This window comes from Peptoniphilus duerdenii ATCC BAA-1640, assembly GCF_000146345.1.
Lineage (GTDB): Bacteria > Bacillota > Clostridia > Tissierellales > Peptoniphilaceae > Peptoniphilus_B > Peptoniphilus_B duerdenii.
On sequence record NZ_GL397071.1, the window covers coordinates 1,058,620 to 1,116,290 of the forward strand.

Annotated in this window: 59 protein-coding genes, 2 tRNA genes and 1 other RNA gene (1 of these 62 running past the window's edge); 49 read left to right on the top strand and 13 right to left on the bottom strand. The window is 36.0% G+C overall.

Annotated elements, in window-relative coordinates; all coding sequences use genetic code 11:
- Window positions 1-479: 479 nt before the first annotated feature.
- Both HMPREF9225_RS04645 and HMPREF9225_RS04650 read right to left on the bottom strand, forming a co-directional pair.
- Window positions 480-563, bottom strand: a tRNA-Leu gene (locus HMPREF9225_RS04645).
- 130 nt (window positions 564-693) lie between these two features.
- A complete protein-coding gene (locus HMPREF9225_RS04650) occupies window positions 694-1,086 on the bottom strand; it encodes a Zn-finger containing protein (protein ID WP_008901791.1) in 393 nt (130 codons plus the stop codon).
- Window positions 1,087-1,166: 80 nt separating this feature from the next.
- Here HMPREF9225_RS04650 and HMPREF9225_RS04655 point away from each other — a divergent pair, with 80 nt between their 5' ends.
- On the top strand, window positions 1,167-1,676 hold the full coding sequence (locus HMPREF9225_RS04655) for an adenine phosphoribosyltransferase (protein ID WP_040551321.1): 510 nt from the start codon (window positions 1,167-1,169) through the stop codon (window positions 1,674-1,676).
- Window positions 1,677-1,790: 114 nt separating this feature from the next.
- Here HMPREF9225_RS04655 and HMPREF9225_RS04660 read toward each other — a convergent pair whose 3' ends face one another.
- Entirely contained in the window at window positions 1,791-2,432 is a 642-nt protein-coding gene (locus HMPREF9225_RS04660) for a helix-turn-helix domain-containing protein (protein ID WP_008901793.1), read from the bottom strand.
- Between the two features lie 113 nt (window positions 2,433-2,545).
- Here HMPREF9225_RS04660 and HMPREF9225_RS04665 point away from each other — a divergent pair, with 113 nt between their 5' ends.
- Both HMPREF9225_RS04665 and HMPREF9225_RS04670 read left to right on the top strand, forming a co-directional pair.
- A complete protein-coding gene (locus tag HMPREF9225_RS04665) occupies window positions 2,546-2,965 on the top strand; it encodes a flavodoxin (RefSeq protein WP_008901794.1) in 420 nt (139 codons plus the stop codon).
- A complete protein-coding gene (locus HMPREF9225_RS04670; RefSeq protein ID WP_008901795.1) occupies window positions 2,955-3,560 on the top strand; it encodes a DUF3793 family protein in 606 nt (201 codons plus the stop codon). Before HMPREF9225_RS04665 ends, HMPREF9225_RS04670 begins: the two co-directional genes overlap by 11 nt.
- A 646-nt stretch (window positions 3,561-4,206) precedes the next feature.
- Here the strand turns inward: HMPREF9225_RS04670 and HMPREF9225_RS04675 are convergent.
- Window positions 4,207-4,464 (bottom strand): AbrB/MazE/SpoVT family DNA-binding domain-containing protein, encoded by a 258-nt coding sequence (locus tag HMPREF9225_RS04675; RefSeq protein ID WP_008901797.1) that lies wholly within the window; start codon window positions 4,462-4,464, stop codon window positions 4,207-4,209.
- An 832-nt stretch (window positions 4,465-5,296) separates the two neighbouring features.
- Between HMPREF9225_RS04675 and HMPREF9225_RS04680 the strand changes: the two genes are divergently transcribed.
- Together HMPREF9225_RS04680 and HMPREF9225_RS04685 are read left to right on the top strand one after the other, a co-directional pair.
- Window positions 5,297-5,974, top strand: a complete 678-nt coding sequence (locus HMPREF9225_RS04680; protein ID WP_008901798.1) for a response regulator transcription factor — start codon at window positions 5,297-5,299, stop codon at window positions 5,972-5,974.
- Entirely contained in the window at window positions 5,937-7,373 is a 1,437-nt protein-coding gene (locus HMPREF9225_RS04685; RefSeq protein ID WP_040551322.1) for a sensor histidine kinase, read from the top strand. Before HMPREF9225_RS04680 ends, HMPREF9225_RS04685 begins: the two co-directional genes overlap by 38 nt.
- 474 nt (window positions 7,374-7,847) lie before the next feature.
- Here HMPREF9225_RS04685 and ffs read toward each other — a convergent pair.
- The 3 genes from ffs to HMPREF9225_RS04695 all read right to left on the bottom strand — a co-directional run bounded on the left by ffs (window position 7,848) and on the right by HMPREF9225_RS04695 (window position 10,350).
- An RNA gene (gene ffs, locus HMPREF9225_RS10050) (signal recognition particle sRNA large type) lies at window positions 7,848-8,113 on the bottom strand.
- A gap of 2 nt (window positions 8,114-8,115) precedes the next feature.
- Window positions 8,116-8,205: transfer RNA gene (locus HMPREF9225_RS04690), tRNA-Ser, on the bottom strand.
- Window positions 8,206-8,274: 69 nt separating this feature from the next.
- Entirely contained in the window at window positions 8,275-10,350 is a 2,076-nt protein-coding gene (locus tag HMPREF9225_RS04695; protein ID WP_008901800.1) for a helix-hairpin-helix domain-containing protein, read from the bottom strand.
- Between the two features lie 173 nt (window positions 10,351-10,523).
- Here HMPREF9225_RS04695 and brnQ point away from each other — a divergent pair, with 173 nt between their 5' ends.
- On the top strand, window positions 10,524-11,816 hold the full coding sequence (gene brnQ / locus HMPREF9225_RS04700) for a branched-chain amino acid transport system II carrier protein (RefSeq protein ID WP_040551323.1): 1,293 nt from the start codon (window positions 10,524-10,526) through the stop codon (window positions 11,814-11,816).
- Window positions 11,817-11,958: 142 nt separating this feature from the next.
- On the opposite strand, the gene HMPREF9225_RS04705 is transcribed toward brnQ, so the two are convergent.
- Window positions 11,959-12,129, bottom strand: coding sequence for a DUF362 domain-containing protein (locus HMPREF9225_RS04705; RefSeq protein ID WP_023059108.1), 171 nt, complete (start codon window positions 12,127-12,129; stop codon window positions 11,959-11,961).
- A 247-nt stretch (window positions 12,130-12,376) separates the two neighbouring features.
- On the opposite strand from HMPREF9225_RS04705, the gene HMPREF9225_RS04710 reads away from it, so the two are divergent.
- From HMPREF9225_RS04710 to HMPREF9225_RS04725, 4 genes are read left to right on the top strand one after another with little or no spacing between them, the layout of a single operon-like run.
- A complete protein-coding gene (locus tag HMPREF9225_RS04710; RefSeq protein WP_008901803.1) occupies window positions 12,377-13,066 on the top strand; it encodes a tRNA1(Val) (adenine(37)-N6)-methyltransferase in 690 nt (229 codons plus the stop codon).
- Entirely contained in the window at window positions 13,063-13,863 is an 801-nt protein-coding gene (rsmI, locus tag HMPREF9225_RS04715) for a 16S rRNA (cytidine(1402)-2'-O)-methyltransferase (RefSeq protein WP_008901804.1), read from the top strand. Before HMPREF9225_RS04710 ends, rsmI begins: the two co-directional genes overlap by 4 nt.
- A complete protein-coding gene (locus HMPREF9225_RS04720) occupies window positions 13,856-14,797 on the top strand; it encodes a DNA double-strand break repair nuclease NurA (RefSeq protein WP_008901805.1) in 942 nt (313 codons plus the stop codon). Before rsmI ends, HMPREF9225_RS04720 begins: the two co-directional genes overlap by 8 nt.
- Window positions 14,794-16,617, top strand: coding sequence for an ATP-binding protein (locus HMPREF9225_RS04725; RefSeq protein WP_008901806.1), 1,824 nt, complete (start codon window positions 14,794-14,796; stop codon window positions 16,615-16,617). Before HMPREF9225_RS04720 ends, HMPREF9225_RS04725 begins: the two co-directional genes overlap by 4 nt.
- 380 nt (window positions 16,618-16,997) lie before the next feature.
- Here the strand turns inward: HMPREF9225_RS04725 and HMPREF9225_RS04730 are convergent, their stop codons facing one another.
- Genes HMPREF9225_RS04730 through HMPREF9225_RS04750 form a run of 5 tightly spaced genes read right to left on the bottom strand, consistent with a single transcriptional unit; the run spans window position 16,998 to window position 22,716 of the window.
- Window positions 16,998-18,836, bottom strand: a complete 1,839-nt coding sequence (locus HMPREF9225_RS04730; protein ID WP_008901807.1) for an oligopeptide ABC transporter substrate-binding protein — start codon at window positions 18,834-18,836, stop codon at window positions 16,998-17,000.
- A gap of 13 nt (window positions 18,837-18,849) precedes the next feature.
- Window positions 18,850-19,806, bottom strand: a complete 957-nt coding sequence (locus HMPREF9225_RS04735; protein WP_008901808.1) for an ABC transporter permease — start codon at window positions 19,804-19,806, stop codon at window positions 18,850-18,852.
- 12 nt (window positions 19,807-19,818) lie between these two features.
- Window positions 19,819-20,781 carry an oligopeptide ABC transporter permease gene (gene opp4B / locus HMPREF9225_RS04740; RefSeq protein WP_008901809.1) on the bottom strand — a complete coding sequence of 321 codons (963 nt, stop codon included), beginning with the start codon at window positions 20,779-20,781 and terminating at the stop codon, window positions 19,819-19,821.
- Window positions 20,781-21,719, bottom strand: coding sequence for an ATP-binding cassette domain-containing protein (locus HMPREF9225_RS04745; protein ID WP_008901810.1), 939 nt, complete (start codon window positions 21,717-21,719; stop codon window positions 20,781-20,783). Before HMPREF9225_RS04745 ends, opp4B begins: the two co-directional genes overlap by 1 nt.
- 1 nt (window position 21,720) lies before the next feature.
- Window positions 21,721-22,716: an ABC transporter ATP-binding protein gene (locus HMPREF9225_RS04750; RefSeq protein WP_008901811.1), complete on the bottom strand. Its 996-nt coding sequence runs from the start codon at window positions 22,714-22,716 to the stop codon at window positions 21,721-21,723.
- Window positions 22,717-23,031: 315 nt separating this feature from the next.
- Between HMPREF9225_RS04750 and prfB the strand changes: the two genes are divergently transcribed.
- The 39 genes from prfB to HMPREF9225_RS04945 all read left to right on the top strand — a co-directional run.
- Window positions 23,032-24,138, top strand: a complete 1,107-nt coding sequence (gene prfB / locus HMPREF9225_RS04755; protein ID WP_008901812.1) for a peptide chain release factor 2 — start codon at window positions 23,032-23,034, stop codon at window positions 24,136-24,138.
- 149 nt (window positions 24,139-24,287) lie between these two features.
- On the top strand, window positions 24,288-24,842 hold the full coding sequence (gene infC, locus HMPREF9225_RS04760; protein ID WP_008901813.1) for a translation initiation factor IF-3: 555 nt from the start codon (window positions 24,288-24,290) through the stop codon (window positions 24,840-24,842).
- Between the two features lie 9 nt (window positions 24,843-24,851).
- Window positions 24,852-25,043, top strand: coding sequence for a 50S ribosomal protein L35 (gene rpmI, locus HMPREF9225_RS04765; protein WP_008901814.1), 192 nt, complete (start codon window positions 24,852-24,854; stop codon window positions 25,041-25,043).
- Between the two features lie 14 nt (window positions 25,044-25,057).
- The gene (gene rplT, locus HMPREF9225_RS04770; protein ID WP_008901815.1) at window positions 25,058-25,402 is read left to right on the top strand and encodes a 50S ribosomal protein L20; all 345 of its coding nucleotides are present in this window, start codon (window positions 25,058-25,060) and stop codon (window positions 25,400-25,402) included.
- A gap of 9 nt (window positions 25,403-25,411) precedes the next feature.
- Window positions 25,412-26,779, top strand: coding sequence for a TrkH family potassium uptake protein (locus HMPREF9225_RS04775; protein ID WP_008901816.1), 1,368 nt, complete (start codon window positions 25,412-25,414; stop codon window positions 26,777-26,779).
- A 4-nt stretch (window positions 26,780-26,783) separates the two neighbouring features.
- Window positions 26,784-27,440: a potassium channel family protein gene (locus HMPREF9225_RS04780; RefSeq protein ID WP_008901817.1), complete on the top strand. Its 657-nt coding sequence runs from the start codon at window positions 26,784-26,786 to the stop codon at window positions 27,438-27,440.
- A gap of 125 nt (window positions 27,441-27,565) precedes the next feature.
- Window positions 27,566-28,144 carry a DUF4342 domain-containing protein gene (locus HMPREF9225_RS04785; protein WP_008901818.1) on the top strand — a complete coding sequence of 193 codons (579 nt, stop codon included), beginning with the start codon at window positions 27,566-27,568 and terminating at the stop codon, window positions 28,142-28,144.
- A gap of 162 nt (window positions 28,145-28,306) precedes the next feature.
- Window positions 28,307-28,660 carry an Asp23/Gls24 family envelope stress response protein gene (locus HMPREF9225_RS04790; RefSeq protein WP_008901819.1) on the top strand — a complete coding sequence of 118 codons (354 nt, stop codon included), beginning with the start codon at window positions 28,307-28,309 and terminating at the stop codon, window positions 28,658-28,660.
- 9 nt (window positions 28,661-28,669) lie between these two features.
- Window positions 28,670-30,304, top strand: a complete 1,635-nt coding sequence (locus tag HMPREF9225_RS04795; RefSeq protein WP_008901820.1) for a DAK2 domain-containing protein — start codon at window positions 28,670-28,672, stop codon at window positions 30,302-30,304.
- A gap of 52 nt (window positions 30,305-30,356) precedes the next feature.
- Window positions 30,357-32,369, top strand: coding sequence for an ATP-dependent DNA helicase RecG (gene recG, locus HMPREF9225_RS04800; RefSeq protein WP_008901821.1), 2,013 nt, complete (start codon window positions 30,357-30,359; stop codon window positions 32,367-32,369).
- A gap of 40 nt (window positions 32,370-32,409) precedes the next feature.
- Window positions 32,410-32,970 (top strand): 16S rRNA (guanine(966)-N(2))-methyltransferase RsmD, encoded by a 561-nt coding sequence (gene rsmD, locus HMPREF9225_RS04805; protein ID WP_008901822.1) that lies wholly within the window; start codon window positions 32,410-32,412, stop codon window positions 32,968-32,970.
- Window positions 32,948-33,427 (top strand): pantetheine-phosphate adenylyltransferase, encoded by a 480-nt coding sequence (gene coaD / locus HMPREF9225_RS04810; protein ID WP_008901823.1) that lies wholly within the window; start codon window positions 32,948-32,950, stop codon window positions 33,425-33,427. The genes rsmD and coaD overlap by 23 nt, the downstream gene beginning before the upstream one ends.
- A gap of 3 nt (window positions 33,428-33,430) precedes the next feature.
- The gene (locus tag HMPREF9225_RS04815; protein ID WP_008901824.1) at window positions 33,431-33,871 is read left to right on the top strand and encodes a hypothetical protein; all 441 of its coding nucleotides are present in this window, start codon (window positions 33,431-33,433) and stop codon (window positions 33,869-33,871) included.
- 363 nt (window positions 33,872-34,234) lie between these two features.
- Window positions 34,235-34,981: a rhodanese-like domain-containing protein gene (locus HMPREF9225_RS04820; RefSeq protein ID WP_008901825.1), complete on the top strand. Its 747-nt coding sequence runs from the start codon at window positions 34,235-34,237 to the stop codon at window positions 34,979-34,981.
- A gap of 47 nt (window positions 34,982-35,028) precedes the next feature.
- A complete protein-coding gene (locus HMPREF9225_RS04825; RefSeq protein WP_008901826.1) occupies window positions 35,029-36,474 on the top strand; it encodes a TIGR04282 family arsenosugar biosynthesis glycosyltransferase in 1,446 nt (481 codons plus the stop codon).
- Window positions 36,471-37,172, top strand: a complete 702-nt coding sequence (locus tag HMPREF9225_RS04830; protein WP_008901827.1) for a TVP38/TMEM64 family protein — start codon at window positions 36,471-36,473, stop codon at window positions 37,170-37,172. The genes HMPREF9225_RS04825 and HMPREF9225_RS04830 overlap by 4 nt, the downstream gene beginning before the upstream one ends.
- 7 nt (window positions 37,173-37,179) lie before the next feature.
- Window positions 37,180-37,821 carry a TVP38/TMEM64 family protein gene (locus HMPREF9225_RS04835; RefSeq protein WP_245526537.1) on the top strand — a complete coding sequence of 214 codons (642 nt, stop codon included), beginning with the start codon at window positions 37,180-37,182 and terminating at the stop codon, window positions 37,819-37,821.
- Complete coding sequence (locus HMPREF9225_RS04840; RefSeq protein WP_008901829.1) at window positions 37,818-38,498, top strand: TIGR04283 family arsenosugar biosynthesis glycosyltransferase; 681 nt, start codon at window positions 37,818-37,820, stop codon at window positions 38,496-38,498. Before HMPREF9225_RS04835 ends, HMPREF9225_RS04840 begins: the two co-directional genes overlap by 4 nt.
- Window position 38,499: 1 nt before the next feature.
- Window positions 38,500-39,447: a 4Fe-4S dicluster domain-containing protein gene (locus tag HMPREF9225_RS04845; protein WP_008901830.1), complete on the top strand. Its 948-nt coding sequence runs from the start codon at window positions 38,500-38,502 to the stop codon at window positions 39,445-39,447.
- A 1-nt stretch (window position 39,448) separates the two neighbouring features.
- On the top strand, window positions 39,449-40,726 hold the full coding sequence (locus tag HMPREF9225_RS04850) for an ABC transporter substrate-binding protein (RefSeq protein WP_008901831.1): 1,278 nt from the start codon (window positions 39,449-39,451) through the stop codon (window positions 40,724-40,726).
- Window positions 40,702-41,559: an ABC transporter permease gene (locus tag HMPREF9225_RS04855; protein WP_008901832.1), complete on the top strand. Its 858-nt coding sequence runs from the start codon at window positions 40,702-40,704 to the stop codon at window positions 41,557-41,559. The genes HMPREF9225_RS04850 and HMPREF9225_RS04855 overlap by 25 nt, the downstream gene beginning before the upstream one ends.
- Window positions 41,540-42,331 carry an ABC transporter permease gene (locus HMPREF9225_RS04860; RefSeq protein ID WP_008901833.1) on the top strand — a complete coding sequence of 264 codons (792 nt, stop codon included), beginning with the start codon at window positions 41,540-41,542 and terminating at the stop codon, window positions 42,329-42,331. Before HMPREF9225_RS04855 ends, HMPREF9225_RS04860 begins: the two co-directional genes overlap by 20 nt.
- A complete protein-coding gene (locus HMPREF9225_RS04865; RefSeq protein WP_008901834.1) occupies window positions 42,319-43,236 on the top strand; it encodes an ABC transporter ATP-binding protein in 918 nt (305 codons plus the stop codon). The genes HMPREF9225_RS04860 and HMPREF9225_RS04865 overlap by 13 nt, the downstream gene beginning before the upstream one ends.
- Complete coding sequence (locus HMPREF9225_RS04870; protein WP_008901835.1) at window positions 43,217-44,029, top strand: nucleoside hydrolase; 813 nt, start codon at window positions 43,217-43,219, stop codon at window positions 44,027-44,029. Before HMPREF9225_RS04865 ends, HMPREF9225_RS04870 begins: the two co-directional genes overlap by 20 nt.
- Window positions 44,030-44,206: 177 nt before the next feature.
- Complete coding sequence (locus HMPREF9225_RS04875; protein WP_008901836.1) at window positions 44,207-45,229, top strand: PhoH family protein; 1,023 nt, start codon at window positions 44,207-44,209, stop codon at window positions 45,227-45,229.
- On the top strand, window positions 45,226-45,660 hold the full coding sequence (ybeY, locus tag HMPREF9225_RS04880; protein WP_008901837.1) for an rRNA maturation RNase YbeY: 435 nt from the start codon (window positions 45,226-45,228) through the stop codon (window positions 45,658-45,660). Before HMPREF9225_RS04875 ends, ybeY begins: the two co-directional genes overlap by 4 nt.
- A gap of 1 nt (window position 45,661) precedes the next feature.
- Complete coding sequence (locus HMPREF9225_RS04885; RefSeq protein ID WP_008901838.1) at window positions 45,662-46,369, top strand: diacylglycerol kinase; 708 nt, start codon at window positions 45,662-45,664, stop codon at window positions 46,367-46,369.
- A gap of 7 nt (window positions 46,370-46,376) precedes the next feature.
- The gene (gene cdd / locus HMPREF9225_RS04890; protein ID WP_008901839.1) at window positions 46,377-46,775 is read left to right on the top strand and encodes a cytidine deaminase; all 399 of its coding nucleotides are present in this window, start codon (window positions 46,377-46,379) and stop codon (window positions 46,773-46,775) included.
- Window positions 46,768-47,649, top strand: a complete 882-nt coding sequence (era, locus tag HMPREF9225_RS04895; RefSeq protein WP_008901840.1) for a GTPase Era — start codon at window positions 46,768-46,770, stop codon at window positions 47,647-47,649. Before cdd ends, era begins: the two co-directional genes overlap by 8 nt.
- Window positions 47,646-48,329 carry a DNA repair protein RecO gene (gene recO / locus HMPREF9225_RS04900; RefSeq protein WP_008901841.1) on the top strand — a complete coding sequence of 228 codons (684 nt, stop codon included), beginning with the start codon at window positions 47,646-47,648 and terminating at the stop codon, window positions 48,327-48,329. The genes era and recO overlap by 4 nt, the downstream gene beginning before the upstream one ends.
- Window positions 48,329-49,207: a glycine--tRNA ligase subunit alpha gene (gene glyQ, locus HMPREF9225_RS04905; RefSeq protein WP_008901842.1), complete on the top strand. Its 879-nt coding sequence runs from the start codon at window positions 48,329-48,331 to the stop codon at window positions 49,205-49,207. The genes recO and glyQ overlap by 1 nt, the downstream gene beginning before the upstream one ends.
- Complete coding sequence (glyS, locus tag HMPREF9225_RS04910; RefSeq protein WP_008901843.1) at window positions 49,207-51,273, top strand: glycine--tRNA ligase subunit beta; 2,067 nt, start codon at window positions 49,207-49,209, stop codon at window positions 51,271-51,273. Before glyQ ends, glyS begins: the two co-directional genes overlap by 1 nt.
- A 2-nt stretch (window positions 51,274-51,275) precedes the next feature.
- Entirely contained in the window at window positions 51,276-51,893 is a 618-nt protein-coding gene (locus HMPREF9225_RS04915; protein WP_008901844.1) for a helix-turn-helix transcriptional regulator, read from the top strand.
- Window position 51,894: 1 nt separating this feature from the next.
- The gene (locus HMPREF9225_RS04920; protein WP_008901845.1) at window positions 51,895-52,707 is read left to right on the top strand and encodes a pyruvate, water dikinase regulatory protein; all 813 of its coding nucleotides are present in this window, start codon (window positions 51,895-51,897) and stop codon (window positions 52,705-52,707) included.
- Window positions 52,704-53,726, top strand: coding sequence for a deoxyguanosinetriphosphate triphosphohydrolase (locus tag HMPREF9225_RS04925; protein WP_008901846.1), 1,023 nt, complete (start codon window positions 52,704-52,706; stop codon window positions 53,724-53,726). Before HMPREF9225_RS04920 ends, HMPREF9225_RS04925 begins: the two co-directional genes overlap by 4 nt.
- Window positions 53,716-55,512, top strand: coding sequence for a DNA primase (gene dnaG / locus HMPREF9225_RS04930; RefSeq protein ID WP_008901847.1), 1,797 nt, complete (start codon window positions 53,716-53,718; stop codon window positions 55,510-55,512). The genes HMPREF9225_RS04925 and dnaG overlap by 11 nt, the downstream gene beginning before the upstream one ends.
- Complete coding sequence (gene rpoD / locus HMPREF9225_RS04935; protein ID WP_008901848.1) at window positions 55,505-56,617, top strand: RNA polymerase sigma factor RpoD; 1,113 nt, start codon at window positions 55,505-55,507, stop codon at window positions 56,615-56,617. Before dnaG ends, rpoD begins: the two co-directional genes overlap by 8 nt.
- The gene (locus HMPREF9225_RS04940) at window positions 56,614-57,300 is read left to right on the top strand and encodes a tRNA (adenine(22)-N(1))-methyltransferase (RefSeq protein ID WP_008901849.1); all 687 of its coding nucleotides are present in this window, start codon (window positions 56,614-56,616) and stop codon (window positions 57,298-57,300) included. Before rpoD ends, HMPREF9225_RS04940 begins: the two co-directional genes overlap by 4 nt.
- Window positions 57,263-57,671 carry the 5' portion of a Nif3-like dinuclear metal center hexameric protein gene (locus tag HMPREF9225_RS04945; RefSeq protein WP_008901850.1) on the top strand. The gene runs 347 nt beyond the window's last position, so only the first 409 of its 756 coding nucleotides appear in the window; the start codon lies at window positions 57,263-57,265; its stop codon lies beyond the right edge, outside the window. The genes HMPREF9225_RS04940 and HMPREF9225_RS04945 overlap by 38 nt, the downstream gene beginning before the upstream one ends.

Genomic DNA, 57,671 nt, shown 5'->3' on the forward strand with positions numbered 1-57,671 from the left:
AATCATACGAACATAACCCCACCACGGTTATACCCGTTCGACTTCAATGACTCAGCTTTTAGCTTCGTCATTTCCGCTCAGGGTGACTGTTTTCCTTAAGGTTATCACTGTAGAGATCCTTCGACTCCGACGGTACCCGTCTCCGCTCACGATGACCAAGTGGGAGGTTTTATGCTCGATAGGTGTTATTTTATTTGCAAAGTTCATTCTGGCATTAGCTATGGAAGCAGATTGCTTCCGCTACATTTTTTTACCCATTGTAATTAAATCAAACAAAAATACAAAAAATAAAAGATCGACACTTATTTCTAAATGCCGATCTTTTATGAAAGTTTTCAAGCACATTGTGCTTTGCTTACACCCTATGTAATTGTGTAAACTACACTGTTAGGTATAAAATATGGATTGAAAGGGGTATCTTTTTCTAAACCTTTTGGTTTAGAATAAAATTAAAGACCATACAATTTGTATGGTCTTAATGGTGCGGGAAAGAGGACTTGAACCCCCACTCCAATGGAACTAGATCCTAAGTCTAGCGCGTCTGCCAATTCCGCCACTCCCGCGTGACTACTTATCTAGTATATTATGTTTTTCGATTCTTGTCAACACTTTTTTAAAATTTTTTTAAATGTTTTTTAAATTTTTTTCTGACAAGTATTTATCCAAAATATTATCTTTAAGTTCCTCTGTTTTCTAACTTCTAACTTCCATCTGATACTTACACTTTGGGCAGGTTACTTTGATTTTGCCTTTGCCTCTTGGTACTCGCATCTTTTGATGACAGTTGTCGCATTTTATATATTTGTATTCTTTTCTATTTTTAAATTGTGTTAGATTTCTTTTATAATTTCTTTTGATTTTATTTACGACGCTTACTATTTTGTCATTTTCAATTCTTCTTACGTATATATTTTTTGAAAATGCTCTTATCAGTGAATATATTAGAAATGTCACAGAAAACATATCGAATAGTCTTACATGGGTCGTATATGCTAGGATTTTAAATATTAACGCGTTTGTGATGAGAAATATATTTAGCTCATCGACGCCGTTTCTTCCTTGCATGATCTCTTTTAATTTTTTCATTTAATCACCATGAACATTATAACATGATTTTTAAAATTCAAAAAATCTTATTTTGTGATATACTTATTTCAGGAGGTAGTATGGATTATTCAAAGTATATTAGAAATTTAAAAGATTATCCAAAGGAAGGTATAATCTTCAGAGATATAACCACTCTTTTAAAGGATAAGGATGCGTTTAAAGGTGCGATAGATGAACTTGTGGCTCTTGCTCCTAAGAATGTGGACAAGGTAGTGGGCGTAGAGGCTCGTGGCTTCATCGTAGGTGCTCCTATGGCCTTTCATATGGGTGCAGGATTTGTGCCTGTTAGAAAGCCTGGTAAGCTCCCATATAAGAAGATCGAAGTTTCTTATGAATTGGAATATGGCACTGACAAGATTGAAATCCACGAGGACGCAATCAGTTCTGGCGAAAAGGTAATAATTGTTGACGACCTACTTGCAACCGGAGGTACTTCAAAGGCTACCATAGACTTAGTTGAAAGACTAGGTGGTAAGGTTGAAGCGTTGGTATTTTTAGTTGAACTTACTGACCTACCTGGCAGAGAAGTTCTAAAAGGTTATGATGTTAGAAGCCTCATCAAATATTAAATTTTTATAAAAAGACCCTTCTATTTGTAGAAAATAGAAGGGTTTTTCATTGGACATATAAAATTATATAATTTTAGCAAATTTATTACCAAAACTTTTAATTTTTGGTGGATATTATACAGTAACTTCTTGTTTTAGAACCATTTGCTTGTATTCGTTTGGCGTAATTCCTGTGTACTTCTTAAAAGTAGTGGAGAAGTGAGATTGGGAAGAGAATCCACAGTAACAAGAAATAAATTCAAAGTTTTTCTTGTTTTCGCTGATCAATTCCTTGGCATATCCGATTCTCTTTATATTTATATATTCGCAAAATCTGTAGCCTGTTTCTTGGGTGAAGAGGTGACAGAGATAATTCTTAGAAATATGTAGCTTTTTCGCCGTTTCAGAAAGGGTAATCTTGTCTCGGAAATTCTTGTTAATGTAGGAAATAGCTCCTTCTACCAACTCGTGATCAGACTCACTAATCCCAAGTAGAAGTGAATCTCTATATGTGGTGAGCATTGACTCGCCATAATTTGCTAGCTCCTCACGAGAAATGAAATTTGCGATAGCGATACTATTTCTATGAACCTTGTCTGATAAATCTTTTTTGTACTTGCAAAGAAAATATGTATACAAGAAGACATTTAAAACATTGAGATACTCCTTAAGTTCTTCTGCAGTTGCAATGGTACTGATCCTCTTTCTATAAAGTTTATGTGCCTTGCCGAAACTCTTGATATTGTTCGCCTTGGCAATCTCTAAATTATTATACATGTAATCATCCTTTCTATTTAAAATAAATATAGTAATATTTGAAAAATATTATCAATATAACTATATTATAATGAAAAAGTAGTTGATAGTCAATATCAAGGAAAGGAGAACATATGAAAGTTAAAATTATTTACTGGTCAGGAACCGGTAACACAGAAAAAATGGCAAACGCAATATTTGAAGGGGCAAAAGAGGTAAATGATGATACCACCCTAATCAATGTTTGCGACGCAAAAGTTGATGATGTAAAAGACGCAGACGTTCTTATCTTTGGATGTCCAGCAATGGGATCAGAGGAACTAGAAGAAGAGTACATGAGACCATACATGGACAGCGTAAACGAACTACTTAAAGGCAAAAAAGTTGCACTATTCGGATCTTACGAATGGGCAGAAGGCCAATGGATGGAATATTGGAAAGAAGAACTAGAAAATCTTGGAGTACAAGTATTCGAAACAGTAATCGCTTACGATAATCCATCAGAAGATGCACTTGCAGATTGCAGATCATTAGGAAAGGCAATTGCAAGATAAATTGACCGACTTTAAAATAAGCGGTAACATAACCATTGAGTTCTATAAAAAGATAAGAACATTACCTAATTTAGATTACCTGAATTCTCTCGTAAAGATGAGTATCGCTCCTACTTTGTACGAGAAAAAAGTAGGAACACTCATGACCATAAGAGAAGATGACAAATCTTCTCTGTCCACATGGAAAACATATAAAGACGAATTAGCGGCAGCACTGAAAGTTCAATACATCGAACTTAAAGATGAAAAGAATTATACAGTGATCCTCTTTTATGACAAAAGATATTTGGAAGCAACCCTAAAACAAGAAAGGGTAAAGAAATTTCTAAAATCTATCGGTTATGAAAATTCCCACCAGATTAACCATTACCTTCTTAAATTAAAAGATAGATTTAGAGAACAAGTACCAGATGAGGTAGGCATATTTTTGGGTTACCACTTCGAAGACGTAGTAGATTTCTACTTCAACAGTGGTAAAGCCTGCCTTGTTTGTGGCTATTGGAAATGCTTTAACAACAAAAATCGCGCGCTATACGACTTTAAAAGATACAATCTTGCAAAAGAAAATTACATGAAAAGTTTACTCTATCAATAAAACTGGGATATTCCCAGTTTTATTGTTTTTTGTGTGGAAGGTGGTCATCCAAACATAACCCCACCACTTTTATACCCGTTCGACTCCGGGTGTCGGTAAACCTCCACCCTTCGCTCAGGGTGACCGTCTTCATTAGTTTATTCTTAATAAGGAGTTTATAGGTGGTTGTCACCCTGAGAGGCAGTCGAGTTCTGCAAATCAGACTTCACAATGCTCGGCTTCTTTGGAACTCTTTGCACGAGACCTGCTACGAAATCGAAGATTTCGGCTAGGGCTTCGAATGGGTATAACCTCTGAAGACTTAGTATAGCCATATGAAATAATAATTATTATTCCACACACTTTACTCAAAAAATAAAAAAACCCTGCATACACAGGGAAATTAAAACTTATTCAAAATATCGTGATGACCGATATCTAATAGCAAAATCAATTCATCACCTTCGTAAAACCACAATATTCGAATATCCATATTGATAGAAGACTCCCAAATACCGTCAGTACCTTGAACTTTTTTGGTGCGTAGATGGGTGAGTCGGATTATTTACGAAAAACTCAAGCTTCTTTTTGGTCTGTTTCTTTTCAACATCAGACAAAGTTTTATAATGTTTTTTAAAAGCCTTAGAAAAAGTAATTTTGTAGGTCATTACTTGTCGAGTTCCTCAAAAAGAGCATCAATAGAATCGAAAACAGGTTGGTTACCATTCTTAATAGATTCCTTGATTTCGTCAACAGAAGCCTTTAGATTTTTTATGACATGTTCTGGATAAATGGCAACAGGCACGAGGATAATCCTACCATTATCTTCGATAACTTCGAATTGGTCGCCTTGATTTAGATCCATTGAGTTGACAATTTCTTTTGGGATAGTCACTTGAGACTTTGCTTTTAATTCGACTAACATAGAAACCTCCTTTTGTTAGAAAATCAAACTTTCTAACTAAATTATAAAATTTTTAATTGAAAATGTCAATATACATGGTCATCATGAGAGGTGGTCGTCTTCCTTTAGGATATCATTGTAGAGATCCTTCGACTCTGACGGTACCCGTATCCGCTAAGGATGACCATGTGGTAGGTGGGTTTTTGTAGCGGAAGCAATCTGCTTCCACAGCCGGGCAGTCGAGTTCTGCAAATCAGCCTTCACAATGCTCGGCTTCTTTGTAACTCTTTGCACGAGACCTGCTACGAAATCGAAGATTTCGGCTAGGGCTTCGAAGGATCTGACCTATATTTAACCCATCTATCCCCAAAAAATATTAACAACTACTATCCCAAATATAATCATCCAAATGTAACCTCACCATGGTTATACCCGTTCGACTGCGGGTGTCGGTAAACCTCCACCCTTCGCTCAGGGTGACCGTCTTCATTAGTTTATTTTTAATAAGGAGTTTATAGGTGGTTGTCACCCTGAGAGGCAGTCGAGTTCTGCAAATCAAGCTTCGCAGTGCTCGCTTTCTTTGGAACTCTTTGCACGAGACCTGCTACGAAATCGAAGATTTCGGCTAGGGCTTCGAATGGGTATAAGCTATATTTAACCAAGTCTATACAAATGAAATCATCCAATCATAACCCCATCCACAACCTCAAAAACTAAAAATTTTCACAATTCACTTTAAATAATTACCATTACATAGTATGATAAAAATAGATGTACTTAATTTAAAATAGCTAACAAATAGCTATCACAAATTTACTTTATTCTTAAAAATATAGATTAGAAAGGTGATACAATGTTTAAAATATTAGTAGTAGATGATGAAGAGAAGATAAGAGAAGTCATAAAGACTTATGCAGAGTTCGAGGGTCACACTGTCGTAGAAGCGGTGGATGGTATCGATGCTGTTGAGAAAGCTAGGGAACAAGACTTCGATGTCATTGTTATGGACATAATGATGCCTAGACTTGACGGTTTCTCTGCATACAAAGAAATCAAAAAGACGAAGAATATTCCAGTCCTTATGCTATCCGCAAGGGGAGAGGAATATGACAAATTATTCGGCTTTGAAATAGGTATTGACGACTACGTGGTTAAACCATTTTCTCCTAAGGAACTGATGGCTAGACTAAATGTAATCGTGACTAGAAATAAAAAGTTAAACGACAATAGAGTTATGGAGTTCGAAGGTCTAAAGATTGACCTAGATGGGAGAAGCGTATCCGTTGATGGGGAAAGGGTGGACCTAACTCCTAAGGAATACGAACTTCTCACATACCTTGCAAAGAATAAAAACATCGCCCTCTCAAGGGAACAACTTCTAAACCAAGTGTGGGGCTATGATTTCTACGGCGACGATAGAACCGTGGATACTCATATCAAGATGCTTAGAAACTCAATCAAACATTATAGAAAATTTATAGTAACAGTAAGAGGTGTTGGATATAAATTCGAAGAGGACGAAAACAATTAAAAAGACCTCCATGCTATTTAAACTTTGGAGGTACTTCATAGGCTTTGCAGCCATGATATTCATAATCCTTTGGCTGTTCCAAATAGTATTTCTAAACTATTTCTACGAATCCATGAAGATAAGCGAAATCACAAGGATCGGAAACACCATACAAAATGAATTCGACTCAGAGGATTTCGGCGAAGTCTTAACCACCTACGCATTAACAAAATCTCTTAAGATTACAGTCGTAGACGAATACGGTCATTACAGAATGACAAATGACACGGTGCTTGAGTACATGCCACCAATGTCCAAACTTAGATTCGACGCAGAATACGGAAGGCTCCAGGAAGAAGGATTAAAATATATAATTAAGACCAGCAAGATTCCAAAACTGGACAATTCCCTAATCGAGTTTAACGGATACCTTGGCAACATTGCAGGGGTTAAATACTATATAACCATCTCTTCAGTCCTAGAACCGGTGGACTCAGCCATAGATATACTAAAAGAACAACTTTTCATCGTTTCCATTATTTCGCTTGTAATAGCGATGATCATGTCATTCTTTATATCCAAGAGACTATCAGATCCTATAGTGCAAATGTCTAGGACGGCAATAGCGATAGGGAAGGGAAACTACGACATCATGTTTAAAAAAGGCGACTACGAAGAGATAGACGACCTGTCAGACACCTTAAACTACGCAACCGGCGAACTTAAAAAGACATTGCAACTTAGAAAAGACCTCTTGGCAAATGTGAGCCACGACCTAAAGACGCCACTTACGGTCATAAAATCCTACGGAGAAATGATCAGGGACATAAGCGGCGACAACAAGGAGAAGCGTAACGAACACATCGAAGTCATAATTGAAGAAGCAGACCACCTAACCAAATTGGTAAATGACCTACTGGACGTATCTAAACTGGAATCATCGGTTGCAAACTACGAAATCACAACCTTTGACCTTGGAGAAATGGTGGATAACCAAGTAATGAGATTTAAAAATTACAGAAGTGACTTTGACTTTGAAGTAATAAAAACCGGTGACTTAAAAGTAGAAGCAGACTACAAGAGGATAGAACAAGTAGTCTATAACCTCATCTCCAACGCCATCAACTACTCAGGAGAATCTAAAAAACTAATTCTTAAGACAGAAGAAACAGAAAAAGGCGTGAGATTCGACTGTATCGACTTCGGAATAGGAATAAAAGAAGAAGACATAAAAGGCATCTGGGACAGGTTCTACAGAGGAAGCGGCAATAGAACAAGATCCAAAGTAGGCACAGGCTTAGGACTATTCATAGTAAAATCCATCCTAGAAGGACACGGATTTGAATACGGAGTAACATCAAAAGTAAACGAAGGAAGTAACTTCTACTTCGTAGCGAAAAAGATGGAGAAAGAAAAGTAAAAAAGTAAAAAGTAAAAGAGAGAGCAGAAGCTTTCTCTTTTTTTATGTGGTAAGACAAATACTACAATAACAGTCATAAAATTTAGACCTCACCAGGCTTATACCCATTCGACTACGACGGTTCCGCATTGCTCCACCGTCTCCGCTCAGGGTGACTGTCTTCATTTGGGATTATATAGATAACAACCTCGCAACTACAGTTACCCTGAGCGAACGAGGTGAGTCGAACGGGTATAACCCTGGTGGGGTTATGTATGGATGATTATTTAATTTTGTAGCGGAAGCATTTTGCTTCCATAGCCGAGAGGCTCTGCACAGAAAAACCTAAAGGAAGACAGTCACACTGAGCGAACGAAGTGAGTCGAACGGGTATAACCCTGGTGGGGTTAAGCATTGATGACGGTATTTATGAGCATTAATAATCTCTACAAAAAATAAAAAAACCGTACTTAATGTACGGTTTCTAATATGTAGCCATGCACCTCTTATTGAAAGGCTAATCAATACGGTACCCATGGAGCCAGCTCCACCCAGGCACCCTCACGGCACACAGAATATCTTACTTAGTGCTGCTTCCGTCAAGACCTGACACGGTTCATAAGCTCCTGTTGCGTGAGACCCAAGTTTCAACACCGCTTTCATGGGGCAGTCTACCGATTAAACAATCCTCCAAGAGGAATTCAATCCTGCTGTAGCGAATTGCAGGTTACAGGACATCGCTAATTTCCCATCTAGCATGGCATGGCGCAGGGAGAGGGATTTGAACCCTCGATACAATTTCTCGTATACACGCTTTCCAGGCGTGCACCTTCAGCCACTCGGTCATCCCTGCATGCTTACAGACTTATATTATACTTGAATATTTAAAAAAAAGCAAGGTTTTACCCTTGCTCTTAATCCTTTATTTAAGTTTTTTTAGTCCAACTCTTTCTCTTTTTATGTCGATGGAGATGACTTCTACGTTTACTATATCTCCGACACTTACTATGTCTTTTGGATGCTTTACGAATCCTTTTGACAGGTTGGAGATATGGATCAGTCCTTCTGAATGAAGTCCTATGTCCACGAAACAGCCGAAGTCCACCACGTTTCTTACTGTGCCTTTTAGTACGTCTCCGATTTTTAGGTCTTCGATGGTTAGTATGTCGGATTTTAAGAATACTTCATCTAGGTCTTCTCTCGGGTCTCTGCCTGGTTTTTTAAGTTCTTCTAAGATATCTCTTAGGGTGAATAGTCCAACTCCTAGTTCGTTTGCGAGTTCTTCTGTGGCTTCTTCTGTACCTTTTAGTTTCTTTGCTATTTCGTAGGATTCTGGATGGACTGCTGTGGAGTCGAGGATTTCTTCTCCGTCTAGGATTCTTAGAAATCCTGCTGATTGTTCAAATGCTTTTGGTCCTAGTCCTTTTATATTTTTTAAATCTTTTCTGCTGTTGAATCTGCCTACTTCGTTTCTATATTTTACGATATTTGTTGCTACTGTGTTGTTGATTCCGCTGACATATTTAAGTAGTGGTACGGATGCTGTGTTTAGGTTAACTCCTACTGTGTTTACGCAGGTTTCTACCACGTCGTGAAGTTTCATGTCTAGGTTCTTTTCGTTTAGATCGTGTTGGTACTGTCCAACTCCTATGTGTTTTGGCTCGATCTTAACTAGTTCTGCCAGTGGATCTTGGAGTCTTCGTCCGATGGAGATTGCGCCTCTTACGGTTACATCTAGGTCAGGGAATTCTTCTGTGGCTTCTTCTGATGCGGAGTAGATGGATGCGCCTGCTTCACTTACGATGGTCCAGGACACGTTTAGTTCATTTTCTCTTACGAAGTCTGCTACGAATGATTCTACTTCCCTCGATGCGGTTCCGTTTCCTATGGCGATGACGTCGATATCATTTCTCTTTATAAGTCCCATTAGTTTCTTTTCAACTTGGGTCTTGTCGCCTTTTGCCCCTGCTATGAAGAGTACGTCGTGTTCTTTGAAGTTTCCTAGTTTATCTACTGCTGACGCTTTGGTTCCGGTTCTGATTCCAGGGTCTAGTGCCAACACGTTTTTATCTTTAAGCGGTCTTATCATAAGTAGGTTGTGTAGGTTTTCGCCGAAGAGTTCTATGGATGCTGTCTCTGCGAGTTGGGTTAAGTCGCTTCTGATTTCTCTTTCTATGGATGGCATAATCAGTCTTTTTAGTGAGTCTTCGATGATTTCTGTCTTTAGTTCTTCCAATGTATGGGAGTTGATGTAGGTGGATTTGATATTTGAAATGATGATATCCATTGGGCTTACCATTTCAACTTTTAGTACATCGTCTTTTTCACCACGATTGATTGCGAGGGTGTTGTGGAATTTTAAATCCTTTATCTTTTCTTCGAAGTCATAGTACATTTCATAGACATGATTTTCTTCTTTTTTTGTGGTCTTTAGGCTCGAGAATCTCCACACGATCTTCTTGATCATCTCTCTAATCTTACTAGAGTCGGAGATATTTTCTGCTTCGATGTCCTTTGCTCCTTGGAGGATTTCTTCCACTTCTAGTTCGTCTTCTGGATGTTCTATTTTAAAATTCTTTATAGCTTCTAGTATATCTTCTAAATTTTTTTCTTCTGCAATCATGTTTGCAAAGACTTCGTAGCCTCTTTCTCTTGCGATGCTTCCTCTGGTGTTTCTCTTAGGCTTGTAAGGTCTGTAGATGTCTTCTAGGGCAGATAGCACGTCTGCTGCGTCTATCTCAGCTACAAGCTCCTCTGTAAGTTTGCCTTGGCCGTCTATAAGGGATTTAATCTCTTCTTTTCTCGCTTCCAAATTTCTAAGATATGTAAGTCTCTTTAGAAGATTTCTAAGCTCTTCGTCGGTTAGTCCGCCGGTTACTTCTTTTCTATATCTGGAAATAAATGGAACTGAATCTCCGCCATCTAAAAGTTCGATGGTGGGGATAAGTCTCTTTTCATCTATATTAAGTTCCTTTGATAATTTCGTTATAATACTCATTCTTCACCTCTTTTTATATTTTAACATATGTGAAAGATATATCAAAACAATTTAAGTTACCTGTTGTAAAAACCAAATTTTAGGATAATTGCCATATTATTTTAATATTTAGTTTAATTCTATACTTTTATGTGGTAAAATATTTAGATATTAATGACAACGGGGGAGTTAGTATGAATAAAAATAGAAATAAAAATATAATTATCAGTGGATTTGCATTATTCTCAATGTTTTTCGGAGCGGGGAACCTGCTTTTTGCACCTGCCCTCGGAGAGGCAATGGGTAAGGCATTTATCCCTTCAATGATTGGATTTATAACCGCTGGGGTTGGTCTGGTTATGATGGGAGCCATCGCTTCTATGAAGGCTGGAGGCAGCATCCTCGAAGCATCAAGCATAGTAAATCCAACCTTTGGACAGATATTCTCCACCGTTACAGTCCTCGCTATCGGACCTGGACTTGCGATTCCTAGGACGGCGGCGACCACCTACGAAGTAATCTCCAAAGGACTTATGCCAAATCTATCTCCAGTACTTTCAAGTACAATATTTTTTATCCTTGTGCTTTTGTTTGTTTACAGACCTTCAAAAGTAGTTAGCAACTTGGGAAGATTCTTGACACCTATGCTACTTATCGTGCTTGGAATTATCATTGTAAAAGGATTTGTGCATCCTATCGGAACTCCAGCAGAAAAGGGAATAGTAGGTGCATTTGGAATTGGATTTGAAGAGGGATACCAAACCATGGACGCTCTCGCAGCGCTAATCTTTGCGAGAATAATCTACGACGACTTCGTAACGAAAGGCTACAGCGATAAAAAGGAAATCCTAGGCATGACCATCAAATCTGCAATAATAGCAGGAGTGGGTCTATCAGTTATCTACATCGGTCTTGTGTTCATAGGAGCATCTGCCAGTGGAGAAGGTATTTCAGATCTAGGAAGAACAGAAATGCTTATCCATTTAACGGGAAGACTTCTAGGAAAATTTGGGAATATCGCCCTGTCACTTTCTATGGCTCTTGCATGTCTAACCACTGCAATCGGACTTACAGCCTATGTAGGAGAATATTTCAGCTCACTATTTAAAAACAAAATATCCTACAATGTGATCATACTTATATCATCAGTATTTGCAGCTATCACATCTGTAAGGGGAGTAGACAATATAGTTGCAATCTCAGCACCGATACTTGTTGCTCTATATCCAACTGCCATAGTTATCATATTTTTAAACACATTTATCGAACACCTAGGTAAGAGGGGAATAGTAATCGGATCTATAGTAGGATCACTGATTCCTGCAGTAAACACGATTTTAAATTCAATATTTGGAAATATAGATATATTTAAACCATTGGAAGATATCCTACCAAAATCACTTGTGGTATTTTCTTGGGTAGTGCCAGTTGTGGTGTTGGCGATAATATTTAATATAATTTACAAAGGAAAAAAACAAACCGCATAAAAAAAGGTGGTGTTGCAGAAAGATAATTATTCTGCCACACTACCTTTTTTATTTTTAAAAAATTTTGGTTGTATAAATTTATTTTTTATATCTTATTTGTTGCATAAAAAAATAGGACCTAAGTCCTATTTTTAAGTAAATATTAAGCTTCTGGTTGAGCTGCTCCTGTAGGGCATACTGATGAGCAAGCGCCACAATCGATACATTGATCTTGATCGATTTCGTAGATTGCACCTTCAGAAATACAGTTTACAGGACATTCTGGTTGACATGCGCCACAAGCGATGCATGCATCTGTAATAATATGAGCCATTATAGCACCTCCATAAAATTTTATACCTTTTACTGTCTTTAGTATAACACTAGGAAATAGTTTTATCAACTGCTATTTTCAAAATTAATAAACCTAGTAAATCGCTAGGATATTGAAATATAGCCATTTATAGCGAAAATATTCCGCTTGTGTGATTATAATCAAATTCTAAATGATAATGAGATTATCTAAAATTTAACTAAGATTCATTTTAAAAAAATAATTTTTTCTATGATAAAATAGAGTTATGGATAAAAAAGATTATGTACCGGGAACGGATATAGAAATATTTCAAAGGGACGATAGATTTAAATATACGACGGATTCCCTAATCCTAAGTTCATTTGCAAATGTAAAGGGAAAGGTATTGGACGCAGGATGTGGCAATGGAATCCTAAGCCTTCGCGTATTAAATAGGGCGAGGGAAGTGGTCTCTGTGGATATGGAAGAGATCTACACCGACAATTTAAATAGAACCATCGAGCTAAATAATTTAAAAAATATAAAGGTAGTTAATTCCAAGATAGAAAATTTGAAAGGATACTCTGGATACTTCGACACTATCATCACCAATCCGCCTTACTTCACAGATAGAACTGCCATAGAAGTTTCAGAAGGCAGGGAGCGTCACACAGAGGACATATACATATTTATAAAGGCGCTCTCAAAATATTTAAAGTACGGTGGAAGGATGTACATGGTATTTCCAAGCCTTCGTCTTCAAGAGATAGCGGTCTATCTAAAAGAATTAAATCTCTATATAAAGAGAATTAAATTTATAAAGAAGGACATCTCATCTAAGTCAAATATAATGCTACTAGATATTAGGCTCGGCGGCGGATATAATTTGGAAGTGCTACCTGACTTCTATATGTACGAAGGCGGCGAAATGACTGAAGAATTTAAAGCCGTTTACAGAAATGAGGTTATGAAATGATTTACTTTTGCCCAACTCCAATTGGAAATTTGGAAGATATAACCCTTAGGACATTGAATGTTCTAAAGTCAGTGGATATTATCTGCTGCGAGGATACGAGAAATTCCATAAAACTTTTGAATAATTTCGACATCAAGAAAAGACTTATCGCCTACCACAAGTTCAACGAAAGACAGAAGGTGGACGAACTTATAGAACTTTCAGAGAAGAATGATATAGCAATCATCTCTGACGCAGGGATGCCAGGCATCTCAGACCCAGGATTTATCCTTATGAAAGAATTAATAGACAGGGACATAAAATTCGAAGTTCTACCGGGAAGCACAGCGTCCATACTTGCACTGCTATATTCAGGATTTTCTACGGACCATTTCTTTTTCTACGGATTTTTAGATTCCAAAAGGTCCAAGAGATTAAAAGAATTGGAAGATTTAAAAGAACTCAAGTTTCCAATTATATTTTACGAAGCACCCCACAGAATTTTGGAAACCTTGGAGGATATGAGAGAAGTCTTTGGAAGTAGAGAGATTTCCATTTCTAGGGAACTTACCAAGATGTTTGAAGAGCATATAAGGGGAAGTATCGATGAAATTTTAGAGATGGACTTAACCCTTAAAGGTGAGTTTGTAATTGTTGTGGATGGTTACGAAGCTGAAGAGGTAGAAGTAAATATAAAGGCTGAACTTGAAAAGAAAGTAGCTACTGGAATGAAGATGAGTCAGGCGATTAAGGAAGTGGCAAAGGAGTTTGGTTTAAAGAAAAACGATGTGTACAAGGTGAGTTTAGAAGATGAATAAGGGAGTAGAATTAGAATCTCTAAGAAACGAGATTAAAAGCGTCGGAATAATCTTGGAAGACAGGTATCGAAAAGTATTTTCACAGGATAGGGATGAATTTAGAAAAAAACTCGTGGAGCGCACTGGAGAAATTGTCGAACTTCCAAAGCTAGATGAAAAGAAAATAGTAAAATTTAAAAATTTAGTTGGAATAGATGGATCTTATAATAAGTCCGGAGGAAATTTTCCACATTATATAGAACTTTACAGGGCATTGGGACTTCGTTTTGACAAGGAATCTGTGGTAGTAAACGAAATATTTACACCACTACTACAAAATACCTTGGAAGAAGAAAATAATATGAAGAAGAGGCTCGCAGAGATTGAGCTTAACTGTGCAATTGAGTCCATAATGAAGCTAAATCCAAAATATATTATGATGGACGGCGGACTAATTAGGTACAACTTAGATGCGAAGGATAAGTTCGAAGAACTTTTGGAAATAGTGGACGAGAAGGACATAGTTCTATTTGGAGTGGTCAAGGACGTAAAGACCGACTACATCAGAAGATCCTTCGACTGGGATGAGTTTTATTATGACAGAGAGCTTATGTTTGGAATTCTAAAAAAGGGCGAGGCACTACTTATAAATAATAGTGTAAATAAAAAGTTTAGCTACAGTTTAAGCTCAGCATTTTTGCGAAGCTCCACCTATCCCGGAGTAATTGGAATAGATGTGTACAATAGAAATAAAACGGAACTCACAGGCATTGCATCCTTGGTCTACACATTGACGCCGGAAAATTCCAGGGGAGTGCCATACTTTTTAGATATAGTCGATAGCGAAGTTAAGATAACCAATATTATGATGGAATCTCTTTTAAAAGATAACTTGGACAGAGGTTACTACGAAAGATTTTTCGTAAGTGAAAGAGATAAAAGGAGTATGAAATGATAAAAGTAGTTGGAATAACCACTAACAATACATTTTATGTAGGAAGCAAGGAGAGAAACTTCAGGATGAATGAGTTTCTTGCCATAGACGACGAGGCACAGGGCAGGCTTCTCGGAGAAGTGGTGGAGGCACAGACCTACAATAGATTTATACCGCTTGATATAGGCGGAGATTTTGTTGATAGCTCGGTTCTAATAAGCCTTAAGAGTTTGGGATACGACCTATCAGAAGATACGATCTATATCGCAAAGGTCAGACTCTTAAAGGAAGCGAAGTATCCAGTGCTAACAGGCTCTGATGTAAATATCCCGTCCTTCGAAGAACTAAAGCCGATCATTGCGAAAACTTCGCGAGAAAAGGGACTTACCATTGGAATCATAAAGAACACAGAAGTTTTATATGATGAAATGGACGATGAACTAAAAGGAGTTTTGGAGACCTTCGAAGAAGAAAAGACAGAACCACAAAAAGACGTTCCATTTATTTTAAATATAAATTCCATGCACGAATATCCTCACATAGGAATATTCGGCGGCTCCGGATCAGGTAAGAGCTTCGGACTTAGGGTGCTTCTAGAAGAACTTATGAAGAAAAAAATCCCTACCATAGTACTAGATCCCCACTATGAAATGGAATTTGGTGACAGTTCAAATTACGATTTCAAAGATAAGTACAATAAATTTATGGTGGGAAGAGATATTGGTGTTCAGTTTAGCGAAATAAACGGAATGGAGCTTAAGATAATGCTCTCAGCCGTGTCAGATTTAACAGAATCCATGGAGGCGACTGTTGATATCATCCATAGAAAAGGCGGCACTGCGGAAGGCTTAGAGGCTCTCATAGACAATTTAATTGAAGCTATCGACCTTGGAAGGGATAGTATACAAAAAGAAATCGAAATGGCAAGCGGAGAAGAATTGTCCCACTATGTGCATTTAGAAGATTTACTAAATAAGTACGAGAGAAAAGTAAATATAATGTCCCTTAGAGGAATCGGTTGGAGATTAAAACAACTTATAAACCAAGGCATCTTCAATAGAAATATAGATCTTCTATTAAACTCATTAATGGAAGGAAAACTTGTAGTGGTGCAAGGCTCCACAAAACTTATAAATACATTTAGTACCTATCTTTTAAATAAGACATATAGATTAAGACGTGATTATAAGGATTCCCTTTCAGTGGGTGGAAATGCAGATTATTTCGTACCATTTATAATAGTTACCGATGAAGCTCACAACTTCGCACCGAAGGCAATCCCATCACCAACTAAATCAGTGCTTCGAGAAATCTCTCAAGAGGGAAGAAAGTACGGAGTTTTTCTTGTGCTTGCAACTCAAAGACCGACCTTGCTGGATGAAACTATAACCGCACAGCTGAACACAAAATTTATATTTAGAACCGTCAGGGCACAGGATATCGACACTATTCGTTCTGAAACGGATTTAAGCCCAGAAGAATCTAAAAGACTTCCATATTTAACCACAGGAGATGTATTCGTATCATCAGCAGAACTTGGAAGGACTCAGTATGTGAGAATTAGAAAGGCAGACACAACAAGCCCACACAAAGAAAATCCATTCGACGAGCTAAAGACTATGAGAAACAAACTCAGGGAAGATGAATTTAAAATAGTGGAGGACTATCTTCCAATAGAAGAGACGAACCTTATGATGACAGCGAAAAATATATCTGCATCTAAAGGCTATGATGTATCGGTAGAAGACTTAAAAGGGATTCTAGAAAGGCTAGAAGAATCAGGACTTGTAGTAAGAGAAAAAGGCTTTCTAGGGGATAAGTATTTAAGAAAAGAAAATTAAATTTTCTTGGATAGAATAAAATATAAAGACGATATATTAAATCCTACGACAGAAGGAAAAAATAAAATAAAAGATAATAAAAGATAATAAAAGATATAAAATCGAAATAGAAATACAAATTTATAGGACAAAATATAAAAGGCGAGGGCAACCTCGTTTTTTTAATTGTAATTTGTAACCACACCGGTTAGACCTGAGTTCCGTATATCTTTAGCGATGAAAAAGAAATAAAAAGAATTCAATTTAAAAAATGGTTTGTAAACACAAAAAAATAAATAATAAAAAAATAAAGATCTTACTTGGATTTCATTTCACAATTTAAAATAAAATAGGCATAAAAAAAACCTCTCATTTGAGAGGTTTTTTTAAGCGCCAATTTATTATTGAGCTACTGCTCTGTCTTTTGAAGTTACTTCTATACTGTATAGTCCGAAGTGTTCTCCTTCAACGTATGGTCTGTAGTCAAAGTGTTTAACTCTGTTGTTGATTACAATCCAGTCAGTTGAGAATCTTGTTGGAATGTATGGAACTTCTTCCATAGCGATCTTTTGGAATTCTTTGTATGCGTTTGTTCTGAATTCTTCATCTAAAGCTTCGTTAGATGCGATCTTCTTAAGAACATCTTGCATTGCTGGAGAAGTGTATCTTGGTAAGTTAAACTTAGCTCCTTCTCCGAAGAATCCTGATGGGTCTGGGTTAGATCCAGTGTTCCATCCAGCCATGAATGCATCGATTTCAGGATCGTCTTCGTCGATCTTGTCATAGAATACGTTGAAGTCCATTAGTCTGTCGCCGTAAAGTTTTACGTTAAGACCAATTTCTTTCCATTGTTGCATATAGTATTGAGATAGTGGTTCAGCTGTTTCTCCACCTGCCATGTGAGCGAAGTTGATTACTAGAGGTTTTCCATCTGGAGTTTCTCTGAATCCGTCTCCGTCAGTATCTTTGTATCCTGCGTCATCAAGAAGTTTCTTAGCAAGATCCATGTCAAAGTAGCATCCCTTTACAGATGGGTCATAGATTTGTCCAAATGCTGGTGGGATTGGAGAGTTTGCGAAGTAAGATAATCCGTTGAAGAATTTTTGTCCGATTGAATCGTTATCAATAGCGTGTCCCATTGCTTTTCTAAGAGCTGGGTCAGCCATCTTGCAGTTTGGATCAAATACAACTTTCTTTTGAGCTTCGTCCCATTTACCAAGTTTGAATCCTAGGTAGTTCCAAGAAAGTCTTGGTACACCAACAGTTTTAACGTTAGATAGATCTTTAACGTCTCCGTAGATGTCGTTACCAGGTCCTAGGTAAATATCGAATTCTCCAGCTTTCATAGAAGCTACAGCTTGAGCTGATGGAAGAACTCTGATTTCAAGGTTTTTGATTTTTGGAGCTCCCCAGATGTAGTGTTCGTTAGCTTTGAAAGTAACAGATTCACCAGGAACTATATTAGTTACATAGTAAGGTCCGTATGAAAGAGGGTTCTTTCTAAGAGCGTCACAACCAGCAACGTCTTTCATTGCGATACCTTCGTATTGTTTTGCGTTTACATATTCAAATTGAAGTCCGCCACCCCAAAGGATTGAAGGGTAGAATTCTTTAAAGTGAACGATAAGTTTAGAATCGTCAACTTTTTCAAGTCCTGAGATATGATCAGCTTTTCCTTCATTGTATTCTATTGCTCCAACTACGTTTTGAGTGTCTTCGTCAAATCTTACTGATTTAGAGTCTAAAATGTAGTCTTGGTTACATACAATTTCGTACATTTTGATGATATCATCAGTAGTTACTGTGTCACCATTGTTCCATTTGAACTTAGGGTTGATTTCTGCAGTAGCAGTTTTTGCTTTTGCATCAAATGTCCATCTTACTGGAACTTCATCTTTTGGATTTTGGTTCATTTCGAAGTTAGGTCCACCTGCTGATGCACCGTTCATTGTGTAACCTAAGATGTTAAAGTCAAGATCATCTTGAGCTAGTACTCCGTTTAGTACTCCCTTAAAAGTAGAGTCAGAAATAAGAGCTACTCTTAATGTGTCGTCAGCTGCATCAATTACGTCTCCGTCATTGTCGATAACAGCTTCCATATTTGGCTTTGATCCTTCTTGTTGTGCGTCTCCTGCATTGGCTTTGTTGCCGTTAGCTTTATTTGCTCCACCATTACCGCAAGCAGTAAGAATAATAGCAAATGCTAAAAGTAGTGAGACTTTTTTTAGGATATTTTTCATTACTTACCTCCTGTCATCCTAATCTTTGTCTTGCGTCAGATGCACGGCGCAGTGCTTGTCCGACATAATTTATACATAACATCAAAAACAATATTGTTAATGATGCAGGTACCCATACATATGGTTTATCTTGTATGATTTCTGGCTTACTTGCAAGTGCTATAAGTGTACCTAGTGAAGGAACGTTAGCTGGTAGTCCGAAACCTAAGAATGAAAGTGAGGTTTCAATACCGATGTTTCCTGCAAGGGCTAGAGTTGAGTCAACTATAAGGATTGATGAAATGTTTGGAAGTATTCCACCGTACATGATCTTAAGATCGGATGTTCCCATAGTCTTAGATGCATTTACATAGTCACGTCTACTTTCTGATAGGGCTTTAGATCTTACAAGTCTTGCAGTTCCTATCCAATAGAAAGCTGACATTATTAAAACTAAGCTCATAGCTGAGAAGTTTTTAATCATTGTTACAAGTACAATAATTATCATAAGAACTGGTAGAAGTGATATAAAGTCTACAATTCTCATCACTACAGAGTCAAATTTGCCTCCATAATATCCAACCATAAGACCTACGAAAAGTCCTACAAAAGTTGTTATAACTGTTACACCGAATCCGATAAGAACTGAGTTACGAGCACCTACTATTGTAAGAGCCATTACACTACGTCCACCGGAGTCTTTTCCAAACCAAGTCCAGAAGCTTTCGCTAGATGGTCTTGCGTATTTTTCGAATATATCTACTTTTACGACTAAATCTTCTGAAATGAAGAATGATGTGATAATTATAAAAGATAAGAATGCTACGATTAGCCAAAATGCAACTGTTGCAACTTTATCTTTTTCAAACTCTCTAAGGATAACTTTGAAACCCATTGGGTTTTCCATTTTTCCTTCTTCGAGTTTCTTCATATCTATTGCTTTTGATTCTTTTGCTTCATTAGGAGCTATCTCTTTTTTGTTTTTATCCATGATGGTAGCCTCCTATTCTATTCTTATTCTTGGGTCAACGATACTCATGATGATATCAGAAAGTAGTGAACCAAGTAAGTTTAAAAATCCATATAGCATTACTAACGCATTTACAACAGAATAGTCACGAAGTAGTATGGCATCTATAAATAAGTTACCCATACCAGGATAGTTGAATATTCTTTCTGCAATCATTGATCCTCCAAGAAGACCAGTTATTTGGAATCCGAAGAATGCTGCTATTGGTAGAAGAGAGTTCCTAAATATATGATGTGAATATACTTTTTTCATAGGTACACCCTTTGATCTAGCTGTCTTAACATAGTCTTGTGTCTTAGCGTCTATGATTTCGTTTCTTAGATATTGGATAGTACCAGTTGTTGAAAGTACAGCTATACATCCCGCAGGCATGATAAGGTGCTTCATTCTATTTAAGAAGTAAGCAAATGTGCCTTTGGCTATGTGAGGATCTACAGAACCCATTGTTGGTAACCATTTAAGTACATAACCAAATAGTAAAAGTGTAAATAGGTATAGTACAAATGATGGCATTGCGTATGAAATGAAGTTATATAGAATAACTCCTTTATCAAACTTAGATCCTGGGTTTCTACCAGCTTTAATTCCTAGTGGAAGAGCAATTATATAACTTAGAACAGTTGCAAATAATGCTAATGCAAATGTGTTTGCAGCTCTTGCACCGATTACTCTAGTTACAGGTTGCTTATATTGGAATGATTTTCCGAAGTCACCTTGTACAGCTTTAGAAATCCATCTCCAATATTGTTGATACCATGGGTCATACCATCCAGATTCACGTCTGATTTGTTCTAGTACTTCTGGTTTAACATTTCCACCGATTGATCCAGTAAGTGCATCTCCTGGCATTTGTTTAGCCATGATGAAGATTAATAAACTCAATATAAATAATTGAGGGATCATTAGAAGCACTCTACGTAAGACTGTTTTCCACATTATTTCTCTCCTCCTTTAAGTGCGACAAAGTGAGTATCAGAAATTTGTGTCAATGGATATACCTTATTATTGCTATCATAGTAAAGATCATATTTTTCATCATATTCTTTTTCTACTTCGTCTCTTTGGCGTTTAAGTTCTTCTTTTAATGTAGGGTCAGTGTCAGGAATAGAAGCGATAAGTTTTCTTGTGTAAATATGTTTTGGATTGTTATAAATATCTTCTCTTGTTCCTGCTTCTACGAATCTACCTCTGTGCATTATATAGATGTAGTCACACATATGTCTTACAACTCCTAAGTCGTGGGAGATGAATATATATGTTAGATTGAAATCTTTTTGAATTTTCTTCATGTAGTTTAGTACTTGAGCTTGTACTGAAAGGTCAAGTGCTGAAACTGGTTCGTCTGCAATTATTAGTTTTGGATAACAAGCAACTGATCTTGCAACCCCGATTCTTTGTCTTTGACCACCAGAGAATTCGTGAGGGTACTTGTAGATTGCTTCTTTAGCCATACCTACAATTGCAAGTAGTTCTAGAACTCTTTCAAATTCTTCTTCTTTATTTAAGTTTTCGAAGTTTCTAATAGGTTCGCCTATAATATCGATAACTCTTTTTCTAGGGTCTAATGAACTCATTGAGTCTTGGAAGATCATTTGAACGTCTTTGTTATAATGGATAGACTTTCTAACTGATTTCTTAGTTACGTCATGTCCATTGTATAGGATTTCTCCTGATGTAACATGTTCAAGACCTACAATGGTTTTACCGATTGTAGATTTACCAGATCCTGATTCTCCGATAAGTCCAATAGTCTTACCTTCGTCTATAGTCATGTTTACACCGTCAACAGCATATACATAGTCTATAATTTTGTTGAAAAATCCACCACGAATAGGGTAGTGCACCTTTAAATCTTTTATTTCTATTAAAGCCATATTACACCTCGTAATCAAATTTAAAATGTTTGTAGCATGTACATCTTACAAAGTGTCCTGGTTCAGCTTCGTGAAGCTGTGTAATCTCTTCGTGTTCGCTTTCTGGAACCCAAGGAATTCTAGGTGCAAATCTACATCCTGTACGAGGTAGGTTAATAAGTGATGGAACCATACCTTGAATAACGTGTAGTTCTTCGTTTTCTGAATCCTTTTGAGGGATAGAATTTAGAAGAGATCTTGTATATGGATGTAAAGGATTTTTAAATAATTCATTTACATTTGCAAGTTCTACAATTTCTCCAGCATACATTACAGCAACTCTGTCTGCCATTTGCGCTACGACACCAAGGTCGTGGGTGATAAGTATAATACCTGCGTGCATTTCTTTTTGTATATCAAGCATAAGGTCTAGTATTTGTGCTTGAATAGTTACGTCAAGAGCTGTTGTAGGTTCGTCAGCTATCATAATCTTAGGCTTACATGCAAGGGCTATAGAGATAATAACTCTTTGTCTCATACCACCAGAAAGTTCGTGAGGATATTGCCTCATTATTCTCTTTGGATTTTCAATTCCAACTCTGGTTAAAAGCTCTTCTACTCTAGCCATTCTTTGCTCTTTAGTCATATCAGTGTGATAGATAAGGGCTTCTTCGATTTGATCTTCAATTCTTTGAAGCGGATTAAGAGCAGATAGTGGGTCTTGGAAAATCATACCGATTTTTCCGCCACGGATTTCATTGTATTTATCCTCGTCGTATTCCAGAATATTTTCACCTTCGAAAATAACTTCACCAGATACTCTAGTGTAATTAAAATCGTGAAGTCCCATTATAGTTGTAGCAAGAGTGGATTTACCACATCCTGATTCTCCAACTATCGCTAAAACTTCATCTGGATACAAGGACAAATTAACATCGTCTACGGCATCGTAGTAGTCGTCTTTGATTCTGAAAGCCGTATGTAGGTCTTTCATCTCAAGTAAAACTTCTTTGTCCATTTAATTACTCCATTCTTTTTTTAAGTTGTGTTTATTATACCATAATTATGTATGGTAAATAAAGTTTTTAAAATTTTATCTTAAAAACTATGAAAGAAAATTCACATAGAATTTCTAACCTTATAGTAATCATTATAATGAAAATCTTTTCATAAAGCAATAAAAGTTTCATGGAATGTAACAAAATCTCTGTATTTATAGTGTGCAATAGATTACCTATGTATTTTAAATTTGTATTTCTTCTAATTTTCACAAAATGGTTTGAGAAAAACAATTTTTTTGTATAAAATATAATTAGTTATAACGGAGGTAATGATGGAACAGAATGTTTATTTAGATAAAACAAAATTAGATGAAATAGAAAGTATGGTAAATTCTCTTATAGAATCTATGGATATAGATGGAATGAAGGCAAAACTTAGAGACTTAAATGATAAACAAATGGAAGAAGGTTTCTGGGACGATACAGAGTCTGCTCAAAAAACTATAAAAGAATTTAATCATTATAATAGAAAGATTGAAAACTTAAAAAGTTTAACAGATGAGATATCTTCTTTAAAAGATCTTCTTGAAATTATGGAAATGGAAGGAGACTATTCAAGCTACAAAGATTTCAAAGATGATCTTATAAAACTTGAAAAGCATGCAGAAGATTTCAAGATTGCTACACTTTTAAATGACAAATATGACGACAACGATGTAATTCTACAGATTCATGCGGGAGCAGGTGGAACCGAAGCGCAAGACTGGGCATCGATGCTTCTTAGAATGTATACGAGATACTGTGAACAGAAAGGATTTTCTGCAGAGATTTTGGACCTGCAAAAAGAAGATGAAGCTGGAATCAAATCTGCAACGCTACTTATAAAAGGAGACTCTTGCTACGGATATTTAAAAGGAGAAAAGGGCGTCCACAGACTCGTAAGAATTTCTCCTTTCGATTCAAATAAGAGAAGACACACATCATTTTCTTCTGTGGATGTCTATCCAGAGCTTGAAGATGTTGAAGATGTAGATATAAAGCCAGAGGATTTAAAGATTGACACATACAGATCTTCGGGAGCAGGCGGACAACACGTAAATACAACAGACTCTGCCGTAAGAATCACTCACATTCCAACGGGAGTAGTAGTTCAATGTCAAAATGAAAGAAGTCAAATTCAAAACAGAGAGACTGCTATGAAACTTCTAAAAGCAAAACTTATATCTCTTGCTCAAGAAGAACAGAAGGAAGCTATAGAAGATCTATCTGGCAACTATTCGCAAATAGCTTGGGGAAGTCAGATAAGATCCTATGTTTTCCAACCATATACAATGGTAAAAGATCACAGAACCAACGAAGAAATTGGTGATGTGGAGTCCGTTATGGATGGAAATTTAGATCCTTTTATAAACGCATATTTACAATCTAAGGTAAAATAATAAAAATATTTGATATTTTATTTATAAATATGTTGACAAAATAAAAACTAACTGATAGAATGGACCAGTATTGAAAGTAGAGCTCGCACTCTCACCTTACGCCGATGGAGGTTTAAGGTAAAAATTATCGAGATATTTTTGCGGGCTTTTTGCCCGCTTTTTTAATTTATGGAGGTGCTACAATTATTAAAGAACTTCAAATCAACGAAGCTATTAGAGAACAGGAAGTAAGACTTATCGACGAAGATGGAGAACAAATAGGAGTTGTCTCAAGAAGACATGCTCTTGATTTAGCAATTGAAAAGAGGCTTGATCTAGTTAAGATTGCGCCACAGGCTAAACCACCTGTTTGTCGTATCATGGACTATGGAAAGTACAGATACGAACTTATTAAAAGGGAAAAAGAATCAAAGAAAAAACAAAAGGTGATTAGTATAAAAGAAATCAGATTTACACCAAGTATCGAAGATCATGATTTAAGAACAAAGGCTAATCAAACTATTGGTTTTTTAAAAAGAGGAGATAGGGTTAAAGTTTCTGTTCGTTTTAGAGGGCGAGAGCTTGGACATACAGAATTAGGACGTGAAGTTCTAGATAACTTTGTCGAACTCATATCCGACAATGGTGTAGTAGATAAAAAACCAAAGATGGAAGGTAGAAGCATGGTTATGTTTCTAAATCCAAAGAATGAAAAGGAACAATAGGAGGATAATATGGCTAAGATGAAAACCCATAGAGCGTCAGCGAAGAGATTTAAGAGAACTGGCTCTGGAAAAATAAAGAGATTTTTTGCATTTAAAGGTCATCTTACAGGAAAGAAGACATCTAAGAGAAAAAGAAAATTAAGAAAATCAGCAGTAGTATCTAAAGGCGATCAAAGAAGAATTGATCACATGATTCCTTAATATAGGAGGTAGAAATGAGAGTTAAAAGAGGCGTTAACGCTAAGAAAAGACATAAGAAAATATTAAAACAAGCCAAAGGATATTTTGGAGCAAAATCTAAATTATTTAGACCAGCTAACCAAGCTGTTATGAAATCTCTTAACTACCAATTCTTCGGTAGAAAGCAAAGAAAGAGAGACTTCAGACAACTTTGGATCGCAAGAATCAATGCAGCTTGTAGACAAAATGGAATGAGTTATTCAAAATTCATCGCTGGACTTAAAAAACATGAAGTAGAAATCAACAGAAAGATGCTTTCTGAAATTGCTATAAATGATCCACAAGGTTTTGCAAAGCTTGTTGAATTAGCTAAAAACTAAGAGTTCCCCTTGTGGGAACTTATTTTTTTTAAAAATATTATGACGAAAATATACGAGAGAATAGTTAAGAATGTTCCTCTATTTTTAGGGATGTCATTCTTAATAGTAATCTTAATTGGTGCAACACTTCTAAGCCTTCCGATTGCATCTGTGGATGGAAACTCTGTAGGTTTTGTAAATTCATTCTTCACAGCAAGCTCTGCCACTGCAGTAACAGGACTTGTAGTAGCAAACACAGCGACACAGTGGACAATGTTTGGAAAAGTTGTAATCATAACTCTAATTCAAATAGGTGGACTGGGGACGATTACTTTATTTTCAATTGCAACGGTACTTCTAGGTAAGAAGGTTTCTCTACAACAGAGACTTCTTGTGAAGGAGCAGCTAAATATAACATCCATGTCTGGAATAGTAAAATGGGTTATATATGTTACTAAGATTACATTTTTAATTGAATTTACTGGAGCTTTGCTTTTAAGTTTTTCTCTAATTCCAAAATATGGATTTATAACTGGAGTTTGGTATTCTATATTTCATGCGATATCAGCTTTTTGTAATGCGGGATTTGATCTCTTTGGAGATTCAATTGTGTCATATAGTGGAGATATCTATATAAACATGATTATATGTGGTCTAGTTATTATGGGAGGACTTGGATTTTTAGTCTACATGGACATATATAATTCAAGAAATTTTAGAAATTTAAAGATGCACTCAAAGGTTGTAATCTCTGTATCAGCTCTTCTACTAATCATAGGGACAGTTGCAACGCTTTTAATAGAGTATAACAATTCTCTAAGCATTGGAGATTTTGGCTTTGGACACAAGGTGCTAGCTTCTTTTTTCCAATCAACAGTTACTAGAACCGCTGGATTTAATTCCATAGATATAGGGCAAGTTCACGATGCGACGGCAATTATATACATTCTTCTAATGTTTATAGGAGGAAGTCCTGCATCCACTGCCGGTGGGCTTAAGACCACCACATTTGCGGTTATGATTTTCTCTACCATAGGAATGGTTAGAGGTGAACATGACATAGTTATATTTAATAGAAAGATAGATAAAGAAGTAATACTTAGGGCGCTTGCAATAACCATTGTCTGCATCTCCCTTGTCATTACTGTTACGATGGCTGTTGCTATTATAGAGCATGACAGGTTTGAATTTTTGGATATATTATTTGAATCTGTAAGTGCATTTGGAACCGTAGGTATGACTAGAGGAATAACTCCTCATCTTTCTGATATCTCAAAGATAATCCTTGGGTTTACAATGTTTATAGGTAGAGTTGGACCGACCACCATTGCGGTAGGTCTCATGAAGACGAAGCCATCTAGTATTAAGTACGCATCAGGGAAAATATTGGTAGGGTGATAAAATGAAATCATATATAGTATTTGGTTGTGGAAAGTTTGGATCTTCTGTTGCGAAGACACTTTCTGAACTTGGAAACGAAGTAATGATTGTGGATATAAATATGGATTCCATAGAGGAGATTGCAGATTATGTAACCACAGCGATACAATGCGATGTAATGGATCAAAATGCAACCAGCGAAATGGGACTTAAAAATTTCGATGCAGCGGTAGTTGCAATAGGAACCAATTTTGAAGCGGCAATTATGTCCACAGTTCTTGCTAAAGAGGCAGGGATTGAGTATATAGTAGCTAAGGCTATAAACAATAGACAAGCTCTTATACTTAAGAAGCTTGGGGCTGATAAAATAATATTTCCGGAAAGAGATATGGGTGTGAGAGTTGCGCACAATTTAAGTGCATCCAACTTGATGGACTTCATACAACTTTCTCCAGACTATTCAATTGCAGAATTTTTATGTCCAGTTACTTGGACAGGCAAGACTTTGAAACAACTAAATGTTAGAAATAAGTACAAAGTTACAGTTCTTGCAATAGAACGCGGAAATAATGATATACAAATAGATCCTCATCCGGATTCAGCTCTTCAAGAAGGAGATGTGCTAGTGCTACTTGGCAAGGATGAAGATTTAAAAGACATCGAAAAAATAACTAGTTAATAATTTTAAGATCTTAGATGCATCATTTAAGATCTTTTTTTTTTACAAAAATTTTAAAATTATGATTGTTTAAAATTTGATTATCAAGTAAAAAATCGGGTAAACTTATAAAAGAGGTGATAATAATGATTACATTAGAAGCAATCGACTACGTTATAAATATGACTGGAGCAGAATTTAGCGATGTAAGAATAGCGCTTATAGACGCAGATGGAGATGTAGATCGCGCTATAGAACTTATAAAGGAAAGAAAACAATTTAGAAAATTTGATAAAGAACATAATGATAGTGAATTTGAAAGTGAAGCAGAAGAAGTATTCAAAGATTTTCAAGATAAATTTACAAAGTCTGCAAGCAAAACTTTTGGAAATTTACAAGGAAGCGTAGAAGATATAATCGAAGCGATAAAAGAAATCTTTAGAAAAGGAAACGCTAGAAAATTACTTATCGAAAAGAATGGAGAAACTGTACTTCAACTATCTCTTACTGCATCAATAGTTGCAGCTATTGCAGCACCGATTGCAGCAGTTTTGGGACTTGGTGTAGCTTATTCAAATTCATATAAGTTCTTAATCATGATGGAAGATGGAACAAGCATCGACGTAGAAGAATATATTAAAAGCAAGACTAAATCAAGTAAAAATGATTCATCAGATGACGAAGAAGAACAAACTATCATAGATGAAGACGAAGAAGATAAATAAAATTATTTTTTTGGTAGCTACTAACTGGTAGCTACTTTTTTTATTGTTTAGAAAAAATTAGTAGTGAAAAATTTTAAAAAATGCTTCATGTAACAAGATTAGAGTATTTGTTGATAATACTCCTACTATTCTGATATAATAGATGTAATTGGAGGTGAGCTTATGCCAGCAATCATAAATAGTGAAAAAGGTGCTGTAGTAATTGAAAACAATGTAATCGCAACCATAGCAGGGATGGCCGCTATGAAATCCTACGGCATAGTAGGCATGGCTTCTAAAAGTGCAACTGATGGACTTTTGGAACTACTAAAATTTGAAAATATTTCTAAAGGAATAAAAGTTTTAACTGAAGACGATAAATTAATGATAGAAATCCATGTAGTATTAGAATATGGAGTAAGAATATCTACTGTTGGAGAAAATATAATCGACAATGTTAAGTTCTATATCAAAGATTTAACTGGTATTGAACCTTACAATGTTGAGGTTATAGTTGAAGGAGTAAGAATTAAATAAGAGGTATGTATGACTAATAAAAATATTTCACTTAAGTCATGTATTAATGGCGCGGTGAATTTTCTTTTAATGAACAAGGACCATGTAAATACCCTTAATGTCTTTCCTGTTCCTGACGGGGACACTGGTACTAACATGGGTCTTACATCTAAATCTGCCTTAAAGCAGGTTAATGAACTACAATCTGATGACGTTTATGAAGTAGCTCTTGCGGCTTCTCGTGGTTCTCTTATGGGAGCCAGAGGAAACTCAGGGGTAATTTTATCCCAATTTTTAAGAGGTTTTGCCGAAGGGCTTAAAGATAAAAAAGTTATAACTAACAAAGATTTTGCAAAGGCATTGAAATCTGCATCAGACACAACCTATAAAGCTGTAATGAAACCTACTGAAGGTACAATCCTAACTGTAGGTAGAGAGACGGCTGATTTTGCTATGAAAAATTATAGCAAGTACGAAAATATTTTAGATTTTATGGAAGATATTGTGAAAGCTTCTAAAGAATCTTTGGAAAGAACTCCAGAAAAACTTCCTGTATTGAAAGAAGCAGGAGTGGTTGACTCTGGTGGAGCTGGTCTTGTATATCTATTAGAAGGAGCGCTTAGAGCTCTAAGGGGAGAAGTAATCGAAGTTGTAGGAGAAGATGAAGAGCTTAAAAAGAAAGAGCAGAAAGAAATTTCTTTTGACGATTACGACAAAGATTTGGAATTCGGTTACTGTACAGAATTTGTTATAAGAACAGATATTGACGATACAGATGAATTAAAAAATAAATTGATGCCGCTAGGAGATTGTCTACTAGTAGTAGGTGGAGCAGGAACTGGAGTTATAAAAGTTCACGTTCACACAAATAATCCTGGTAGAGCACTTGAATACGCGGTAGAACTTGGTCAACTTCAAGATATAAAGATCGATAACATGAGGTACCAACACAAGGAAACTCTATTCGATGAAGCTGAAGTGGAAAAAGCTAGAAAGAGCAATATAAAGAAGAAATATGCCATAGTTTCTGTTTCTATGGGAGAAGGAATAAACGAAGTCTTCAACTCACTAAATGTTGACTATATAATTGAAGGAGGACAAACCATGAATCCTTCTACAGAAGATTTCTTAAAGGCGATTGATAGTTTAAATGCCGATCACATCATACTTCTTCCAAACAACTCAAACATAATTCTTGCTGCTAACCAAGCTAAGGAACTATCAGACAAGGATGTGTATGTAGTAGAAACTAAATCCGTTCCACAAGGTATAGGAGCGCTATTTGTACTTGATGAAGAAAAAGATCCAGAAGAAAATATTGAAAATATGAAAGAAGAATTAAATCATATTAAGACTGGATCTGTAACCTATGCTGTTAGAGATACCACTTCAAATGGATCTCAAATCAAAAAAGATCAAATAATTGGCCTTACCGGAAAAGAAATAGAATCCTTTGGCGATGATTTGGATGAAGTAACTGAAAAACTCATCGAAAAAATGGTGGACGACGAATCTTCTGTCATTACTCTATACTATGGAAATGGACTTGAAGAAGAAGATACAGAAAATCTAATGGATAAGCTAGAAGAAACATATGATGAATTGGATGTGGTGTTCGTAAGAGGAGCGCAACCACTATACTATTACATCTTATCAGTAGAATAGGCAGATTTAATCTGCTTATTTTTTTTAAAAATTTTTGGAATTGGAGTAATAGATGAAGCTATTCGATAAACTAGATACTTTAAATGGAGTGGGTCCTAAGAAAAAATCCTACTTGGAAGCGATGGGCCTTGAAACAATTTCAGATCTTGCGGAATATTTCCCTATTAGATTTATAGATTCAACCAATATGAAGCCGATAAAAGATTTGGTGGAAGGGGAGTTTGCGACCATTAAAGCAGAAGTGGTGCAGGTGGTCCCTCACTATCACGGCAGACTTAAAAGACTGGATGTAATTGTAACAGATGGATTTAATCTAAAAATTTCTTTCTTTAATCAAAACTTTCTATCTTCGACATTTTTAAAAGGGGAACAGTTCTACTTCTATGGCAAGGTGTCAAGGTTTGGAAACAATCTCACCATGACCTCGCCAAAATTTGAAAATGTAAAGAGAAAAAAGGTACTAGGAAGTATCATTCCCGTCTATCAACAGTCGAAGGATATAAATAACAAAGAACTTATAAAATTAACAGACCAAGTGCTAAAAGAATATGCTTGGAAAAATGTCCTTCCACAAGAAATTTTGGAAAAGTACAAGCTCTATGACATGGACAAGACCATGAGAGAGCTACACAGACCTAAATCTCAAAAAACTTACGGAAACGCAAGAAACTCCTATTCATTCTACGAAATTTTAATCTATCTTCTAGCCTTATCTACAATAAAAAAAGATAGGGAAGAGACGGACATAAAACTTATAGAATTTGAAATAGAAGAGTTTCTAAACACATTACCATTTACCCTAACCGATTCACAGATGAAAGTAATCGAAGAAGTAAAGGGAGATTTAAAGAGCGGCTACAGGGTAGACAGGCTTATCCAAGGGGACGTAGGTTCAGGTAAAACTGTGGTTGCAATGGCAATAATGTATCTATTCTATAAAAATGGATTTCAATCTGCAATCATGGCACCGACAGAAATCTTGGCGACCCAGCACCACAATTCATTTAAAAATACTTTTGATAAACTTGGAATAAATGTAGCACTTCTTATCGGCTCAATGAAGAAATCACAAAAAGATGAGGTCCTAGAAGATTTAAAATCTGGAAAAGTTGACATGATTGTTGGGACCCACGCGCTTATATCGGAAAATGTAGAATTTAAAAATCTCGGCATAAGTATAGTGGACGAGCAACATAGATTCGGAGTTTTGCAGAGAAAAAATCTTTCTGACAAGGGAGTGCACACCATCGTCATGACTGCAACCCCGATACCTAGGACACTTGCACTTGTAATGTACCAAGATCTTCAAGTTTCTACCATCGACACACCACCTGCGGGAAGGCTTAAGATTCAAACTGCAACCATAAATGAAAATGGGCTTATAAAAGCACTTGAATTTATAGAAAAAGAGTTGAAAGAAGGAAGACAGGCGTATATAATCTGTCCTATGATCGACGAAAATGAGATGCTCGATTTAAATTCTGTTAAGAAGGTCTATAAAGAGATTAAAAAATATTTCAAAGATTACAATGTTGGTCTTCTTCATGGTCAGATGAAACCTGATGAGAAGGACAGACAGATGGAAGACTTTGAGAAGAATAAAATAAATGTACTTGTTTCAACCACAGTAGTTGAAGTCGGAGTAAATGTGCCAAACGCTACGGTGATGATGGTGGTAAATGCAGAGAGATTTGGACTATCCCAACTCCATCAGCTAAGGGGAAGAGTAGGAAGAGGAACTCACCAAGGTTACTGCATACTATATAATAAATCTGAATCGGAAATAGCCTCTATGAGGATGAAGGTCATGGTAGAATCCACAGATGGATTCTATATTTCGGAAAAAGATTTGGAACTTCGTGGCTCGGGAGATATATTCGGAGTAAGACAATCGGGATTTATGGGATTTATCATGGCAAACCCGATAAAAGACAAAATGATTTTAAAATACGCTGCCCTAGAAGCTAAAAATATATATAGAGATGACCCGGATTTTATAAAGCCAGAGCATCTTCAACTAAAAATAAGCGTAGATAGACTAATTTCTAGAAAGTTTAATTGTTAGATTATTGATAATGTGTTAAAATAGTAATAATTGGAGGACTATGAGAGTAATATCAGGAATAGCAAAGGGTATGCGTCTTGTGTCCGTTGAAGGAATGGATGTAAGACCTACAGCAGACAGAGTAAAAGAATCTGTATTTAATATTATTGGTCAATATTTTCATGACAAAGAAGCACTGGATATATTTTGTGGATCTGGAGGAAATGGTATAGAATTTCTATCCAGGGGAGCAAAAAGCTGTGTCTTTGTAGATACTTGTAGCGAATCACTAAAAGTTACAAGAGAAAATCTAAAGCACACCAAGCTAAATGAAGGTGCAAAAGTCATAAATATGGACTATAAAAAATATTTAAAGACCACAGAGGATAGATTTGACATCATCTACATGGATCCACCATTTGACGAACTGCAAAAGTATCGTCATACATTAGCAATAATACTTGAAAGAAACTTACTTAAAAAAGATGGATTGCTAGTGGTAGAATATAGGTATGGAAGTAGAATAGACTTTACAGGCTATGAAGTACTTAAAGAAAAGAAGTATGGATCTACATCCATAGCAGTATTGGGAGTGCCAGATGAAAGCAATATATGCCGGTAGTTTTGATCCGGTAACGAATGGGCATATAGATATAATAAAACGTGCCAGAAATATTTTCGGAGAAGTTACAGTCGCAGTCTTAAACAATGTCAAGAAACATGGACTCTTCACAGTAGAGGAGAGGATGGAACTTCTAGAAGAAGTGACAAAGGACCTTGACGGAGTAACAATAGATTCATTTACAGGACTACTTGCAGATTATGCAAAAGAAAATAACTGTAAAGTAATCATAAGAGGCATAAGGACAGCTTCTGACTATGAAAGTGAATATATATTAGCAATGGCAAATATGCACTACTATGAAGGTTTAGAAACGGTATTTCTACTATCATCGAACAAGAACACATTTGTAAGTTCAACCCTTGCAAAGGAAGTGGCGATGTTTGATGGGGATTTAAGTTTATTTGTGCCAGATATAGTAGGCGACGCTATGAAAGAAAAATTAATTGGGAGGTAGCAGATGACACTAATGGAATTGGTAGATGAGTTAGAACAACTTATCCAAACAGCAAGCAGTATTCCTCTAACAGGAAAGACTGTAGTAGAAAAAGAAGAAGTTCTAGAAATAATAAGAGATATAAAGGCAGAACTTCCATCAGAAATCAAAGAAGCACAAAAGATTTCAACAGACAGAGAACAAATCATCACAGGAGCGCATGAAGAAGCTGACAGAATCATGGCAGCAGCAAGAGCTCACGCAGAAGAAATGATAAGAGAAGATGAACTTGTTCTAAAGGCAAATGAAAGAGCGGAAGAAATTCTAAGCTCAGCACAAAGAGAATCCACTCAAATTAGAGAAGGAGCTCGTGACTATGCAGATGAATTACTAGAAAGAACACAAACAAATCTTACTGAAATAATCAAAACAATAAATTCAAACAGACAGGAACTTAGAGGATAACTAAGTTCCTTTTTTATTTGTGATTTTTGCTTTTAGAACATTAAAATTAATAATTGTTACTACGCTATACGTATAGCATTTAAAAAAATAATTCATGCTCTATGTAGAGCATTTAAAATTTATACTAAAACTTTAAATTTCAAAAAAGAAATAAATCTTAAAAGTTTTATTGTTTCAAAAATATAATTTTAATATTTTATAAGTTTCACCAAATGTAACGAAATTATCGTGATTTATATTTAACACAACTTTCATAATAAACTATTGCAAATAGCAAAACATAATGTTAGACTAATAAACAGTGAGAACATAAATGCTTTTTATTTTTATAAAAAATTTTCGCATTTATAAAAGGAGGATATTTTGAAAAATATAAAATTATTTTCAGTTGTAGCACTTTCTCTAGCACTTTTAGCTGGATGTTCAAATGATAAGCCAGCTAACCAAGGCGCAAACAAACAAAATGCAGGGGCTGCTACAGAAAACAAAGTTGCCTATACTGAAATGGCAGGAGAAGAACTAGATAAGATTGAAGAAGATAACAAGGCTAAAGAAAAATACTTAGTTATCGATGTTAGACCAACTGAACAATACAACGAAGGTCACGTTAAACACGCTATCAACATTCCAGTTGATGAACTAAAAGACAGACTTTCTGAAATCGAATCTTACAAAGATAAAGATGTTGTAACAGTTTGCAATACTGGTAAAAAATCTTCTGAAGCTGCGCAAATCCTAGTTGACAATGGATTTACAAAAGTTGCTAACGCTCAAGGCGTAAAAGACTTTTCATACACAACTATGACTAAGGCTGCTACAGTTCTTGGACCACAGTTCAATGAAATGGCAAAATCAGGAAACTACACAATCATTGACGTAAGAGATGAAAAAGATTACAACGAAGGACACATTGAAGGCGCAATCCATACAACAGTTGACACTTACATGGATGATATTAAGAGTTTCCCAACTGACAAACCATTCTTAACCTACTGTTATTCAGGCAATAGATCATGGCAAGTAGCTGACGAACTAGCTAAAGAAGGACATGAAGTTTACAATGCGTATGACGGAACAAAAGAATACGACGGATACGAATTGGTAAAATAACTAATTATTAGGCTTTGGGGATTACTCCAAAGCCATTTTTTTGTATTATGATTATTTTTTTTACAAGAACACCAGAGCTGGGTCAGACGAAAACCAGACTCTCTCCATATTTAAAAGATGAGGAGATTTTATCTATTTCGTACAAGTTAATAGAAAATCAGTATCGAGAAATTAAAAATACTGGTGATGAATATAAAATATATTTTAGCGGTAAACTTCCTGAGGATATAGATAAAAAATATTTAATTCCACAAAGTGGCGATGGTTTAGGAGAAAAGATGGGCAATGCAATCAAATCTGAACTTAAAAATAGAGACAAGGTTGTACTTTTGGGTTCAGATCTTATAGGTCTAGATTCTACAAAAATAAAAAAATGCCTGGACAAACTAAACGACTACGATGTGGTGCTTGCTCCTACCTATGACGGTGGATACGGACTAGTTGGAATGAGAAAATACTACGATATTTTTTCGGACATCACCTATTCAAATGGCGAAGTCTTACAAAATACCATAAAAAGGATTGAAAGTTTTGGACTTAGTTACTACTTGACGGATAAAATTCTGGATATAGATGAGTATGTCGACCTAGTAAGATTTGAAGTGAGAGATAATGATTTAAAAGTCCTAGGTCAAGGGGAGTACAATCTAAACTTTCTATCTAAGAATCAAGTTATAAGGGTGAACCTCGGTTCCCAGATGCACCTTGGATCTCGCCAGCTCAAATATGAATATGACGCTCTTAAATTTTTAGAAAAATCAAAAGTTACTCCAGAGCCGATTGATTATATCGAAGATTCTTTTTGGCTCAAAAAACCTTATTTAATTATGAAATATTATGAGGGCAGACCCCTCGACTATAAAAAAGATCTAAAAATTGCGGCAAAACTTCTATCTTCCATTCATGGTCTCGATATAGAAGGATCAGACTTAATCGTGGCACATAGACCATTTAAGGCGATGTACGACGAATTTATATCCATGTACTCCCATTACAAAAGCTTCGACCAAAAAGATTTAGAAATCGAAAAGAGAATTGACGAACTCTTTAGAATTCTTGAAACTTCCAACATGGATGAAGAGATTTCAAACCCTTCAATTATAAATACGGAACTAAATAACCACAATTTTATAATTGGAGATAAAAGTGTGGTAATCGACTGGGAGAAGCCAATCATCGGAGAAGCGGAGCAGGATCTTGCACATTTCTTGGTGCCTACTACCACCTATTGGAAGACGGACACAATCCTAAGTGAAGAAGAGATGCTAGATTTCTTAGATGAATACGAAAAATATAGACCTGTGGACAGAAGAAAATTCTATAAATACTTGATGTTTAATTCTCTAAGGGGAGTTACCTGGTGTTCCATGGCGATGGTTGAATATAGTAAAGATAGAGCGATAAAAAATCTAGATACAGAGAAAAAGATAAAAGAATATCTCTCAGTAGATTTTTTAGATATGTTAAAGAAACTTTATAAGGAGGATTTATGAAAAAAGAAAACAGAAATAGAATAATACTTCTAATTATAATTGGAATATTTTTTGCAGTTTACTTCTTCGTTCCATCTGTAAAAAGAGAAGTAAATGAATCCATAAGAGTGCTTACAAAAGTTGATATTAATGGAGTTGCAGAATATATAAGAGGATTTGGAGTATATGCGGTTGTGGTTTCATTCTTACTAATGCTACTTCAATCACTTATTTCGCCTATACCAGCATTTTTCATCACCTTATCCAATGCGATGATTTGGGGATGGGCAAAGGGAGCGTTACTATCTTGGTCAAGTGCAATGGTAGGAGCTGCAATGTGCTTCTTTATTGCTAGAATCTTGGGTAGAGACGTAGTTAGGAAATTTGCATCAGAAGGAGTTCTAGTAGCGATAGAAGAATTCTTTAAAAAATATGGAAAATATGCAATTATGGTAGCGAGACTTCTTCCATTTATACCATTTGACGCAGTATCATATGCTGCAGGATTAACCTCAATGGACTTCTGGGGATTCTTCCTTGCAACAGGTATAGGACAACTTCCAGCGACAATAGTTTATTCCTATGCAGGTGGAAGCTTGACCGGAGGAGCACAAGCTCTAATGGTAGGACTTTTAATCCTATTTGCAGCATCAATTATTATCTACGTGGCTAGAAAAATTTACAATGACAAACAAACAGAACGAAATAAAATTAAATGATAGACGCATGAATGCAATTAAGATTACAATTATGATCTTGATTGCACTCATTTCTATATTTGTAGTTAGGAAATTCTCCTTTGAAGATATAAAATCATTTGTAGATTCAAATGGACATGTGGCGGCGCTCTTTTATATCCTTATATTTACAATCCTTCCGGTATTTTTCTTTCCGGTGATAATAATCGTCCTAGTTGGAGGAGCACTATTTGGAATTTGGAAAGGATCCCTATATACGATGATTGGTGTGGTTTTAAATACGCCAATTATGTACATCATGGGCAGATTTCTCTTAAAGGATTTTGTAAGAAATTTCGTCAATAACCACATGAGTGAGAAGCTATCTTCTGCACTATATAGTGAGAACCAAAAGGTTTTGTCACTAGTTTTATTTATCATAAGGCTTAGCCCGATATTTAGCTACAATGTGGTGAACTATATCTCTGGAATTACTGAGATAAACTTTTTTTACTACCTTCTTACTACGTTTGCAGGGGTAATTCCAGGGGTATTGGTGTTTAATTATTTTGGAGAAGCTGTCTTAAATCCGGGATCAAAAGAATTTATCTATTCAATATTATTTTTAATTTCTTTGGTAATAATATCGGCGATAATTTCTAAGCTATTCTTAAAAGAGGAGAAGAAATGAAAAAACTTGGTATAGTCATACCAACCTATAACGAAGAAAAAATCATAGATAGAACACAGGAGATGATCTCTCGATTTTCTGATCTTTGTGATATTGTGTTTTCCGATGGATATTCTACGGATAAAACCTATGAAAAAATAAATTTTAAAAAGATTAAGAGGTCTAGGTACAGATCCAATCAGATGAATGAGGGAGCGAAGGAACTTAAAAACGACAAAATTCTTTTTCTCCACGCAGATAGCAAAATTTCTAGAGAAGAAGTACTTGAACTAATAGAAGAAGATTGTGATTTTGGATGTTTTAGGCTTAAGTTTGAACCGACTTCACTCTTTTTAAAAACTATTGAGTGGGGTTCCAACTTCCGAGTAAAATACAGGCACATAGCCTTCGGTGATCAGGGAATATTTATAAAGCGGGAACTCTTTGAAAAAATTGGAGGGTTTAAACCTCTTTCGCTTATGGAGGACTATGAACTCTCTCTCACCTTAAAAGAAATGGGAATCTATCCAAAACTTCTTGAAAGTGAGATCACCACATCTTCGAGAAGATTTATAAAGGGTGGACCTCTTAAGACATTATTTAAGATGCAAAAATACCAAGAGATGTATAGAAAAGCGAGAACAGGTGGAGACATCTACGCCTGTGCAGAAAAAATAGAGGAATTATATAGGAGCTAAAATGAATGTACTAGAGAAAACGAAAGAAAATTGCATACATTGCAAGAGATGCACCAAAGCTTGCGACTTTTTATCCAAGTACGGTATGGATCTTTCGGATTTTGCAAATAGACCGGACCTTAGGTACTCCTGTTTTCTCTGTGGCAAGTGCAAGGATGTGTGTCCGGTGGATTTAGACGGTAAAGAAATCTCTCTCTTTATGAGGAGAAAAAATCCAAAGGGACTTAAATTCGTAAAGTTTATGAAGAACAATTATAAACTTCGAAATATCGGTAAGAAAAAATCTAAAGATCTAATATTTTTAGGATGTAACTATCCAGGATTTTTACCTAAGACCAGCGAAAAGATAATTGAAATTGGATATGAACATGGAGCGGATTTCTCTGTGGATTGCTGTAAGCGACCTACCCATGACATGGGTGGAGAAGCGCCACTTGAAATCTTGGAGAAGAATCTAAAATCTCAAAGTGTAGAGAGAATAATTTGCCTATGTCCAAACTGTTACCACTTTTTAAAGGGCAAGATCTATGCAGAAGTTATTTCCGTCTATGAATATTTAAGAGAAATTGGAGTTGGAAAGAAAATTGACGAGACTTGCAATGTATTTTTTCCATGCTCCGACAGATATTCAAGGAAAATCTTCGAAGATATAAAGTATTTTGCAAAAGATTATGAAGAACCATTCACATCCATCGGCTGCTGTGGTCTCGGAGGAGGAGCCATAAAGCAGGAAGGGGATGTTGTGGATAGATGGAAAGAAAAGATGAATTCCTTGGATAAGGAAAATATATACACCTATTGTTCTTCCTGTGCGGGGATTTTTCACAATGGGTACAAAAGAGATAATGTGAAGAACTTCTTGACAGAGATACTTGAAGTTGAAGAAGAACCTTCAGAAGAGTTCGCAAAGAACGTAATGAAATTCAAATTTAAAAAACACAGGAGGTAGTATGTTTAACAAGAACTTACTAAAAAAATTATCAGTATTTATGTTAGCGGTATTTTTATTGGTGGGATGTGGCAAGTCTGAAAAACCACAAAACAATGCGGCAAATAAAAATAACACAAATCAAACTGAAACTGCAAAAGACGCAGCAGATATGACTTTTGAAGAAGCATTAGAATCTGCAAAAGGAAAGACCGTTAACTTCTATGGATGGGGTGGAGATGAAAAGAGAAACAATTGGATCGACAACTCTATCGCACCTAAGATGAAGGAAAAATATGACATCACAGTGAACAGAGTTCCAATGGACATCGACGAAATCAACAACCTTCTTCTAAACGAAAAGAATGCAGGTAAGGATGGTTCAATCGACGTTATCTGGATCAATGGAGAAAACTTCGCAGCAGCTAAGAAACAAGATTTTCTATTCGGACCATTTACTGACAAACTTCCAAACTTTAAAGACTATGTAGATGGAGAATCTGCAGACGTGAAATATGACTTCGGTGAACCAACTGAAGGACTAGAAGCTCCATATGGAAAGGCACAATTCGTATTCGTTTACGACAGTGCAGTAATTCCAAACCCACCTAAGAATGCGGAAGAACTTCTAGAAGTAGCAAAAGCAAACCCAGGCAAATTAACCTACGCAGCTCTACCTGATTTCACAGGTTCAGTGTTCGTTAGACAAATTATGTCAGATTTACAAGGCTACGAACAATTCATGGACAAGAATCTTACACAAGATAAACTTGCAGAAATGATGAAGCCAACAATTGACTATCTAAATGAACTTAAACCATACCTATGGAAGGAAGGTAAGACCTATCCATCAGACAATCCAACTCTTACAAATATGTTCTCTGACGGAGAAGTTGCAATGGCAATGAGCTACAATCCAAACCAAGCATCAATGCTGATTAACGATAAAAAAGCACCAGCAACCACTAGATCATTTGTCTTTGACAAAGGAAATATAGGTAACACCCACTTCCTTGCAATTTCTAAGATGAGTCCAAACAAAGACGCTGCAATGGTATTTATAAATGAAATCCTAGCACCAGAAAATCAAATTGAAAAGGCTGACCCAGCAGTGCTTGGAGATCTACCTGTAGTAAGCTACGACAAATTAACTGACGATCAAAAGAAGCTTTATGATTCAATAAATATCGGGGAAGCAACCATCCCTTACAACGAACTTGACGCTAAGAAAGTACCGGAAATGCCGGCACAACTAGTACCATTAATTGAAAAGATATGGGAAGAAAACGTACTAAATTAGATTTATCATACCTGCCGGGAATCGCACTAATCGCTGTGGTGATTCTCGGCGGTTTTATAAAATCTATTATTATATCATTTGGATTTTACAAAGAAATAGGGATAAGTGAATTTACAACCAAGTACTACAGAGAGATTTTAACTTCCAAAGGATTTTTAAATTCTCTTTTTTTCACATTTAAATTCGCTGCAATTTCATCTATCTTGGCGGTAATAATCGGACTATTTATGGCATATGGAATCTATTTTTATAAGAAAAAATCTTCCTTTAGCTTAAATATTCCTATGATAATACCCCATATGATCGTGGTGGTAATACTTTTAAATCTATTTTCTGAAGCAGGATTATTTTCAAGAATTTTAGCAAATCTTGGAATAATAGATAGTCCGCATAAGTTCGTTCCGCTATTTTATACAAAGAGTGCCATAGGAATAATCCTCGTATATATTTTTAAAGGAGCACCATTTGCGGCGGTGGTATTCTTAAATGGAATTAATAAAATCGGAATGGAACAGTTTAGTGCAGCTAGGAATTTGGGAGCAACAGAAAGTTACGCCTTCTACCACATCTACTACAAGAGGGTCAAATCTTCTCTGTTAAAAGTGCTTTTAATACTATTTACATTTTCCATGTCATCCTACGAAGTCCCATACCTAATTGGGCCTACGACACCTCGCGCAATTGCGGTGAAATCCTATATAGAATTTACGCAAAATGATTTTATCTACAAACCATATTCCTTGGCTTATAACGTAATTCTTGGGCTCATTGGAATAGTTACGGTAATTGTATTTTTGATGTTGGAGTTTAAAGATGATGAAGACTTTATCTAAGACATTTGTAAATATTTTAATATTTTTACTGTGCTACACGGCGATTACTCTTACATTGGGAGTGTTTCGAGAAAGCTATCCATATCCTGTGATCTTTGGCGGTACATTTTCAACAAGGGCGATCGAATATTTAAAAGTAGACAGAAATCTTTTAAATTCCATTGTAAATTCTATGGTAATAGGCACCATCTCCACATTTATAGCAACATTTTTAAGTTACTTTGTAGCAAGGAGAATAAGCACCAATAGAAAGTTTAAAAAACTTCTCATGGCGGTGGTATTTCTACCGATGGTAGTATCTGCAACATCCATTGGAATTGGGCTCCAACTAATATTTATAAAACTTGGCATGGCAGGTAAGATTCCTGCGATAATTCTTGTGCACATAGTGTATATAATTCCATATTCAGTTTGGATTATGATACCAGGATTTGAAAGTTTCGATGAGGATCTCTACAATCAAGCGAGAATCCTAGGAGCGTCGAAATTAAAAGCGACGGTAAATTCCATACTCGTTCATATGTTTTCATTTATAAAGACATCCATCATCATGGGATTTATCCTTTCCTTCTCCCAATATTATTTGACCTTGGTACTTGGAATAGGAATGGTAAACACATTTACTCTACTTTCATTCCCATTTATGGTGGTAAAAGATAGGAGTATAACCGCTGTCATGAGTATAATATTTATTCTTTTAAATGTACTATTTATCCTTGGAATAGAACTTATTTCAAAAATAATTATAAGGAGCAAAAAATGGCATATATAGAACTTAGAAATATTACAAAATCCTATGGAGATAGAATGATATTAAAAGATATTTCCTTTGATATAAACGAAGGGGAAACTATCTCCATAGTGGGACCATCGGGTACGGGAAAATCTACACTTCTTAGAATTATTTGCGGAATACTTGAAGAGGATGGCGGAAGTATAACGGTGGCGGGAGAAAATCTCTTGAATTTGCCACCAGAAAAGCGAAACACCCTTATGATGTTTCAAAACTTTGAACTATTTCCACATCTCACAGTGTGGGACAATGTGGCATTTGGTCCAAGGGCAAAAAAGATGAAGAAGGATGAAATATTTAAAAAGGTAGAATACTTTTTGGACTTAGTTGACCTAAACCATAGAAAAAACGCCTACCCAAAAGATTTATCAGGAGGGGAAAGACAGAGGGTCGCACTTATAAGATCACTTATAAATGAACCGAAGATGCTACTTCTCGATGAACCATTTTCAAGTCTAGATGAAATACTTAGAGACAGGGTGAGAAAATCCACCTTTGAAATTCTACAAGATCTAAAGATCTCTACACTTTTCGTAACCCACAGCATCGAAGAAGCTTCTATGTATTCAGATAGAGTTATCGTCATGCAAGAAGGAAGAATCATAGGAATAGGAACTCCAAAAGAACTATACGAACACCCAAGTTGCAAAGAAGTTGCAGAATTTCTATATAAAGAAAATGTCTTTGACGATTACTTTTTAAAGAAGGAAGATATTAAAATAAAACTGGGAAGCGAATATAGTATAGATAGAAAAAGTTTTGTGAATGGAGAGTATAGGTACGAAATCGGAAAATATATAGCTTATAGTAGCGATGAATATAATCTCGGAGACGAAGTAGATTTAGAAATAAAGAGGAGAGCATATGAAAAAAGTACTTGTTGATTTTGACAACACCATAAATGTGAGGGGCTGTGACATAGACGATGCTTTTGCATTATTTTTTCTACTGAGCCATAAAGATGTGGAAGTAGTGGGAATAACCACCACATTTGGAAATAGTAACGAAGACGATACCTACAACTCAACCGTTATGATGAATAATGACCTTGGAATAGAAATTCCTCTTAAAAAAGGCGGAATATATTCCTACGATGCTGCAAAATTTATAAAAGAAAAAGTTGAAAGAGAAAAGGTAAGTTTAATCTCCCTGGGCTCCACAACAAATACTATGAAGGCTCTCGCCCTTGGAATGGATACGAAAAATCTTACTGAATTTGTACAAATGGGAGGCATTACATCTCCACTATATTTTAAAGGGATGGTAATGGATGAGCTTAATATGTCCATAGATTTTCTTGCCACCAACTACGTATTAGAAAGAATCGAGAAACCTGTAATAATCACAGGCAATAATTGTATCGAAAAGAAGTACAAAGTTAAAGATGGAGAGTATGTTTCAAAATATATGAAGTATCTCGACTCTCACATGCGTCGCTGGAAGGCAGAGTTTGAAGTAAAATATAAAGAAGAAGAACTAGTAATATGGGACGCACTAACTGCCCTATATGTAACCAATCCAGAATTTTTTGAAATAGAGAAGAGAAAGATAAGACTTGGAGAAAATATGATGACCGGATACTTGGAAGAAGGAGAGGACAAGGAAATCCTCATCCCTCGATTAAAAGATACGGTGGACGCAATGGAATATATAGTAAGCACCATTGAAAACAATTAAATAAAAGATTATTTTAAAATTTGCACGAGAGATCGTGCTTTTTTTATTTGGAAATTATAAAAAATAAATTCAAAATTATAAAAAATAAATTCAAAATATATAACATAGCATTAATAAATATAAAATAGCTTTTAAATAATAAATATGGTACAATAAATAGGATATGGAGGTTATTACTTGAAAGAAAATCAATGTAAAATTGTGCCGATTTCAGACACAAATATTTTAAATACACTTTTTGGTAATTTAGATGAATACCATAAGCTCATTGAGAGCTCTATGGGAGTTAAAATAATCGTGAAAGAAGATCTCTTAGAAATATACGGCGACGAAATTGCCACGGAAAATGCGGCTCTTCTAATCGAAAATCTAAAGGAATTAATAATCAGACAGAAATCTTTGGAAAAAAAGGACGTTGAATATTCCATAGCCTTAATTAAACAGGGCGAGATGAAGCCGATGACAGAACTTCTAAACGATGTTATCGTCCACACTGCTATGGGTAAACCGATCCGTTCAAAGACTTTGGGACAGAAAAAATATGTGGATGCCATGAAGGACAACGACATTGTATTCGGAGTTGGTCCTGCCGGAACTGGTAAGACCTACCTTGCGATGGCGATGGCTGTAAAGGCATTTAAAAATAAAGAAGTAAACAGAATTATCCTTACAAGACCTGCAGTAGAAGCTGGAGAATCTCTAGGATTTTTGCCTGGAGATTTACAGATGAAAGTCGATCCATACCTTAGACCTCTCTACGATGCGTTATTTGAAATTATGGGACACGAAAACTACACCAGGTACGTTGAAAAAGGTTTGATCGAAGTAGCTCCTCTAGCATACATGAGAGGTAGGACTCTCGATTCATCCTATGTAATTCTTGACGAGGCACAAAACACCACCAACGAACAGATGAAGATGTTTCTAACTAGACTCGGTTATGGTTCGAAGGCAATAATCACAGGAGATATCACTCAAATCGACCTTCCAAAGGGCAAATCCTCTGGACTTAAAACCGTTATGAGAATCCTAAAGGATGTAAAGGGAATCGAAATAGTTAAACTTGATCGAAACGACATCGTAAGACATCCACTAGTTCAAAGGATAATCGATGCCTACGACAGATGGGAAAATAAACAAAGTAAAGAAAATAAAGATAGTAAAAAAGATACAACATCAAACAGAAGGAAAGAAAGATGATTTATTTCGACAATAGACAGGATTTAATAGAAATCGATGAAGAGATAGAAAATATTGTAGAGAAATCTATCGAAGCTGCCTTAAAAGAAATAGAGTTCACAGATGACTACGAGGTTTCCGTTTCATTTGTCGGCGATGATGAAATCCATGAACTAAACAGGGATTACAGAGGGGTAGATAGAACTACCGATGTGCTTTCTTTTCCTATGGACGATGAATTTACAAACATGCTTGGCGATATCGTCATAAATATAAATAAGGTTATCGAACAGGCAAAGGAATATGGACACAGCGAGAAGAGAGAGATTTCCTATTTAACTGTGCACTCAAGTCTTCACCTAATGGGATTTGACCACGAGGAAGAAGAGGACAAAAAAGAGATGAGAGCAGTGGAAGATAGGGTTATGGAAAAATTAGAAATTAGTAGATAATATGAAAAATAGTAGCTTTATTTCATCTTTTAACTATGCGGTGCAGGGAATAATCTCCGCACTTACAACTGAAAGAAATATGAAATTTCATTGGCTTGCCTGTCTTGGAACGATTATAATTTCTCTGTTCTTTGACTTAACTAAGATGGAATTTCTCATCTTATTATTTGCGATTACACTTGTAATAGTCCTTGAACTTATAAACACAGCCATCGAAAGAACGGTGGACCTGGTTGTTACGGACTACAATCCGATTGCAAAGTATGTAAAGGACGTCTCTGCAGGAGCGGTTATGATTGCATCACTAAATGCAGTGGTGGTTGCATACTTACTCTTTTATAACAAGATCTCAAATATAGGACAGATCGCCCTTGTAAAGATTAAAAATTCTCCAGACCATTTGGCACTGGTTGCGGTGATTATAGTCCTCATTCTAACCATTGGAGGCAAGTACCTCATGGCAAAGAAGAATGGAGGATCATACTTCCAAGGGGGAGCAGTTTCAGGACACACATCAATTGCCTTTTGTGCTGCCACAGTGATATCTCTAGTTGCACAAAAAACTGTGATAACCACATGTGCCTTGGGACTTGCACTACTGGTAGCAGAAAGTAGAGTTGAAACTGGAGTCCACAGAAAATCGGAAGCAGTTGCAGGAGCAATAGTTGGAATCTCTGTTGCAATCTTTGTATTTAAACTATTTACGTGAGGTGAATATGGAAATTAAAAAACTAATAGAACTTGCATTAGATGCAAAGGAAAAGATGACCTACACTCCATACTCAAAGTTCAACGTTGGTTGTGCTGTTGAGATGGAAGATGGCTCTGTGTACCAAGGTGGAAATATAGAAATCGTCTCCTATTCACCGACCATTTGTGCGGAGAGGGTGGCAATTTTCAAAGCAGTCTCGGAAGGTCATAGAGAGATTAAAAAGATTGTCATAACAGGAGATAATAAAGACACCTTTCCATGTGGGGTTTGTAGACAGGTAATTCGAGAATTTTCGAAGGACCCAGAAATTATAATTGCAAACTCGACAGAGGATTATAGAAAGTTTACACTGGAAGAGATACTTCCCCATAGTTTTGGACCGGAGGAATTAAATAATGTTTAAATCGGGATATGTAGCGGTGATTGGCAGACCAAACGTAGGCAAATCGACGCTTTTAAATAGACTAATCGGCATGAGAATCCTTGCAGTTTCTGACAAGGCTCAAACCACGAGAAATAAAATAAACTTAATATATAGCGACGACGATAGTCAAATAATATTTCTCGATACACCTGGTATGCAGACCCCAAGAAACGAACTGGGTGACTACATGCTAAGAGAATCTAGCTCAGCCTTAGAAGATGTGGACCTAATCACATACATCGTGGATACTTCTAAAATAATTGGAAAACAGGACAGGGCTATTCTAGAAAAATTAAAGAAGATAAAAGACAAAAAAGTAATCCTACTTATAAATAAAATCGACAGTATTCCTAAGGAAGATATACTTCGTTTAATAGAAATGTATTCGAAGGAGATGGATTTTCTAGATGTCATACCAATCTCTGCAAGAGAAGGAGACGGCACAGAAATCTACCTAGACACTGTTAAGAAGAATCTTCCAGAAGGACCGAAGTACTACACAGACGAATATGTAACCGACAGACCTATGAAGTTTATAGTTGCAGAGATAATAAGAGAAAAAGCACTTAGGTTTTTGCAAGAAGAAGTACCTCATGGGGTGGCTGTTGAAATAGAAAAGATGGAAGAACTAGAAGATAGGACCAATATCATTGCTACGATTTATGTGGAAAGAGATAATCACAAGGGCATAATCATTGGCAAGAATGGCACCATGCTTCAAAAGATTGGCACCCAAGCTAGACACGATCTCATGGACTTACTTATGACAAAGGTGGATCTAAGAATTTGGGTTAAGGTCGATAAAAACTGGAGGGATAACGAAACCAGATTAAAAGGACATGGCTACCTATGATTAGAACAGAAGGTATAGTTCTTTCTGAGAGGAACGCTGGAGAAAGCTCTAAAGCTTTAAAAGTGTATACCCTTGACGCGGGTCTTGTGACCATCTATGCAAAGGGAGCGCTTAAGAGAAGTTCAAAAGTAACCAGCTCTTCACAGGTGTTCTTTGTAAACGAATATACCATTTCAAAATCAGGAGTCTTCTACTATATTAAGAGTGCAAATATACTATCTTCAAACTTGCACCTAAGACAGAGCCTTGTAAAACTTTCATATGCAAATTTAGTATTAGAAATCTACTTAAAAAGCAATATGGAAGAGATAGAAAATAAGAATGCATACCTACTTTTAAAAAAATACTTAGAAACAATAGAAGATTCTACTGCGAGGGTGAGAACCATGCAGCTTCTACTCAAATATATTTCATTTATAGGGTTTAGACCGGCGATGAAAGGAAAATACTTTTTAGTAGATGGGGGCGGACTTTCACCTAATTTAGAATATTCTTCTAAGTACTATGAATTAAATGACGAAGAAGTAGAATATCTAAATCTCTTGATGTACAAAGATTTAGAATTTGAGTTTCAAAAGAAAGATTTCGAAAGGAAGATCTTTCACATAATTATAGAATATATAAAATACTGTCTAGATTTAAGACAAATAAACTCATTGGAGTTAATTAGGGAGGAATAATGTATTTTCAAGATTTAATTAAGAATTTGACAAGCTACTGGATGGAAAGAGGAGCAATCATAATGGAGCCTTACGACATAGAAAAAGGCGCAGGAACTATGAACCCTCACACATTTTTAAGATCCCTTGGACCAGAACCATGGAGAACAGTATACGTAGAACCATCTAGAAGACCAGCAGACGGAAGATATGGAGAAAATCCAAATAGACTATATCAACATCACCAACTACAAGTAATCTTAAAACCATCTCCAGAAGATGTACAAGAACAATATCTTGGATCCCTTGAAGCAATAGGAATAGACACCAGCATCCACGACATTAGATTCGTAGAAGACAACTGGGAATCACCTACCTTAGGAGCATGGGGACTTGGATGGGAAGTATGGCTTGACGGAATGGAAGTTACACAATTTACCTACTTCCAACAAGTAGGAGGAATAAACTGTGATCTTGAATCAGCAGAGCTTACCTATGGTCTTGAAAGAATTGCAATGTACTTACAAAATGTGGATTCAGTTTACGAAATTCAATGGAACGAAAATATCAAGTACGGCGATATTTTCAAAATGGCAGAGTACGAACAATCCAAGTACGGATTTGAAGATGCGGATGTAGATATGCTTAAACATCTCTTTGACGTATATGAAAAAGAATCTGAAAGAATAATCGAACTAGGACTTGTGCTTCCAGCATACGACTACACACTTAAATGCTCACACACTTTTAACCTTCTTGACTCAAGGGGAGCACTTTCAGTATCAGAAAGAACATCCTATATAGCAAGAGTTAGAAATAGGGCGAGAAAAGTTGCGGAAACATTCTTGAAACAGAGAGAAGAACTTGGCTATCCACTTTTAAACAGAGGTGACAAATAATGAATTATTTACTTGAAATTGGAATGGAAGAGTTGCCAGCAAGATATGTAGACCTTGCACTCATTCAAATAAGAGATAAGGCAGATAAATTTTTAAGAGACAATCTAATTGATTACAAAGATATAAGAACCTATGCAACACCAAGAAGACTTACTCTTTTTATAGATGGCATAGAAGAATTCCAAAGAGATATCGACGAAGAAGTAAAGGGACCTGCAAAGAAGATCGCCTTTGATGAAGATGGAAACCCTACAAAACCACTAGAAGGATTTTTAAAATCTAAGAATTTAAAACTAGAAGATATCGAAATAAAAGACTTAAAGGGAACCGAATACGTATACGGACAAGTTCACAAAAAAGGTGAAAAGTCAGAAGAAATTCTAAAGGTCGAAATCCCAAGTCTAATAAAAGGTATAACCTTCCCTAAGAATATGAAATGGGGCGGTAAGAATCTTAAATTTGCAAGACCTATTAGATGGGTTGTCAGCATGCTAGATAGTGAAGTTGTAGAATTTCCTTTCGAAGGAATACCAGTAGGAAGTGTAACTAGAGGTCATAGATTCTTAGGAAGCTCTCATATTGAAATAGATCACGTGGACAATTACGAAAAACTTCTTGAAGAAAACTATGTAATCCTAGATCAAAAGAAGAGACTTGAAATTATAAAAATAAATGCAAAAAAAGAAGCGAAAGCTCTCGGTGGAGAAATAAAAGAAGATAAGGATCTACTAGATGAACTTACCTATATCAACGAATATCCAACTCCTATTACTGGAAATGTAAAAGAAGAATATCTAGAACTTCCAGCGGAAGTAATAACCACACCAATGAGAGATCATCTTCGCTACATCCCTGTATATAACGAAGACGGAGATCTACTTCCATACTTCATAACCGTTAGAAACGGAACTGATTACAAAAAAGAAGTAGTTTCTAAAGGAAATGAAAAAGTACTAGGAGCGAGACTTGAAGATGCAAAATTCTTCTACAACGAAGATATCAAAACCAAATTAGAAGATCTAAATGAAAATCTAAAAGGTCTTATGTTCCAAGATAAACTTGGCACAATGTATGATAAATCTCTAAGAATAGATAAACTTTCTCGTGAAATAGGAGAAAAATTAGAAGTTGCAGACGAATCTCTAGTAGATTTAAAGAGAGCGGCAGAACTTTCTAAAGCAGATTTAACTACCAAGATGGTTACAGAATTTACAGAACTTCAAGGAACCATCGGCTCAATCTATTCAAAGCTTCAAGGAGAAAAACCTCTAGTAAGCCAAGCAATCTTCGAACAATACCTACCTAGATTTGCAGGAGATGAACTTCCAGAGACAACTATCGGTTCAATCCTTGCCCTAGCAGACAAGATTGACACAATAGTAGGACTATTTGCAATAGGTCTAATTCCAACTGGATCACAAGACCCATTTGCCCTAAGAAGACTTTCAATCGGAGTTATAAATATTCTAAAGGATAAGAACTGGGATCTATCTCTAAGCGATATAGTTGACCACGCTCTATACACCTATGTTCAAGAAAATAATCTAACCTTCAACTACGAAGAAGTTAAAGAAAAAATCCTAGATTATTTCAGAGCTAGAATCAAAAATATTCTTGAAGATATGAATATCAGATACGACATCATCCAAGGTGTAATCGCATCTGATGGAACCGTAATTGAAACAATTGACAAAGCGATAAAACTAAATGAATTCTTTAAAGAAGATAGAACAGAACTTACAGACGCATTAACTAGAGTTCACAACCTCGCAACCAAGTATGAAGAAGGGGAAGTTGCCGAAGAAAGATTTGAAGACCCTTCAGAAAAAGAACTCTATAATAGATTTGAATCCATAAGACCAGATGTAGAAACCTTGATAAACGACAAGAAATATGAAGAAGCATTACTTGCTTTAAATCCATTAGTACCATTTATAGATAAATTCTTCGATAGCTGTATGGTGCTTGTAGATGATGAAAATGTAAGAAATAACCGTTTAGCACTACTACATTTAATCGATAGCCTTGTAGAAAGAGTAGTGAACATAGAATCTATTAAGGAATAAATATGGAACTAACCAAAAGACAAGAAGAAATAATTGAAATAGTAAAAGAGGGAGAACCTATAATAGGCGACGAGATTGCTGAAAGATTGGGACTTTCAAGGGCGACCATAAGACCTGATCTTTCCATCCTTGTGATGTTAAATATTTTAGGTGCAAGACCTAAGTATGGTTATTACTTCAGAGGAGATGTGGACACCCAATCTATAAACAATAAACTTCAAAAGATGTTGGTAAAGGACTATATGTCCACCTCAGCAATTTTAGACGAAGAAGATAGCATAAACGATGCGATAGTAGAACTATTTGCATCAGATATTGGAACTATATTCGTAACGAGCAAATCAAAATTAATCGGAGTAGTAAGCAGAAAAGATTTACTAAGAGCCACCATGACGAAGATGGATATAGAAACCACTCCCGTTTCAGTGATCATGACTAGAATGCCAAATGTGTTTACCGTAAGCCCTAGGGCAACTGTAAAAGAAGCGGCTCAAATTTTATATAATCATGATGTGGACGCTATTCCAGTTATAAATCAACATTTAAAAGTGGTTGGAAGATGGACCAAGACCAATGCGCTAAATGTATTTATAGAATTATCTAAGACTAAGGAAGATTAATATGCCTAATATTTCAATATTCGTAATCTCCGACTCAGTTGGAGAGACAGGAGAACTAATTGCTAAAGCATCTGTAAAACAGTTTGAAGCTACAGACTACGAAATTAGAAGATTTCCATACCACAACAGCGTCGAACAAATAAAACCGATTATGGAGATGGCTTCCAGATGTAAAAAAGCGGTGGTTGTGTACACCAACGTAGTTCAAGAAACTAGGGACTACATTCAAATGAAGGGAAGGGAACTCGGCATCCATCTTATAGATGTAATGGGCGAGCCACTCTATGAATTTGAAAAAGCATTGGGACATCCTCCACTTAGAGAACCTGGACTAATAAGGCGTCTTGACGAAAATTATTTCAAAAAAGTGGAGGCAATTGAATTTGCAGTTAAGTATGATGATGGCAAGGATCCTAGGGGAGCTAAGAAAGCTGACATATGCCTAGTAGGTATCTCTAGAACTTCTAAGACTCCGCTTTCAATGTACCTTGCAAATAAAAATTACAAAGTCGCAAACATTCCATTGGTTCCAGAAGTACCGGTACCACAAGAAGTTTATGACAAGGATGTAAATAGGGTAATCGGACTTACATGTAGACCGAGAAAACTTATTTCCATAAGAGAAGAAAGGCTTAGATCACTGGGACTTTCTCAAGGCGCAAAATACGCTGATATAGAAAGAATCAGAGAAGAGCTTATGTACGCAGATGAAGTCATGAGAAAACTTGGCTGTGTAGTTATAGACGTAACTGATAAGGCAATAGAAGAAACTGCAGAGATAGTGCTCGATCATATGAAAAGTGTAGGACTATGAATATAAGAGAAAATAGGGAGATTCTTGAAGAGAAAATTTTAAAACCCTACGCATGCCATTCAAAGGATGCGAAGAGAAAGTACGCTGAAGAAGATTGTAAAATCAGAACCAGTTACCAAAGGGATAGGGATAGAATCATCCATTCAAAATCTTTTAGAAGATTAAAACACAAGACCCAGGTCTTTATCAGTCCAGGCAGAGACCACTTTAGAACCAGACTCACCCACACATTGGAAGTGCAACAGATTGCAAGGACCATTGCAAGGGCACTTGAATTAAATGAAGATTTGGTAGAAGCGATAGCTTTGGGCCACGACCTTGGTCATACTCCATTTGGTCACAGTGGAGAGACTGTTTTAAATAGACTTAAACCAGGTGGATTTCGCCACAACGAACAATCCATAAGGGTGGTGGATTTTCTAGAAACAGGAGAGAAGAGAAGAGGACTAAATCTAACAGAAGATGTGTTAGATGGAATCCTTCATCACACCGGAGACAGAATGGCATCCACCTTGGAAGGAAAAATAATTAAGTTTGCAGATAGAATTGCCTATATTAACCACGATATAGATGATGCTATTAGGGCGGGAATTTTAAAAGAAGAAGACCTTCCAAAAGAAGAAATAGAAATACTCGGTAGCACCCATTCAGCAAGAATTGGCACCATGATCAGCTCAATCATAAATAAATCCTACGGCGAAGAAATAATTGAAATGGAGCCGGAAGTTTATGAAGCGACTATGAACCTTAGAAAATTTATGTTTGATAGGGTCTACCTGGATAAAAATGTAAAAGTTGAAGATACGAAAGTAGATAGAATACTTACATATCTCTACAATTTTTACAAAAAAGATTTATATAGAATACCGAAAGAACATCTAAGTTTGTATGAAAATATTGAACACACAGAGGACGAAATAGTGGCAGACTATATAGCGGGCATGACAGATACCTTCGCCATCCATGTGTTTAGAGAGATATGCATTCCTAAAGGATGGGATAGTAGAGATGAGAATTGACGACAGAGTTTTGGATGAAATACGCCAAAAATCAAGTATCGTAGATGTTATAAGTGAATATGTAGATTTAAAGAAAAAGGGCTCAAACTACATGGGATTGTGCCCTTTTCATTCTGAAAAAACCCCTTCATTTTCCGTATCAGAATCGAAGCAAATATTTAAATGTTTTGGATGCAGCGCTGGCGGCGATGTGATCACATTTATAATGAAGATTGAGCATTTATCTTTTATAGAAGCAGTAAAATTCTTGGCAGAGAAATATAATATTGAACTAAGTGAAGAAAAAGTAGACAAAAAGAAACTCGATAAAATTACGAGATGCTATGAAGCCAATGTGCTTGCAGCAAAATTTTATATGCAAAATCTAAAGAATAATAAGATGGCACTTGAATACTTAGAGAGAAGAGAAATAGGTCCAGAAGTTATTACTGCCTATGGGCTTGGCTTTGCGGAAGATAGCTGGAACAATCTGCTTAACTATATGAAGTCCAACGGATATAACGAAGAGGAACTAGTAGAGTACAACCTGGTTTCTAAATCACAAAATGGAAAGTACTTTGATAGATTTAGAAATCGAATTATGTTTCCGATCATCGATTTAAGACGAAGGGTAATTGCCTTTGGTGGAAGAGTTATGGACGATTCCATGCCAAAATATTTAAATAGCACAGATACAGTTGTATTTCATAAGGGAAGAAATCTCTACAACCAAAATATAGTAAAAAATTTAGACAGAAGTAGAATTATTCTCGTAGAAGGCTACATGGATGTTATTTCTCTCTACAAAAGTGGTATAAAGTATAGTGTAGCAAGTCTAGGTACAGCACTTACTCCAGAGCAGGCAGAGCTTGTAAAAAAATTCGGCAAAGATGTATACATCTGCTACGACGGAGATGAGGCAGGCATAAGAGCTACGAAGCGCGCCATTGGGATTTTGAGATCTGTTGGAGTAAATCCAAAGATCATAAGACTTCCTGAAGGACTTGATCCAGATGAATATTTAAAAAAATATGGAGCATTCAACTTCGAAGTGACCTTATCTGAAGCGACAAACTATTTTGAATACTTGATCGAAGATCTAAAGAAAAACTTCGACATAAGTACCACGGATGGGATGACTGGATTCTTAGTGGAATCAGCAAAACTTGTCGCTACAATAAAAAACCCTATTGAAAGGGATCTTGAAATCGACAGACTCTCAAAAGATTATAAAGTTACGAGATCTGCAATTATAAACTATATAAACAGAAACAAACAAAATTACGAGGACAAGAGAGAAAGAAATAGGGAATATAATTTAAAAAATAGTAGACAAACTACAAAGCCGGTAGCTAAAAATATACAAAACGGATTTAAAAAATCAAAATACCAACTTATGGCTTATGCAGCGGCTGACGAAAATTATATAAAGATAATTAAAAAGTACTTAAACTTAGAAGAATACCTCGAAAAAAATGAAGTAGAGGTCATAAAATCTTTGGAAGAAGCCTATGAAAAAAGTGCAAAAGATCCACTTGAAGATTTAAAAGAAAGTGGCAAAATTACAGAGACTTCCTACAGAATTATAAAAGAAATTGAAGTCTCCCATGAATATCCAGATAAAATCATAGAAGAACTTGCAAAGACTATTATAAAGAGTAAGCTACAAGAAGATTTAAAATCGAATCTATCAAAATTGGAAAAATTAGATAGAAATGAGCCAAATTACAAAGAAAAATTGAAAGAATTATCAGAAATTATTATAGATTTAAACCAAAAACTTAAAGGAGAAATGAAAAATGACTGATCATTTAGATTTTGAAGATGAAGATCAATCTATGTCTAAAGACTCCATAGTAGATTCTCTCATGAAGACAGGAAAGAAAAAGGGAAATCTTACCTATGAAGAAATAGTAGATGCTCTAGATGAAATTCCTATGGAAAGTGATGAAATTGATTCATTGTATAAAGAATTTGAAAAAAAAGGCATCGAACTATTGGATGAAGAGATAGGTGACGATGAAGATGATGACGATGATAAGATCGACTTATCTAAAGAAGATTTGTCCGTTCCAAAGGGAATAAGTGTAGACGATCCTGTGAGAATGTACTTAAAGGAAATCGGTAAAATTCCTCTATTAACAGCGGACGAAGAAGTGGTCATAGCAAAGAGAATGGAAAAGGGAGACAGGGAAGCTGCAAGAGAACTTGCTGAAGCGAACCTAAGACTTGTAGTATCCATCGCCAAAAGATACGTAGGAAGAGGAATGAGTTTCCTTGACTTGATTCAAGAAGGTAACCTTGGACTTATGAAAGCGGTAGACAAATTCGACTACACAAAGGGATTTAAATTCTCAACCTATGCAACCTGGTGGATTAGACAAGCCATCACAAGAGCCATTGCAGACCAAGCAAGAACCATAAGGATTCCTGTTCACATGGTGGAAACAATAAATAAACTTGTGAGAATTCAAAGACAATTGGTGCAAGATCTAGGTAGAGATCCATCTCCAGAAGAAATTGCAGAAGAGATGAATATAGATGTGGAAAGGGTTCGTGAAATTCAAAAGATCGCACAAGAACCAGTATCTTTAGAGACACCAATCGGTGAAGAAGAAGACTCCCATCTTGGAGATTTTATCCCTGATGAAGAAATCCAATCACCACAGGACGCTGCAACATTTACACTTCTAAGAGAACAACTTGGAGATGTCCTCGACACTCTTACAGATAGAGAAAAGAAAGTCTTGACCCTAAGATTTGGACTTGAAGACGGCAGAAATAGAACTCTTGAAGAAGTTGGCAAAGAATTCGATGTCACAAGAGAAAGAATAAGACAGATTGAAGCAAAAGCACTTAGAAAACTTCGCCACCCAAGCAGAAGTAGAAAATTAAAGGATTATTTGGAATGATTTCTAAGAGATTAAATAAAATATCTAGCCATATAAAGGGAAAGAGAATGGCTGACATAGGCACAGATCACGGTCTTGTGCCTATTTTTCTAATTGAAAATAAAATCGTAGACTATGCCATAGCTGCAGATATTTCAAAACCATCCCTTCAAAAGGCAATAGATTTAGCAAAAGAAAAAAATATAGAACTGGACGCAAGGCTCGGAGATGGCATGGAGGTTTTAAATCCGGAAGATGGAATCGAAACTGTAGTAATAGCTGGCATGGGAGGAGTCTTGATCGGAGAGATACTTTCCGCATCAGAAATTTCTAAGAATGTTAGACTCATCCTCCAACCGATGCAAGGTGCAAGAGAACTTAGAAAATATTTATTTGAAAACGGATACGAAATAGTAGATGAAGATGTGGTTTTTGAAGACGATAGATACTTCGAGATAATCGTCGCAGAATATGATGGTAAGATAAGAGAAGTTTCAAATGAAATGGAACTTAAAATCCCAATAAAGGCTCTTAGAAAAAATCAGGAAGAAGCATTTTTATATGTAGATTATCTAAAAGGTGCAAATCTTTTCATAATGAAAGGACTAAAACAGGGTAAGAGAGCCCTTAAGAGATATATAGAACTGAAAAAAGAAGTGAATTATTATGAAAAAATCAATGACAAGTACAGAAAAAATAATTGAATATATAAGAAAGATTGCTCCGGAACAGTATCAGGAAGAATGGGACAACTCCGGCTACCAAGTTAGAATAAAGAACGAAACAGAAAAGGTCATCCTATGTATGGACGTAACGGATAAAGTTATTGATCATGCAGTAGAAAGTGGAGTAAAATTAATTATCTCCCACCATCCGATGATATTTACGGGCATAAAGAGAATAGACGAAGATAGCTACCTTGGAAAAAATATAATTAAACTTATAGAAAATAAAATTTCTGTCTACTCATCCCACACCAGCCTTGACGTTTCAGATAAAGGTGTAAACGTCGCATTGGCAGAAGCTCTTGGACTTCCAATAGTAGAAAACTTTGCCATGACTGATAGTACAACCA

Bases quoted from the DNA above. Each gene is read 5' to 3' on its own strand.
- HMPREF9225_RS04650 (WP_008901791.1), bottom strand. From the start codon at position 1,086: ATGAAAAAATTAAAAGAGATCATGCAAGGAAGAAACGGCGTCGATGAG.
- HMPREF9225_RS04655 (WP_040551321.1), top strand. From the start codon at position 1,167: ATGGATTATTCAAAGTATATTAGAAATTTAAAAGATTATCCAAAGGAA.
- HMPREF9225_RS04660 (WP_008901793.1), bottom strand. From the start codon at position 2,432: ATGTATAATAATTTAGAGATTGCCAAGGCGAACAATATCAAGAGTTTC.
- HMPREF9225_RS04665 (WP_008901794.1), top strand. From the start codon at position 2,546: ATGAAAGTTAAAATTATTTACTGGTCAGGAACCGGTAACACAGAAAAA.
- HMPREF9225_RS04675 (WP_008901797.1), bottom strand. From the start codon at position 4,464: ATGTTAGTCGAATTAAAAGCAAAGTCTCAAGTGACTATCCCAAAAGAA.
- HMPREF9225_RS04680 (WP_008901798.1), top strand. From the start codon at position 5,297: ATGTTTAAAATATTAGTAGTAGATGATGAAGAGAAGATAAGAGAAGTC.
- HMPREF9225_RS04695 (WP_008901800.1), bottom strand. From the start codon at position 10,350: ATGAGTATTATAACGAAATTATCAAAGGAACTTAATATAGATGAAAAG.
- brnQ (WP_040551323.1), top strand. From the start codon at position 10,524: ATGAATAAAAATAGAAATAAAAATATAATTATCAGTGGATTTGCATTA.
- HMPREF9225_RS04705 (WP_023059108.1), bottom strand. From the start codon at position 12,129: ATGGCTCATATTATTACAGATGCATGCATCGCTTGTGGCGCATGTCAA.
- HMPREF9225_RS04710 (WP_008901803.1), top strand. From the start codon at position 12,377: ATGGATAAAAAAGATTATGTACCGGGAACGGATATAGAAATATTTCAA.
- rsmI (WP_008901804.1), top strand. From the start codon at position 13,063: ATGATTTACTTTTGCCCAACTCCAATTGGAAATTTGGAAGATATAACC.
- HMPREF9225_RS04720 (WP_008901805.1), top strand. From the start codon at position 13,856: ATGAATAAGGGAGTAGAATTAGAATCTCTAAGAAACGAGATTAAAAGC.
- HMPREF9225_RS04725 (WP_008901806.1), top strand. From the start codon at position 14,794: ATGATAAAAGTAGTTGGAATAACCACTAACAATACATTTTATGTAGGA.
- HMPREF9225_RS04730 (WP_008901807.1), bottom strand. From the start codon at position 18,836: ATGAAAAATATCCTAAAAAAAGTCTCACTACTTTTAGCATTTGCTATT.
- HMPREF9225_RS04735 (WP_008901808.1), bottom strand. From the start codon at position 19,806: ATGGATAAAAACAAAAAAGAGATAGCTCCTAATGAAGCAAAAGAATCA.
- opp4B (WP_008901809.1), bottom strand. From the start codon at position 20,781: ATGTGGAAAACAGTCTTACGTAGAGTGCTTCTAATGATCCCTCAATTA.
- HMPREF9225_RS04745 (WP_008901810.1), bottom strand. From the start codon at position 21,719: ATGGCTTTAATAGAAATAAAAGATTTAAAGGTGCACTACCCTATTCGT.
- HMPREF9225_RS04750 (WP_008901811.1), bottom strand. From the start codon at position 22,716: ATGGACAAAGAAGTTTTACTTGAGATGAAAGACCTACATACGGCTTTC.
- prfB (WP_008901812.1), top strand. From the start codon at position 23,032: ATGGAACAGAATGTTTATTTAGATAAAACAAAATTAGATGAAATAGAA.
- rpmI (WP_008901814.1), top strand. From the start codon at position 24,852: ATGGCTAAGATGAAAACCCATAGAGCGTCAGCGAAGAGATTTAAGAGA.
- rplT (WP_008901815.1), top strand. From the start codon at position 25,058: ATGAGAGTTAAAAGAGGCGTTAACGCTAAGAAAAGACATAAGAAAATA.
- HMPREF9225_RS04780 (WP_008901817.1), top strand. From the start codon at position 26,784: ATGAAATCATATATAGTATTTGGTTGTGGAAAGTTTGGATCTTCTGTT.
- HMPREF9225_RS04785 (WP_008901818.1), top strand. From the start codon at position 27,566: ATGATTACATTAGAAGCAATCGACTACGTTATAAATATGACTGGAGCA.
- HMPREF9225_RS04790 (WP_008901819.1), top strand. From the start codon at position 28,307: ATGCCAGCAATCATAAATAGTGAAAAAGGTGCTGTAGTAATTGAAAAC.
- HMPREF9225_RS04795 (WP_008901820.1), top strand. From the start codon at position 28,670: ATGACTAATAAAAATATTTCACTTAAGTCATGTATTAATGGCGCGGTG.
- recG (WP_008901821.1), top strand. From the start codon at position 30,357: ATGAAGCTATTCGATAAACTAGATACTTTAAATGGAGTGGGTCCTAAG.
- rsmD (WP_008901822.1), top strand. From the start codon at position 32,410: ATGAGAGTAATATCAGGAATAGCAAAGGGTATGCGTCTTGTGTCCGTT.
- coaD (WP_008901823.1), top strand. From the start codon at position 32,948: ATGAAAGCAATATATGCCGGTAGTTTTGATCCGGTAACGAATGGGCAT.
- HMPREF9225_RS04815 (WP_008901824.1), top strand. From the start codon at position 33,431: ATGACACTAATGGAATTGGTAGATGAGTTAGAACAACTTATCCAAACA.
- HMPREF9225_RS04825 (WP_008901826.1), top strand. From the start codon at position 35,029: ATGATTATTTTTTTTACAAGAACACCAGAGCTGGGTCAGACGAAAACC.
- HMPREF9225_RS04830 (WP_008901827.1), top strand. From the start codon at position 36,471: ATGAAAAAAGAAAACAGAAATAGAATAATACTTCTAATTATAATTGGA.
- HMPREF9225_RS04835 (WP_245526537.1), top strand. From the start codon at position 37,180: ATGAATGCAATTAAGATTACAATTATGATCTTGATTGCACTCATTTCT.
- HMPREF9225_RS04840 (WP_008901829.1), top strand. From the start codon at position 37,818: ATGAAAAAACTTGGTATAGTCATACCAACCTATAACGAAGAAAAAATC.
- HMPREF9225_RS04845 (WP_008901830.1), top strand. From the start codon at position 38,500: ATGAATGTACTAGAGAAAACGAAAGAAAATTGCATACATTGCAAGAGA.
- HMPREF9225_RS04850 (WP_008901831.1), top strand. From the start codon at position 39,449: ATGTTTAACAAGAACTTACTAAAAAAATTATCAGTATTTATGTTAGCG.
- HMPREF9225_RS04855 (WP_008901832.1), top strand. From the start codon at position 40,702: ATGGGAAGAAAACGTACTAAATTAGATTTATCATACCTGCCGGGAATC.
- HMPREF9225_RS04860 (WP_008901833.1), top strand. From the start codon at position 41,540: ATGATGAAGACTTTATCTAAGACATTTGTAAATATTTTAATATTTTTA.
- HMPREF9225_RS04865 (WP_008901834.1), top strand. From the start codon at position 42,319: ATGGCATATATAGAACTTAGAAATATTACAAAATCCTATGGAGATAGA.
- HMPREF9225_RS04870 (WP_008901835.1), top strand. From the start codon at position 43,217: ATGAAAAAAGTACTTGTTGATTTTGACAACACCATAAATGTGAGGGGC.
- ybeY (WP_008901837.1), top strand. From the start codon at position 45,226: ATGATTTATTTCGACAATAGACAGGATTTAATAGAAATCGATGAAGAG.
- HMPREF9225_RS04885 (WP_008901838.1), top strand. From the start codon at position 45,662: ATGAAAAATAGTAGCTTTATTTCATCTTTTAACTATGCGGTGCAGGGA.
- cdd (WP_008901839.1), top strand. From the start codon at position 46,377: ATGGAAATTAAAAAACTAATAGAACTTGCATTAGATGCAAAGGAAAAG.
- era (WP_008901840.1), top strand. From the start codon at position 46,768: ATGTTTAAATCGGGATATGTAGCGGTGATTGGCAGACCAAACGTAGGC.
- recO (WP_008901841.1), top strand. From the start codon at position 47,646: ATGATTAGAACAGAAGGTATAGTTCTTTCTGAGAGGAACGCTGGAGAA.
- glyQ (WP_008901842.1), top strand. From the start codon at position 48,329: ATGTATTTTCAAGATTTAATTAAGAATTTGACAAGCTACTGGATGGAA.
- glyS (WP_008901843.1), top strand. From the start codon at position 49,207: ATGAATTATTTACTTGAAATTGGAATGGAAGAGTTGCCAGCAAGATAT.
- HMPREF9225_RS04915 (WP_008901844.1), top strand. From the start codon at position 51,276: ATGGAACTAACCAAAAGACAAGAAGAAATAATTGAAATAGTAAAAGAG.
- HMPREF9225_RS04920 (WP_008901845.1), top strand. From the start codon at position 51,895: ATGCCTAATATTTCAATATTCGTAATCTCCGACTCAGTTGGAGAGACA.
- HMPREF9225_RS04925 (WP_008901846.1), top strand. From the start codon at position 52,704: ATGAATATAAGAGAAAATAGGGAGATTCTTGAAGAGAAAATTTTAAAA.
- dnaG (WP_008901847.1), top strand. From the start codon at position 53,716: ATGAGAATTGACGACAGAGTTTTGGATGAAATACGCCAAAAATCAAGT.
- rpoD (WP_008901848.1), top strand. From the start codon at position 55,505: ATGACTGATCATTTAGATTTTGAAGATGAAGATCAATCTATGTCTAAA.
- HMPREF9225_RS04940 (WP_008901849.1), top strand. From the start codon at position 56,614: ATGATTTCTAAGAGATTAAATAAAATATCTAGCCATATAAAGGGAAAG.